Origin of the sequence: Streptomyces sp. BK239 (assembly GCF_004217285.1) — a bacterium.
Lineage (GTDB): Bacteria > Actinomycetota > Actinomycetes > Streptomycetales > Streptomycetaceae > Streptomyces.
This window is the reverse complement of sequence record NZ_SHKS01000004.1, coordinates 450,921-508,591: the sequence shown is the minus strand read 5'-3', so window position 1 is coordinate 508,591 and position 57,671 is coordinate 450,921. Positions and strand designations below refer to the sequence as shown.

The 57,671-nt window shown below is 73.2% G+C and carries 47 protein-coding genes and 1 pseudogene (1 of these 48 only partly in view); 31 read left to right on the top strand and 17 right to left on the bottom strand.

What is annotated here, in order from left to right:
- The 5 genes from EV567_RS15680 to EV567_RS15660 all read right to left on the bottom strand — a co-directional run.
- Positions 1–1,116 carry the 5' portion of an FUSC family protein gene (locus tag EV567_RS15680; protein WP_130440369.1) on the bottom strand. Its footprint begins 384 nt before the window's first position, so 1,116 of the gene's 1,500 nt are visible here — the first part of the coding sequence; its start codon is at positions 1,114–1,116; its stop codon lies off the left edge, out of view.
- Between the two features lie 279 nt (positions 1,117–1,395).
- The gene (gene secD / locus EV567_RS15675; protein WP_130440367.1) at positions 1,396–3,678 is read right to left on the bottom strand and encodes a protein translocase subunit SecD; all 2,283 of its coding nucleotides are present in this window, start codon (positions 3,676–3,678) and stop codon (positions 1,396–1,398) included.
- Between the two features lie 66 nt (positions 3,679–3,744).
- Complete coding sequence (locus EV567_RS15670; RefSeq protein WP_130440365.1) at positions 3,745–4,158, bottom strand: hypothetical protein; 414 nt, start codon at positions 4,156–4,158, stop codon at positions 3,745–3,747.
- A gap of 104 nt (positions 4,159–4,262) precedes the next feature.
- Positions 4,263–4,928 (bottom strand): response regulator transcription factor, encoded by a 666-nt coding sequence (locus tag EV567_RS15665; protein ID WP_130440363.1) that lies wholly within the window; start codon positions 4,926–4,928, stop codon positions 4,263–4,265.
- On the bottom strand, positions 4,925–5,878 hold the full coding sequence (locus EV567_RS15660; RefSeq protein ID WP_130440361.1) for a sensor histidine kinase: 954 nt from the start codon (positions 5,876–5,878) through the stop codon (positions 4,925–4,927). Before EV567_RS15660 ends, EV567_RS15665 begins: the two co-directional genes overlap by 4 nt.
- 313 nt (positions 5,879–6,191) lie before the next feature.
- On the opposite strand from EV567_RS15660, the gene EV567_RS15655 reads away from it, so the two are divergent.
- From EV567_RS15655 to EV567_RS15640, 4 genes are all read left to right on the top strand, one after another.
- Positions 6,192–6,518, top strand: a complete 327-nt coding sequence (locus EV567_RS15655) for a TraR/DksA C4-type zinc finger protein (protein ID WP_130440359.1) — start codon at positions 6,192–6,194, stop codon at positions 6,516–6,518.
- Positions 6,519–6,568: 50 nt separating this feature from the next.
- Positions 6,569–6,940 carry a TraR/DksA C4-type zinc finger protein gene (locus EV567_RS15650; protein ID WP_130440357.1) on the top strand — a complete coding sequence of 124 codons (372 nt, stop codon included), beginning with the start codon at positions 6,569–6,571 and terminating at the stop codon, positions 6,938–6,940.
- Positions 6,937–7,758, top strand: coding sequence for a rod shape-determining protein (locus EV567_RS15645; RefSeq protein ID WP_130440355.1), 822 nt, complete (start codon positions 6,937–6,939; stop codon positions 7,756–7,758). The genes EV567_RS15650 and EV567_RS15645 overlap by 4 nt, the downstream gene beginning before the upstream one ends.
- A 135-nt stretch (positions 7,759–7,893) precedes the next feature.
- Entirely contained in the window at positions 7,894–8,301 is a 408-nt protein-coding gene (locus EV567_RS15640; RefSeq protein ID WP_130440353.1) for a VOC family protein, read from the top strand.
- Between the two features lie 10 nt (positions 8,302–8,311).
- Here EV567_RS15640 and EV567_RS15635 read toward each other — a convergent pair whose 3' ends face one another.
- Together EV567_RS15635 and EV567_RS15630 are read right to left on the bottom strand one after the other, a co-directional pair.
- Complete coding sequence (locus EV567_RS15635) at positions 8,312–8,974, bottom strand: phosphoribosyltransferase (protein WP_130440351.1); 663 nt, start codon at positions 8,972–8,974, stop codon at positions 8,312–8,314.
- Positions 8,961–9,636 (bottom strand): annotated as a pseudogene (locus EV567_RS15630) (dienelactone hydrolase family protein). Before EV567_RS15630 ends, EV567_RS15635 begins: the two are co-directional and overlap by 14 nt.
- 85 nt (positions 9,637–9,721) lie before the next feature.
- Between EV567_RS15630 and EV567_RS15625 the strand changes: the two are divergent.
- The 3 genes from EV567_RS15625 (at position 9,722) to EV567_RS15615 (ending at position 11,978) form a co-directional block, all read left to right on the top strand.
- On the top strand, positions 9,722–10,177 hold the full coding sequence (locus tag EV567_RS15625; RefSeq protein WP_130440349.1) for an archease: 456 nt from the start codon (positions 9,722–9,724) through the stop codon (positions 10,175–10,177).
- Positions 10,178–10,252: 75 nt separating this feature from the next.
- Positions 10,253–11,398 (top strand): CapA family protein, encoded by a 1,146-nt coding sequence (locus EV567_RS15620; RefSeq protein ID WP_130440347.1) that lies wholly within the window; start codon positions 10,253–10,255, stop codon positions 11,396–11,398.
- A 100-nt stretch (positions 11,399–11,498) separates the two neighbouring features.
- The gene (locus tag EV567_RS15615; protein ID WP_130440345.1) at positions 11,499–11,978 is read left to right on the top strand and encodes an Lrp/AsnC family transcriptional regulator; all 480 of its coding nucleotides are present in this window, start codon (positions 11,499–11,501) and stop codon (positions 11,976–11,978) included.
- A 57-nt stretch (positions 11,979–12,035) separates the two neighbouring features.
- Here EV567_RS15615 and EV567_RS15610 read toward each other — a convergent pair whose 3' ends face one another.
- Complete coding sequence (locus EV567_RS15610) at positions 12,036–12,851, bottom strand: LysR family substrate-binding domain-containing protein (protein WP_130440343.1); 816 nt, start codon at positions 12,849–12,851, stop codon at positions 12,036–12,038.
- Positions 12,852–12,909: 58 nt separating this feature from the next.
- Here EV567_RS15610 and EV567_RS15605 point away from each other — a divergent pair, with 58 nt between their 5' ends.
- The 12 genes from EV567_RS15605 to EV567_RS15550 all read left to right on the top strand — a co-directional run bounded on the left by EV567_RS15605 (position 12,910) and on the right by EV567_RS15550 (position 33,082).
- Complete coding sequence (locus EV567_RS15605) at positions 12,910–13,308, top strand: DUF5997 family protein (RefSeq protein ID WP_130440341.1); 399 nt, start codon at positions 12,910–12,912, stop codon at positions 13,306–13,308.
- A gap of 197 nt (positions 13,309–13,505) precedes the next feature.
- Positions 13,506–13,895, top strand: coding sequence for a cold-shock protein (locus tag EV567_RS15600; protein ID WP_130440339.1), 390 nt, complete (start codon positions 13,506–13,508; stop codon positions 13,893–13,895).
- Between the two features lie 281 nt (positions 13,896–14,176).
- Positions 14,177–15,031, top strand: a complete 855-nt coding sequence (locus EV567_RS15595) for a DUF4132 domain-containing protein (RefSeq protein ID WP_130440337.1) — start codon at positions 14,177–14,179, stop codon at positions 15,029–15,031.
- Positions 15,028–20,145, top strand: coding sequence for a hypothetical protein (locus EV567_RS15590; protein ID WP_130440335.1), 5,118 nt, complete (start codon positions 15,028–15,030; stop codon positions 20,143–20,145). Before EV567_RS15595 ends, EV567_RS15590 begins: the two co-directional genes overlap by 4 nt.
- 52 nt (positions 20,146–20,197) lie before the next feature.
- A complete protein-coding gene (locus EV567_RS15585) occupies positions 20,198–21,397 on the top strand; it encodes an AAA family ATPase (protein WP_130440333.1) in 1,200 nt (399 codons plus the stop codon).
- A gap of 4 nt (positions 21,398–21,401) precedes the next feature.
- A complete protein-coding gene (locus EV567_RS15580; protein WP_130440331.1) occupies positions 21,402–25,235 on the top strand; it encodes a DUF5682 family protein in 3,834 nt (1,277 codons plus the stop codon).
- A complete protein-coding gene (locus EV567_RS15575) occupies positions 25,232–27,073 on the top strand; it encodes a hypothetical protein (protein WP_130440329.1) in 1,842 nt (613 codons plus the stop codon). Before EV567_RS15580 ends, EV567_RS15575 begins: the two co-directional genes overlap by 4 nt.
- 76 nt (positions 27,074–27,149) lie before the next feature.
- Positions 27,150–27,719 carry a DinB family protein gene (locus tag EV567_RS15570; RefSeq protein ID WP_130440327.1) on the top strand — a complete coding sequence of 190 codons (570 nt, stop codon included), beginning with the start codon at positions 27,150–27,152 and terminating at the stop codon, positions 27,717–27,719.
- A 142-nt stretch (positions 27,720–27,861) separates the two neighbouring features.
- The gene (locus EV567_RS15565) at positions 27,862–29,370 is read left to right on the top strand and encodes a hypothetical protein (protein WP_130440325.1); all 1,509 of its coding nucleotides are present in this window, start codon (positions 27,862–27,864) and stop codon (positions 29,368–29,370) included.
- A 119-nt stretch (positions 29,371–29,489) separates the two neighbouring features.
- The gene (locus EV567_RS15560) at positions 29,490–30,767 is read left to right on the top strand and encodes a MoxR family ATPase (RefSeq protein ID WP_130440323.1); all 1,278 of its coding nucleotides are present in this window, start codon (positions 29,490–29,492) and stop codon (positions 30,765–30,767) included.
- 35 nt (positions 30,768–30,802) lie between these two features.
- Positions 30,803–32,074: a DUF2201 family putative metallopeptidase gene (locus EV567_RS15555; protein ID WP_130440679.1), complete on the top strand. Its 1,272-nt coding sequence runs from the start codon at positions 30,803–30,805 to the stop codon at positions 32,072–32,074.
- Between the two features lie 105 nt (positions 32,075–32,179).
- Entirely contained in the window at positions 32,180–33,082 is a 903-nt protein-coding gene (locus tag EV567_RS15550) for an amidohydrolase family protein (RefSeq protein WP_130440321.1), read from the top strand.
- Positions 33,083–33,113: 31 nt separating this feature from the next.
- On the opposite strand, the gene EV567_RS15545 is transcribed toward EV567_RS15550, so the two are convergent.
- The gene (locus EV567_RS15545) at positions 33,114–34,544 is read right to left on the bottom strand and encodes a cytochrome P450 (RefSeq protein ID WP_130440319.1); all 1,431 of its coding nucleotides are present in this window, start codon (positions 34,542–34,544) and stop codon (positions 33,114–33,116) included.
- 419 nt (positions 34,545–34,963) lie between these two features.
- Between EV567_RS15545 and EV567_RS15540 the strand changes: the two genes are divergently transcribed.
- On the top strand, positions 34,964–36,148 hold the full coding sequence (locus EV567_RS15540; RefSeq protein WP_130440317.1) for a type III polyketide synthase: 1,185 nt from the start codon (positions 34,964–34,966) through the stop codon (positions 36,146–36,148).
- Positions 36,149–36,260: 112 nt separating this feature from the next.
- Here EV567_RS15540 and EV567_RS15535 read toward each other — a convergent pair whose 3' ends face one another.
- The 3 genes from EV567_RS15535 to EV567_RS15525 all read right to left on the bottom strand — a co-directional run bounded on the left by EV567_RS15535 (position 36,261) and on the right by EV567_RS15525 (position 40,514).
- Complete coding sequence (locus EV567_RS15535) at positions 36,261–38,423, bottom strand: SpoIIE family protein phosphatase (RefSeq protein ID WP_130440315.1); 2,163 nt, start codon at positions 38,421–38,423, stop codon at positions 36,261–36,263.
- Positions 38,424–38,591: 168 nt separating this feature from the next.
- Complete coding sequence (locus EV567_RS15530; protein ID WP_130440313.1) at positions 38,592–39,539, bottom strand: SMP-30/gluconolactonase/LRE family protein; 948 nt, start codon at positions 39,537–39,539, stop codon at positions 38,592–38,594.
- A gap of 195 nt (positions 39,540–39,734) precedes the next feature.
- Positions 39,735–40,514, bottom strand: coding sequence for an MBL fold metallo-hydrolase (locus EV567_RS15525; RefSeq protein WP_130440311.1), 780 nt, complete (start codon positions 40,512–40,514; stop codon positions 39,735–39,737).
- 135 nt (positions 40,515–40,649) lie between these two features.
- On the opposite strand from EV567_RS15525, the gene EV567_RS15520 reads away from it, so the two are divergent.
- Entirely contained in the window at positions 40,650–41,600 is a 951-nt protein-coding gene (locus EV567_RS15520; RefSeq protein WP_130440309.1) for a helix-turn-helix transcriptional regulator, read from the top strand.
- Positions 41,601–41,611: 11 nt separating this feature from the next.
- Here the strand turns inward: EV567_RS15520 and EV567_RS15515 are convergent, their stop codons facing one another.
- A complete protein-coding gene (locus EV567_RS15515; RefSeq protein ID WP_130440307.1) occupies positions 41,612–42,337 on the bottom strand; it encodes a bifunctional 2-polyprenyl-6-hydroxyphenol methylase/3-demethylubiquinol 3-O-methyltransferase UbiG in 726 nt (241 codons plus the stop codon).
- Between the two features lie 350 nt (positions 42,338–42,687).
- On the opposite strand from EV567_RS15515, the gene EV567_RS15510 reads away from it, so the two are divergent.
- The gene (locus tag EV567_RS15510; protein ID WP_130440305.1) at positions 42,688–43,626 is read left to right on the top strand and encodes an ADP-ribosylglycohydrolase family protein; all 939 of its coding nucleotides are present in this window, start codon (positions 42,688–42,690) and stop codon (positions 43,624–43,626) included.
- A 496-nt stretch (positions 43,627–44,122) separates the two neighbouring features.
- Here EV567_RS15510 and EV567_RS15505 read toward each other — a convergent pair whose 3' ends face one another.
- Positions 44,123–45,262, bottom strand: coding sequence for a CdaR family transcriptional regulator (locus EV567_RS15505; protein WP_130440303.1), 1,140 nt, complete (start codon positions 45,260–45,262; stop codon positions 44,123–44,125).
- 87 nt (positions 45,263–45,349) lie between these two features.
- On the opposite strand from EV567_RS15505, the gene EV567_RS15500 reads away from it, so the two are divergent.
- The 3 genes from EV567_RS15500 to EV567_RS28620 all read left to right on the top strand — a co-directional run bounded on the left by EV567_RS15500 (position 45,350) and on the right by EV567_RS28620 (position 47,781).
- A complete protein-coding gene (locus EV567_RS15500) occupies positions 45,350–46,405 on the top strand; it encodes a ferredoxin reductase (protein WP_130440301.1) in 1,056 nt (351 codons plus the stop codon).
- Between the two features lie 7 nt (positions 46,406–46,412).
- Positions 46,413–47,531: an acyl-CoA desaturase gene (locus tag EV567_RS15495; protein ID WP_130440299.1), complete on the top strand. Its 1,119-nt coding sequence runs from the start codon at positions 46,413–46,415 to the stop codon at positions 47,529–47,531.
- A gap of 91 nt (positions 47,532–47,622) precedes the next feature.
- Positions 47,623–47,781, top strand: a complete 159-nt coding sequence (locus EV567_RS28620; RefSeq protein ID WP_242620822.1) for a DUF6207 family protein — start codon at positions 47,623–47,625, stop codon at positions 47,779–47,781.
- 92 nt (positions 47,782–47,873) lie between these two features.
- Here EV567_RS28620 and EV567_RS15490 read toward each other — a convergent pair whose 3' ends face one another.
- Entirely contained in the window at positions 47,874–48,263 is a 390-nt protein-coding gene (locus EV567_RS15490) for a VOC family protein (RefSeq protein ID WP_130440297.1), read from the bottom strand.
- Positions 48,264–48,612: 349 nt separating this feature from the next.
- Here EV567_RS15490 and EV567_RS15485 point away from each other — a divergent pair, with 349 nt between their 5' ends.
- From EV567_RS15485 to EV567_RS15460, 6 genes are all read left to right on the top strand, one after another.
- On the top strand, positions 48,613–49,266 hold the full coding sequence (locus EV567_RS15485; protein WP_130440295.1) for a TetR/AcrR family transcriptional regulator: 654 nt from the start codon (positions 48,613–48,615) through the stop codon (positions 49,264–49,266).
- Positions 49,267–49,639: 373 nt separating this feature from the next.
- Complete coding sequence (locus tag EV567_RS15480; protein WP_130440293.1) at positions 49,640–50,164, top strand: cupin domain-containing protein; 525 nt, start codon at positions 49,640–49,642, stop codon at positions 50,162–50,164.
- A gap of 252 nt (positions 50,165–50,416) precedes the next feature.
- A complete protein-coding gene (locus EV567_RS15475; protein ID WP_130440291.1) occupies positions 50,417–50,956 on the top strand; it encodes a transcriptional regulator in 540 nt (179 codons plus the stop codon).
- Entirely contained in the window at positions 50,953–52,251 is a 1,299-nt protein-coding gene (locus EV567_RS15470; RefSeq protein WP_130440289.1) for an MFS transporter, read from the top strand. The genes EV567_RS15475 and EV567_RS15470 overlap by 4 nt, the downstream gene beginning before the upstream one ends.
- A gap of 204 nt (positions 52,252–52,455) precedes the next feature.
- Complete coding sequence (locus tag EV567_RS15465) at positions 52,456–52,956, top strand: DUF1772 domain-containing protein (protein ID WP_130440287.1); 501 nt, start codon at positions 52,456–52,458, stop codon at positions 52,954–52,956.
- Positions 52,957–53,036: 80 nt separating this feature from the next.
- Entirely contained in the window at positions 53,037–53,489 is a 453-nt protein-coding gene (locus EV567_RS15460) for a hypothetical protein (RefSeq protein ID WP_130440285.1), read from the top strand.
- Positions 53,490–53,587: 98 nt separating this feature from the next.
- Here the strand turns inward: EV567_RS15460 and EV567_RS28190 are convergent, their stop codons facing one another.
- The gene (locus EV567_RS28190) at positions 53,588–53,878 is read right to left on the bottom strand and encodes a hypothetical protein (protein WP_242620821.1); all 291 of its coding nucleotides are present in this window, start codon (positions 53,876–53,878) and stop codon (positions 53,588–53,590) included.
- 291 nt (positions 53,879–54,169) lie between these two features.
- A complete protein-coding gene (locus EV567_RS15450; protein WP_130440283.1) occupies positions 54,170–56,989 on the bottom strand; it encodes a SpoIIE family protein phosphatase/ATP-binding protein in 2,820 nt (939 codons plus the stop codon).
- Positions 56,990–57,671: the final 682 nt, after the last annotated feature.

Below are 57,671 nucleotides of genomic sequence, written 5' to 3'. Positions count from 1 at the left end.
CAGTTCCAGTTCGGCGGCGTGCGGGGCCGGGTCGCCGTGGGGGTCGCCGGCGAGGCGGGCGGTCGCCTGGGTGGTGGCCGCGTGGACGCAGTGCAGTGCCCGCCGGATCCAGGCGTCGTTCGTGGCGTGCGTGGTAACCGGCAGGACGAGGGTCACGGCCAGCGCGGCACACAGCGCGCCCACACCGGTCTCTGCGAGACGGAGGCCGAGCAGGCCGGGCTCCAGCATGCCCATCAGGCCGTAGAGGAGGCTGACCATGACCGTCACCGCCAGCATCATCCAGGAGTAGGAGACGGCGGCGGTGTAGAAGATGCCGAACACGCAGACGGCGATGAGGGCGGCCGTCGGGGCGGGGGCGCCGTGCAGCGGGCCGGCGACCAGCAGGCCGACGGCGACACCGATCACGGTTCCGAAGATCCGGCGGAAACCACGGACAAGGGTCTCGCCGCGAGAAGCCGTGTTGACGAAGATCCACCAGGCGGCGCCGACGGCCCAGTACCAGCGCTCTTGGGAGACCAGCTGCCCGACCAGGAGCGCGAGCGTCGAAGCGGCAGTGACCTGGAAGGCCTGCCGGGTGGTGGGCCGCGCCAGTCCGGTGCCGGGCAGGGCCGGTGGGGCCGGCGCGGGTGGGGTGTGACGCTCGATGGGCCAGAGCACGAAGCGCGTGGCGCCGGCCGTGACGAGGGCGAGGCCTATCGCGGTGTACGACTCGGGCAACTGCGCCGGACCCGCGTGCAGGAACTGCGTGATGAAGAAGTTCATGAACGCGAAGATCCCCAGCGCGTGGCCCCGCGGGCCCCAGCGGCGGGCGTACACCCCGGAGAAGACGATGGCCAGGAACGCGGCGTCACGGGCCGGGGTGAGGTCGTGCAGTGCGGTGGCGAGCGCCAGCACGGGGAATCCGGCGACAGGAAGCAGGGCGGTGGTGAGCCGTTGGTCGCGGACGGTCGCATCGGTGACCGTGAAGAGGGCGAGCAGCGCCGCGAGCCCGCCGGTGATCGACGCGGTGAGCGACAGCCCGCACAGTTCGGCGACGGCGACGGCGGTGGCGACACCGATGACGGCGCGGGTCGCGTTCCGCAGCCTGGAGCGCCCCGGGTCCGGAGCCACGAACATCCTCTTCACGGCGGTGCGCCGCCCCCCTCATGGTGGTTCGCGTCCTGCCGGCGGTCGTCCGGGGTGGCGCACGACAAAGCAGGCACGACGAAGGCGCCGCGGTCCGGATCCGGCCTCGTCGCCGTCCGGCGCTACGCGGCACCGCAAGTCACATGGATGGGACAAAGCAAAACACCTCCCGGCCCATTGGCTCAACCGCCACCCCACCGACTGAGCCAATGGCACAGCAGCTCGAGCTCGGAACCGGCCGATGAAGGCCCAATGGATCAGACTTCTCACTCACCTCGAGACGCCTCGCCCGGCGGAGGAAGCACGCCCCTCGTGGCTCGTCCGGGTGCGGCGCTTGTGCAGTTCGATGGCCAGGGGCGTGGCCGTGAACATCGAGGAGTACGTGCCCACCGCGAGGCCGATGAGGAGGGCGAGGGCGAAGTCGGTCAGGGTGTCGCCGCCGAGCAGGGCCAGTGCGGTGAGGATGAACGCGGCGCCCATACCGGTGTTGACGGTGCGGGGCAGGGTCTGCAGGATCGCCCGGTTGGCGACGCGGGCGAAGCGCGTGGTGGGGTCGTGCCGGCCGACTTCCCTGATCCGGTCGAAGACGACGACGGAGTCGTTGACGGAGTAGCCGATGACGGTCAGCAGCGCGGCCAGGAAGACGCCGTCGACAGGTCTGCCGAGCCAGGCGAAGACGCCGACGAGGATCACGACGTCGTGGGCGAGGGCGGCGACCGCGGAGACTCCCAGCAGCCGGCGGAAGCGTGCCGTCAGATAGATCAGCTGGGCGGCGAGGGCGACGGCGAGGGCTATGAGGGCGCCTTGGCGTAGTTCCTTCCCGAGGCTGGGCCCGACGGCTTCGTCGCGGATCTTGTCGGCTCCGTGGGTCAGGTCGGCGACGGCGTCGGTGATGGTCGCTGCCTGGGTGTCGCTCACATGGTGGGTGCGGACCGTCAGCTGGTTCTCGCCGGAGGTCTGGACGACGGCCCGGGGGAATCCCGCGTCGGCGAGGACGGTGCGGGCGTGTTCGGGGTCGACGGGGGCGGCAGTGGTGTACTCGATGAGGCGGCCACCGGTGAATTCGACGCCCAGCTCGAGGCCGCGCAGCGCGATGCCGGAGGCGGCCAGAACGAGTGCGGCGGCGGAGGCGGCCAGCCATCGGCGCGGGTGACGCATCAGGTTCGGTTCGGTGCGGGCGAGGCGGTCGCGGACGGTGCCGGTGTGGGCGATGCCGGTGAGGCGGGGGCGGCGGCGCAGAAGGGGGCGGGCGACGGCGTGGTCGGCGAGGGCCCGGGTGATGACGAGGGCGCTGAGCATGGAGGCGAGGACGCCGATGCCCAGCGTGACGCCGAACCCGCGCACCGGTCCGGAGGCGAGGAGGAACAGCAGACCGGCGGCGATGAGAGTGGTGATGTTGGAGTCGGCGATCGCGCTGAAGGCCCCGCGGAATCCGGCGGTTAGGGACGATCGCGGGGTGGGGCGGTGGCGGGTGGCGTACTCCTCGCGGGCGCGTTCGAAGACGAGCACGTTGGCGTCGACCGCCATGCCGATGGCCAGGACGAAGCCGGCGAGGCCGGGCAGGGTGAGAGTGGCGCCGAGGACGGCGAGGACCGCGTAGGAGATGAGGCCGTAGCAGGCCAGGGCCACGGTGGCCAGAGCGCCCAGGAGACGGTAGACGGCGATGATGAACAGCGACGTCACCGCGGTGCCGATGCCGGCGGCCCAGGCGCTTGCCGTGATGGCTTCGGCTCCCAGGGTGGGGCCGACGGTGCGCTGCTCGATGGTCTCGACCGGCACCGGCAGAGCGCCGCCGTTGATGAGCAGGGCCAGCTCCTTCGCTTCGCTGTCGTCGAAGGTTCCGGTGATCTGGGTGGAGCCTCCGCTGATGCCGGACCGGCATGCGACGGACGGGTCGACCTGCGGCGAAGAGATGATCTTGTCGTCCAGGACGATGGCGACCCGGCGGCCCGGATCCCCGGGCGGGTGACAGGCGGCCTCGCCGGTCAGGCGGGCCCAACCCGCTTTGCCCGGTCCCCTGAAGTCGACCGTGACGTGCCAGCCCGCACCGCCCTGCTGATCGAAGCGGGCGGCTGCCTTCTCCACGTCGTCCCCGGTCAGCGAGGCCGCCTGAAGGCGCAGAAGCCGGCCGGACTCGTCGGCCATCACCTGCTCGCGGGGCCGCTCGGGCAGCGGAGTCGGCTTGTCGTCCGCGGCGGCTGCCGTACCGAGCACCTGGTGGAAGGTGAGCTGGGCGGTACGGCCGAGTACGTCGGCGGCCTCCCTGGGGTCCTCCAGGCCGGGCAGTTCGACGATGATCCGGTCGCTGCCGGAGCGGGCGATGGTGGGTTCGGCGACGCCCAGCGCGTCGATACGGCCGCGCAGCACCTCCACGGTGCGGTCCGTGGCCTCGCCGCCGGCATCGGCGGCGGCGGTGGGGCGGGTTTCCAGCACGATCTGGGTGCCGCCTCTCAGATCGAGTCCCAGGTGGACGGGCACGGTGAACGCGATGTACAGGGACAGGGCGACGGCGGCGAGGGCGATCAAGCCTCTGGTGCGCTGGGATCGGTTCACAGGGGCCTCCGGCAGGCATGCCGCGGCCGACACGGCGGCTGCGGCGGAGAAAGGAGAGGAAGGGATTCAGAAGCCGGAGGGGAAAGGCGGCGCCCTCACCACCTGACGATGTGCCGGTTGCTCCGATGCGGGCGGGCCCACCGCCGGAACCGGGGACCGCGCGGGCTGGAGCGGGCCGGTCGTCGTGCCGGACGACGCGGCAGGGTCGGACACCGGCGGCGCATGGCGATCGCCTGGGGCCTCTCGTTGTCCGCGGACGGCAGTGGTGGAGACAGCCTGGTCGGCACGGTCCGCATGGGGCTCACTGTGCGCCGACGACTTCTCCTCGGCCGCGAGCAGCGCACCGACCGGTGCGGGGTGGTGCGCGCCGCCCAGGACGGACGGGCCGAGCAGGGCGATGAACAGGGCGAGCAGGACGGTCCGGACCAGTCCCGGGCCGGGACCCCGGGTGCGCGGGACGGTGTGTGTGAAGCGGGCCATCACCGCCCCCTCTCCCTGTCGATGGTCTTCTGTTCTGGGCGGACCGGGTCCTCAAGGCCCGGCTGAGGAGCCTGCCGGCCGGATCCTCGAGGCGGCCGGCAGGCTCAGGCCTGGATCAGGCCGGCGCGGATCGCGTAGCGGGTGAGTTCCAGCCGGTCGCGCAGGCCCAGCTTGTGCAGCAGGTTCTCGCGGTGCCGGTGGACGGTCTTGATGCTGATGAAGAGCATCTCGGCGATCTCCTTGGAGGAGTGGCCCTCGGCCACGAGTTTGAGCACCTCCTCCTCGCGTGGGGTCAGCACCTGGTCGGAGGGCTCCTCGCCGTTACGGACCCGGTCGAGGTAGTTGCGGATGAGCGCGGTGACCGCGCCCGGATACAGGAACGGCTCGTCGCGCATGGCGGCGCGGCATGCCGCCACCAGGTCGCGGTCGGCCACGGACTTGAGTACATAGCCGCTGGCGCCGGCCTTCAGCGCCTGGAAGAAGTACTGCTCGTTGTCGTGCATGGTCAGCATCAGCACCCGCACGCCGGGCCTGAGCGCGAGAACTTCCCGAGTGGCCTGCAGGCCGGTCATCCGTGGCATGGCGATGTCCATCACCACCAGGTCGACCTCCTGCGCGCGGGCCATCTCGACGGCCTCCGCGCCGTCCCCGGCCTCGGCGACGACCTCCAGGTCCGGCTCCCGGTCGAGGATGAGCCGCACCCCGCGGCGTACCAGCGCATGATCGTCGGCGAGGAGGATACGGATCACGGATGTGTCGGGCGTGGTCATCGCTGCTTCCTGGGGAGGGGCACGGTCAGCCGTACCGTGGTTCCGGCCTGCGGCTGGGAGGTGACATCCAGGGTGGCCCCGATCAGCAGGGCCCGCTCGCGCATTCCGCGGATCCCCGCCCCTTCCCGGGCGACGCCGGTTCCGCGGCCGTCGTCGGCGACCGCCAGCACCACCGCTCCGTCGGTGCGGTGCAGGCTCACCTCGACCTGCCCGGCCTCGGCGTGGCGTGCCGCGTTGGTCAGGGCTTCCTGTGCGACGCGGTACAGCACCAGTTCCGTCTGCTGGTCCAGCACGGGAAGGCCGGTGTCGAAGCGGCGCACCACACGCAGCCCTACGTGGGTGGCGAACTCACTGGTCAGCGAGGTGAGGGCGCTGACCAGTCCGAGGTCCTCGAGCACGCCGGGCCGCAGGCGTCGTACGAGACGCCGTACCTCGTCCAGGCTCCCCCGGGTGATCTCCTGCACCTGCCGTAGTTCACCGCTCAGGGGCTCGTCCGCGTCGTCGGCGGCTCGCTCCAGTGCCAGCAGGATCGCCGTCATGCTCTGACCCACCTCGTCGTGCAGTTCCTGCGCGATACGGCGTCGTTCCGCTTCCTGCGCGAACAGGGCGCGGGCGCTGCTGGAGGCCCGCTCGTGCTCGAGGCGCTCGAGCATGGCGTTGAAGGTGCGGATCAGTTCAGCGGTCTCTGCGCGGCCCCCTTCCGGCAGCCGCTGCCCCGGGCGCAGCAGATCGACGGTGGTCATCAGCCGGGTGAGCCGGTCGAGCGGTGCCAGGCCGATCCGCAGCAGGGCCGCGTTGGCGACCAGCATGACGACCATGCCGGCCACGAGAATGACCGCCTCGGTCAGTACCACCGGTACCGACACGGTCACCGGAGCCCACAGCAGAAGCGCGGTGGCGCTTCCCAGCACCACCGCGTTGAGCGCGAAGATCCGCCAAAACAGCGACACCGGGATGACGCCTTTCTGCTTGCGACACGGCTGTTGTCCCTACTGTCGGTCACCGCGCGACCCGGGCGCGAACCGCGGGCACCGGCCCTGACCGGCCTGCCGTCCAGGCTGCCCGCTGCCGGTTCCAGCGGCCATGGGCACCGATCCCCATTTCCCGCACGTGGCCTGCCCACCCCGCGACGGGCCGACGGGCACGCCACAGATGGGTATCGCGCCCGATGTCCTTCGCGCGGCGTCGCGGCCACATTGGAGGCACGGGCCTCCGCCCCCTGACCTCCCGTCCGACGCCCACTTCTGGAAAGAAGGATCCGCCATGTCACTCGATACGCCCCGGACCGAATCCCGTCGTGAGCGGCTGACGGCGCACGAGGCCCTCCAGCGCCTCGAAGACGAACGCGCCTCCCGGCTCACCCAGCTGCGGGCCATCGGCCAGGCCGGGCCGGACGCGGAGGAACAGGTGATGTCCGCACAGAAGGACACCGTCCGGCGGGTCCTCACCGAGATCGAGGCGGCCTTCCACCGCGTCCGGGACGGCAGTTACGGCACGTGCCGCACCTGCGCCAAGCCCATCCCCGTCGAGCGCCTGGAAATCCTGCCCTACACGCCGTTCTGCGTCCCCTGCCTGCGCGACACCGCCTGACAGCCGACCGTCCGCGCTCCCCTCTCCCGCCCTGCCCAAGGGGTGAACCGGTGAACCACCAGATCATCGACGACCGCGACACCACGCTCTCGATCGAGGACTTCGCCGCACTGCGCGCGAACCTGCACGAACAACGTCTGTTCCGCCAGGAGCAGTTGCAACAGCTCTCGGCCCACGCCACGACCCGCGCCGACGCGCGCCTCGAACGGCAGGCCGCCTCCCAGATCGAGGTCCGCGTCCAACTCGCCGCCTACGCCCGCATGGTCCTGGCTGACGTCGAGGCCGCCCTCACACGTATGGACCAGGGCCACTACGGCACCTGCGGTCTGTGCCGCGGGCCCATCGCCCGCGAGCGGCTGATGATCGTGCCGCAGGCCCGCTACTGCGCCCGATGCCAGCAGGTCAGGGAGGCCGGCCGATGACCACCGCACCCGGTCGCCGCCCTCAGGCGGCCCGGCACCGACCATGGCCCTGGTGCCGGGAGTGCACGGGCATCGCCCTCGACCTGGGGGGCGCCCGCACCCGCGCCTGGATGTCCGGACGGCGACAGATCCTCGACGTGCCCACCGTGGCCTTCTCGGGCGACGGCGCCACCTGCCCCGTCCAGCGCGGCGCCATCGTCGACACCCCCGCGGCCACCCGCATGCTCGACCGGCTGCTCGGCCACCGCCTGCCCCGCTTCGTCCAGCCTCTGCTCATCCTCACGACGCCCGTCCTGGGCGGCATCGCCTTCCGGGCTCAGGCCCGCGCCGCGGTCGAGGTCCTGCGCCCGCGCACCGTCCTGACCGTCCCCACCCCGCGCGCCGTGGCCATGGCCGCGGACGACGACCTGTCCCGCCCCCTGCTCGTCGTGGACATCGGCGCCCACCTCACCGAGGTCACGCTCCTCACGGACGGTGCGGTGACCGACGCCCGCCACACCGCCCTGGGCACCGGCGACCTGGACGGCCTCACCCCGCCTGCCCGCATCACCGACGCGGTCGTCGCCATGGTGAGGGCCGTGCTGGACGAGGATCACACCTCCCAGGCGCTCGACGCCCTCCAGCGGGGCGTACTCCTCGCCGGCGGGGGCGCGCTGCGACCGGACGTCACCGGCCCCCTCACCCACCGGCTCGGCACTCCCGTCCAGCCCGTCCCGGCCCCGCACACCGCGGCGGTCCGCGGCGCCGCGAGACTCCTGCAAGCCGCCCATGCCCACCCCTCCACCGCCGCGGCCCACGACATCCCGCACCCCCGTTGACCACCGCCCTACCCCCGGCGAGCGCCGTCCCGACCGCATGACCCGCCCCGGCGGGCGGCGCGACGAGGGGTGAGTGTCAGAGGCGCGCGCTAGTCTGCGCGCATCGACCGTTTCGCCCGTTTCAGGAGGTTTCTCATGGGTTCACGACTCAACCCGTACCTCAGCTTCGCCGGCGACGCCCGCCAGGCCATGGAGTTCTACCAGGAGGTCTTCGGCGGAACGCTGACCGTGAACACCTTCGGGGAGTACGGCAAGCCTGACGCCCCCGAGGCCGACAAGGTCATGCACGGCATGCTGGAGACGGGGAGCGGCTTCACCCTGATGGGGGCGGACACCCCGCCCGGGATGGAGCACGTGCCGGGCAACAACTTCTCGGTGAGCCTGAGCGGCGACGACGAGGCCGAGCTGCGCGGCTACTGGGAGAAGCTGTCCGCGGACGGCTCGGTGGGCGTCCCGCTGGAGAGGCAGATGTGGGGCGACGTCTTCGGCATGTGCACGGACCGCTTCGGCATCCCGTGGATGGTCAACATCACCGGAACCTGACCCGCGCGGCTCAGGCCCGGCCGGGCTGTCGTCCGCCGGCCGTGCGCAGGGCGTCCAGCACGTCGTCGTCCGAGAGCTGCTCGAAGTCCTCGTACCAGAGTCCGACGGCCATGAAGGTCGCCGGCTGGTGCGGGCAGACCACGTCGTCGGCCTCGGGCCGCAGGAGGGTCACGGCCTCCGGTGAGCCGACCGGCACGGCCAGCACGGTCCGCCGGGGCGCGAGCCTCCGTACGGCGCGCAGCGCGGCGCGGGCCGTGCCGCCGGTCGCCAGTCCGTCGTCGACGACGATCGCGGTCCGTCCCCGCAGGTCGGGGGCGGGGCGGCCCTGCCGGTAGAGCCGTTCGCGGCGCTGGAGCTCCCGGCGTTCACGCTCGACGACCGGGGCGAGCCGGCTCTCGGTGAGGCCGAGCCGTTCGAGGGCCGCCTCGTCGTAGAGCACGTCCCCGCCGGCGATCGCGCCGACGCCGTACTCCTCCTGGTGCGGCGCGCCGATCTTGCGGACGACGAGCACGTCGAGCGGGGCGTCGAGCGCCCGGGCGACCTCCACGGCCACGGCGACACCCCCGCGCGGCAGGGCGAGGACGACGGGATCGGGCAGGCCGCCCTGCTCCCGCATCGCCGAGAGCAGCTCGGCCAGGGCGCGTCCGGCCTCGGCCCGGTCACGGAACCGCATGACGGCCTCGTTCCCCGCGAAGCGCCCTCAGGCGGTCGTCGCACCACTCCTTCGTCGCCGCGGCGACCTCCTCCAGCGCGCCGGGCTCCTCGAACAGATGGGTGGCGTCCGGCACGACGCGCAGGGCGTGCGGGGCGCGCAGCCGCCGGGCCGCCCGCTCGTTGAGCCGGAGCACCTGCGGGTCCCGGCCGCCCACGACGAGGAGCACCGGCGCCCGTACGCGGCTCAGGGCGGCTTGCGCGAGGTCGGGCCGTCCGCCGCGGGACACCACGGTCAGGACGCGGTCGGGACGTTCGGCTGCGGCCACGAGAGCCGCCGCGGCCCCGGTGCTGGCGCCGAACAGGACGAGTGGAAGCCCGCTGAGGTCGGGCTCCGCCGCCAGCCAGTCGACGACGGCGGTCACGCGCCGGCCCAGCAGCTCGATGTCGAAGCGGTGTGCGCCCGTCGCCAGGTCCTCGCGGCCCTCGCTCTCGGTGAGCAGGTCGACCAGCACGGTGCCCAGTCGGGCGGTGCGCAGTTCGGCGGCGACCATGCGGTTGCGGGGGCTGTGGCGGGAGCTGCCGCTGCCGTGGGCGAAGAGCACCAGCGCGCGGGCCCGCGTCGGCGCCTCCAGTTCACCGGTGAGCGCCGCCCGCGACAGGCACCCGGACGATTTCGGAGATCGTCGCCCTCACCTCCTTCCTCGGATGATCCACCGGGTCCCGGGTACCCGCATCGGCGAAGCGCCCTCTCCCCGAGGTGGTGGTCATGGTCGGCGACGCCGATGACGACAGGCAGGCACGGCGGTTCGGTTCGAGCGGCCACCGGGCGGTGCAGCACGCGGAGGACGTCCGCATCGACGCGTGGGGCACGAGCCGCGAGCGCTGTCTGGTGGAGGCGGCGCTGGGGATGGTGGAGTGCTTCGCCGACATCACGGCGGTGCGGCCCACGGCCGTCGAGCGGTTCCAGCTGGCCGAGTGCAGCGACGACGACCTGCTGAGCGCGCTGCTCGACGAGGTGGCCCACCGGCTGGAGGCGTGCGGGCAGGTGCCGGTCGACGTGGAGGCGGAGACCACCGACGACGGGATGGACGTGCGGCTGGCGGTGGTCGCCCTGTCGGATGTGGAGGCCGTCGGGCCCGTGCCGAGCTGTCTCGGATGGCACGAGCTGCGCATCGGACCGGACCCGTACGGGTGGTCGTGCGCGGTGACCGTCGAAGTGTGACGGCCCACGTCGCAGGCTTGTGCGTCGTCGCGGGCGGCCGGGCGGGGCGGGTGGGCGCGGGGTTACCTTGGGTGCATGGACGGCGGCGTGGTGACGCTGTTTCTGTGCGGTGACGTGATGCTGGGACGCGGCGTCGACCAGATCCTGGCGCACCCCGGCAGTCCCGAGCTCCGCGAGGACCACGTGCGGGACGCCCGGTCCTACGTCCGGCTGGCGGAGGCCGTCAACGGGCCCGTCCCCGCCCCCGTCGACCCCGCCTGGCCGTGGGGTGAGGCGCTCGGGTGGCTGGCGGAGCGGGACCCGGACGTGCGCATCCTGAACCTGGAGACGTCCGTCACGCGCGGCAGCGCCTTCGCGCTCGACAAGGCGGTCCACTACCGGATGCACCCGGCCAACCTCCCCGCCCTCGCCGTGGCCCGCCCCGACGTGTGCGTACTGGCCAACAACCATGTCCTCGACTTCGGCCGCCCGGGCCTCGAGGAGACGCTCGTCTCCCTGCGTGGCGCCGGTCTGCGCACGGCGGGCGCGGGACGGAACACCGCGGAGGCGTACGCGCCGGCGGTGGTGGCCCTTCCGGGCGGCGGACGGGTACTGGTGTTCGCCCTCGGGGCGCCCTCCGCCGGCGTGCCGTCCGCGTGGGCCGCCACACCGGGCACGTCCGGAGTGGCCTACGTCCCCGAGCTCTCGGCCGGCACGGCCGCCGCGGTGGTGCGTCATGTGGGGCGGGCCAAGCGTCCGGGCGACCTCGCGGTCGTGTCCGTGCACTGGGGCTCGAACTGGGGATACCGCGTCGCCCGCGAGCAGGTCCGCTTCGCCCGCCTGCTGGTCGACGGGGGCGTCGACGTGGTTCACGGCCACTCCGCTCACCACCCGCGCCGCCCGGAGGTCTACCGCGGCCGGCTCGTCCTCCACGGCTGCGGGGACTTCATCGACGACTACGAGGGCATCGCCGGCTACGAGGAGTACCGCGCCGATCTGCGGATCGCCTACCTCGTCACCCTGGAGGCCGGTGCCGGCGCCGCCGCCCCGGGGCGGCTGACGGAGATGCGGATGCTGCCCCTGCGGGCCCGGCGGATGCGGCTGGAGCACGCGCCACCGGAGGACCGCGTCTGGCTGAGGGACGTCCTCGGCCGGATCAGCGACGGGGCGCGCGTCACCGCCGACGCCGACGGCACGCTCGTCCTGGCGCCCTCCGCCGTGACACCCGGCGTGAGGTCATGAGCAGACGGCTCGCGAAGTCCCTGCCCAGCGTGCCATTGGTACAGTCGGCGGGGGTTCCGCGAGCGCGGCGGAACACCGAGGCACGAGGAGGTCCGGCGCCATGGCCGTGGACGAGCTGGACACCCGCATCCTGCGGCTGCTGCTGGAACAGCCGCGGACCAGCGTGCGGGAGTACGCGCGCGTGCTCGGCGTCGCGCGCGGCACGCTGCAGGCCCGCCTGGACCGGCTGGAGCGGGACGGCGTGATCACCGGAACGGGGCCCTCCCTCTCCCCCGCCGCACTGGGCCACCCGGTGCTGGCGTTCGTGCACATCGAGGTCACCCAGGGCCACCTTGACGACGTGGGCGACGCGCTGGCCGCCGTACCGGAGATCGTCGAGGCGTTCTCGATCACCGGGGGCGGCGATCTCCTCACCCGGGTCGTGGCGCGTGACAACGCCCACCTGGAGGACGTCATCCAGAAGCTGATCAGTCTCCCCGGAGTGGTCCGCACCCGCACCGAGGTGGCGCTGCGCGAGCGCGTGCCGTACCGGCTGCTGCCGCTGGTGGAGTCGATCGGACGGTCCGCGCCCGGACGTTGACCCGGCACGACGCCCCGCGAGCGCGCCGTGACGTTCGGGACGCGCCCGGGACGCCCTCTAGGACCGGCGGCGCGGCTTGCCCGTGCCCCGCTTGGCGCCGACGGACCTGGAGCCGCCGCCCTTGGCTCCCGTGCCCTTGGCGCCGCCGCTCCTCGCACCGCCGGTGCGGCCCTTCGCGGTGTTGCCGCCGCCGGTCGACCTGCCCGCCGCCTGCTTGCGCGGCTCGCGCTTGTCGGCGGCCTTCGGCTGGGTCTGCTGCGGGGCACGCCCGCGCGTGCTGTTGACGGTGCGGCCGCGGACGATGCCGATGAAGTCCTCCACCAGGTCGGTCGTCGCGTCCTCAGGCCAGGACAGAGCGACGTCCGACCGGGGCGCGTCCACGAGCGTCCGGTAGGTCAGGTCACGGCGGTGGTGGAGCCGGGCCAGCGACTGGGGCACGGCCAGGACGCCGATGTTCGCCGCGACCAGCTCGACGGCGTCGGCCGTGGTCGCGGGGCGCTCGAAGGCGGCCTCGCCGGGCGGCCGGTCCCAGCCGAGGACGTCGTCGAGGGGGTGGAGGACCACCTCGTCGGCGAGGTCGTCGAGGGTCACCTCGTCGGCCGCCGTGAGCAGGTGGTCCTTGGGGACCACCACGACGGTGGTCTCGGTGTAGAGGGGGATCGCGCTGAACACCGTCCGGTCGACCGGGAGCCGTACGAGGCCCGCGTCGGCGCTGCCGTCGCGCAGGGTGTCGAAGGCCTCGGCGGGCGTCACCTGGACGAGCATGAGGGGGACGCCCGGGAAGCGTTCCTCCCAGGTCCGCACCCACTTGGCGGGTGTCACTCCGGGGACGTACGCGAGCCGGAACGAGGGGGAATCCGCCGAGTCGGTCATCCCGCCAGGTTACCGGCCCCGGTCAGGGGCTCCCCCGGCGGCCGATAGGCTGGGCGGCATGAAGTCGCAGCAGAGCACCCAGACGATGAAGCCCGCGACCGCGGCGAAGAAGCTGGGTGTGTACCTCCCCGCCACCCCCGCCGAGTTCCAGGAGGGTGTCGTCTCGCGCGCCGAGCTGAACGAGCTCCAGGCGAACCCGCCCGCATGGCTGCGCGCGCTCCGGGAGAGCGGCCCGCACCCCCGTCCCGTCGTCGCGGCGAAGCTGGGCGTGTCCATCGCGGGACTGGCTCGCGGTGGCGTCACCGAGGCGCTGACCACCGAGCAGATCGACGCCCTGAAGGACGAGCGGCCCGAGTGGCTGGAGAAGGAGCGCGCGACCCAGGCCGAGGTCCGCAAGGAGTCGGCGCGCCTGAAGAAGCGCGCCGCGGAGAAGGCCGAGCAGGCGCAGCAGTCGTAGCGGGCGCGGGGGTCGCGTACAGGGCGTGCGGCGGGTCTCCGCGACCCGTCCCCGCCGCCCGCCGGGTGTGCGGCGCCGGGCCGTCCGCCGCGCTGTACCGTGCACAGTGAGCCCGCGGGAGTCGCTCGTGGGCCGTCGGGCGGACTCCGCCTAGGGCGGGTCCCCGGCGTGGTGTTTCGAGGTTGCTGGGGGTTGGGATGGTTGCTGGTCGTGTGGTGCGCTTCGACAGCCAGCGCGGTTACGGGTTCATCGCTCCCGACGACGGTGGCGAGGACGTCTTCCTGCATGTGAACGACATGCTGATGCCCGAGTCGCAGGTGCGGCGGGGCGTGGTGGTGGAGTTCGAGATCGAGGACGGCGAGCGCGGGCCGAAGGCGTCCGGGGTGCGGCTCGCGCGAGGCGAGGACGGCAAGCCGCTGGCAGCCGACGACGACGTCCTGTGCGATGTGCTCAGCACGGAGGAGTTCACCCGGGACGTCACCGAGACGCTGCTGACGGCGGCGCCCTCGCTGACCGCGGAGCAGATCCTCCAGGTCCGCGGCGCGCTGGCGCAGTTCGCGAAGAACCACGGCTGGGTCGAGGGCTGACCGGGCGCGGACGCGGGGCCCGTGCGCCCCGCGTCCGGCCGGACCCACGGCTGTCCCGGGCCCACCGCTGTCGTCATGTCGCGGCTCCGCGTGACTTTCCGGCGATGACCGGAACCCGTCCTGCCGCAGACGTCCCCCTGTGCCGGCAGACACTCTCGACAGGTCGCTGACCTGTGCTTTCCACCTCCCCCACGGCCGGGCGGCCGCTTGACCGGACCCCGTTGTCAGTGGCCTGATCTACAGTTCCCGACACTTGATCACTGCGGGTGCGGGAGGCACGCATGGGGTGGGTGTCGGCAGGCGACTACGAGGTCGCCCTCGACGACGGCGAGGTGGTGTGCCGCAACGCGGCCGGGCGGCGGTTGAAGTCCGTGCCGTCCAAGATCGCCGACGATCCGGCCGTGGTGGGGCTGCGTCAGCTCGTCGAGTGGCTGGAGCGGCACGAACAGCGGTGCCTGAGCGACGTCGAGCGGTGGATGGTGCGTTCGCTGCCGGTGCCGTTCGCCGTCCTCGCCCGGGTGTGGCCCGACCCGGCCTGGCAGTCCGCCCTGCGCGACCTCGTCGTCACCGGGGACGACGGCGAGGTGGCCGGTTTCCTGCGGGACGCCGACCTCGAGCGGGGCCTCGGTCTGGTCGACCTCGACGGCGACACCGTCCGCATCACTCCCGACCTGGTCCGGCTGCCGCACCCCGTGCTCCTCGAAGACCTCGACGAGTTGCGGGAGTTCGCCGTCGAACTCGGTGTCGAGCAGCGTGCCCGGCAGCTCTTCCGTGAGGTCTGGCGCCGGCCCGCCGGGCTCGACGCCGAGGCCTCCTCCGTCGAGGAGTACGCGGGCGGCGTCTTCAAACAGCTGCGTTTCCTGCACGGCCGGGCCGCCCAGCTCGGCTACCGCGTCCGGGGCGGTCACGCCGTCTGCTCCGTCCTGGAGGACGGCCGCGGCGTCGAGGCCCGGGTGTGGGTCGGCGACTACGACGGCTACGAGGAGACGGAGACCGGCCCGCTGGTCTTCACCGACCCGGCCGGCAAGGCGCTGAAGCTGGGTCAGGTCGGGCCGGTGGCCTGGTCGGAGGGCATGCGCATGGCGGCCGCGCTGTACGCCGGGCGCGACATCGAGGACGAGGAGCGGGCGGCATGACGACCTACGACGAGACCACGGCGGCCGCGCTGCTCGACGCGGGCGCGGTACTGCCGCCCGGCTCCACCGACCGGGCCGACGCCGACGTCCTCACCGTCCGCACGTACACCCATGCGGCGCTGGCCGGCCGCAGCGTCGTGCGGCTCGTGCCGGGCACGCTCGGGGAGGCCGAGGACCTCGCGCTGGACTTCCTCGGGCTGGCCCGGGAACCGGAGACGCCCGAGGTCGGCCAGGTCCGCAAGGAGACGCTCGGCTTCCCGGCGTGGGCGCTGGTCAACGACCCGGCCAACGGCCACCACGCGCTGGCACTGGTCAAGGACGTCGAGCGGCTCGCCCGGCAGGCCAAGTCCCGCCCCGGCGCCGCCAAGGAGGGCTTCGAGGCGCTCGGAGAGCGACTCGGGCGGGCCGTGCCGCACTTCCTGCCGACCTTCTACGAGCAGGCCGCCCGGGTCTTCCTCCAGCACGAGAACACCGCCTACGCCGCGGCCTTCTTCGGCAAGGCCCGCGAGGCCGAGCGGGTGCACGCGCTGGCCGTGGACGAGGATCGGCAGCGGGCGGTGTTCCTGGAGTTCGCCTTCGCCGGCGCGCTGACCGTCAAGGCGCTCAAGGAGCATGTGAAAGCGCTGGGGGCGCGGCTCAGCCCGGCCGAGGCGTGGGCGCAGTTCCGGCAGTTGGCGGTGGAGCGCTGCGCGGCCGGCATGCCGCCTTACGCGTCGCTGCCGCAGGACGCGCGCGGGCTGATCAAGGCCGCCGGGCTGGACCGGGCGGCCGAGGAGCGCGCCCTGGTCGCCGACCTGATCGCCTCGCCCGCGGCGGTCCGGGCGCCCGCCTCCTTCTGGAACGCCTATCGGACGACCCTGAAAGCCCTGGCCGAGGAGCGGCCGGCGGTGAGGCGCCGACTGCTGGAGATCATGCCCGCGGGGCTGGGCCGTTCCGTCGCGGACGACGAGTCGTGGCTGGCGCTGCTCGCGGAGACCGGCGCGGACCTGCTGCTGACCGGTGCGGCGGACCCGGCCGCGGCGAGCGCGACGGCGGACGACCCGGACACCGCCGGCGCGCTGGCCGACGACGTGGACGCGGCGGACTGGCTCAGCCGGTGGTCGTTGCACCGCAAGCACGGCGCCGCGTTCAGCAGCCGCTCGCCGGCCACACTCGCACTGGTGGAGCGGATGGCGCCGCGACTGCGTGCGCAGGGCCGCCCGGTGGACCTGTTCACCAGCCGCTGGCACGCGGGCGCCGATCTCGACCTGTACGACCTGTGCGCGGCGCGGGACGTGCCGTTGACGCTGCCCGACGCCGGCCGGGACGTGTTCCTGCCGCTGGGGCCGTGGCTGAAGGAGACCCGGCCCGGACGGCGTGATCTGACCGCCCTCGCGGCGCACCCGGGCCACCGGCGTCTGCTGTACCGATCGGTGGGCATGCTGAGCAGTCAACGCCCCGACGAGCAGCTGGTGGAGGGGCTGGCCGGGCACCCGGTGCTCGCCGACGTGCTGCGGGAGTGGCTGGACGACTCGGCCGAGGCCCTGACGGCCGCGCGCGGCCTGCCCGCCGCGCGGGAGGCGCTGGACCGGCTGCGTCCGTTCCGCGCGGTCGCCGCCCGGGTCGCTCCGGCCGCCGTCGCCGAGGCCACCGCCCACGAGACCGGGCCGCTGCTCGGCCGTACGCTGCGCGCCGGCATCCCGGACGAGCTGGGCTGGCCCGCGCTCGACGAGGCTCTGGAGCGGCTCGACGCCCGGACCCGGAGCGACCGCGAGGACGTCCTGCGCGTCGAGGAGGCCTGGCCCGCGCTGATCCTCTCGCGCCGGCACCTGGCGATCGTCGTCGGTCCGCAGGGGATCTGGCTGGAGCACGAGCTGCGGCTGCCCGTCGAGCTGGACCGCTGGCAGCGCCCGACGTTCCGTTACACGGACGGCGAGCTGCTGGTGATGTGGTGGCAGGACAACAAGCAGCGCGGCTACTGGTCGGCTCGGCCGCACGAGGTGTTCACCGTCGGCGGCGAGCAGGCCGCGCGGTGGCTCGCGAGCGGGGACGCGGGCGAGCCCTCCCTGCCGCTGCCCGGCGGGGGTCGGGCCACCGGCGGGCGGACGCTGCACGCCGGCGACACGGTGGTGCCTGCCTGGCGCCCGATCCTCGGCGACGGCACCTCGTACTGGCGCCAGGGCCGGCAAGGGCGGCACCACGTCTGGCTGGAGTACGACCCGGCCACCGGCACGCACGGGCGTGCCTCGCTGCCCGCGTTCCTGCGGACCGGGATCCTGGAGGGCGCGAGCCTGCGGCAGCAGCACTGTGCGGTTCTGCCCCTCCAACCGGGCCTGGAGCAGAGCCCGTTCGGCACGGACGGCAGGGTGCTCGGCCGCTGGGTGCGCACGGAGGGCGAGGGTGCCGAGGCCCGCACGGTCGCCGGGACGCCGGACGGGCGCACGGTCGCCCTGCCGGCGACGCAGGAGCGCGGACAGGGCGTTCCGGTGGGCGCGCTGCGGCTGCCCGGTGGCGCCGAGCCCGTCGTCGTCGCGCTGCACCGGCAGATCGCCCTGTACGCCGGGGACGACACGTCCGCCGCCGGGGAGCTGGGGCGGCTGACGCCGCTGGAGCGCGGTGGGGAGTTCGCCGCCGGCACCCGGCTCGTCCCGCCGGTCGACTTCTGGCACGCGCTGCGGCCACGGGACGAGCGGGCGTCGGCCCTGCTGCGCTCGCTGAGCGACGCCCGCGCCGCCGAACTGCTGAGCGCGGGGGCCGAGGCACTCGCGGAGCGCACGGCGCTGCTGAAGCGTGCGGCCCTGGCGGCGGCGAACGGCGCGACCACGGAAGGGACTTCCGCCGGTACGGCTCCGTCCTCCGGTGCCGTCGTCACCGCGGGCGGCGCCACCGTCGCGCCTTCCGTCGAGGAGGTCCTGCATGACGTCGTCTCCCGCTGTCTGCCCGACCTCGCCGAACCGCGCGTGCTGGCCGGCGTCGCCTCGCTCGTGCGGGCGGTGCTGCGCCTGGCGGAGTCGACCGCTTCCTTCGTCGCGCCCCCGGAGCGGCGTCCGCAGACGGACCGGCGGCGCACCGAGGGGATGTTCGCCGACCTCAGTCCCGAGCACGGCGACGACCAGACGCTGCGCGAGGCCGTCGCCGGACTCGCCGACCAGCACGGCTGGTGGAACGGCAGGGCCAGTTGGACCGCGTTGCGGCAGATCCGCGCGGTGAACCATGTGCTGTCCGGGAAGCCCGCCGACGGCAAGCCGCTGCCCCGGCGCTCCGCGCTCGACGCCGGCTGCGACGGGTGGCGCAGCGACGAGTTCACCGTCCCCGGCATCGGCCTGGTCTGGCCGTCCGTGCTGGGCGCGCTGCGTCCGCTCGCCTACCGCGCCGCGTCCCCGGCCCTCACCGAGGCGCACCGGGAGGCGCTGCTCCTGCTGTTCGAGGCGGTAGTGGACGGTCCGCTGGCGGCTTCGGGGGGCGGCGCGCTGCGGGAGGTCGTGCTGAGCGAGCCGCACGACAAGCAGGAGCGTGTCGGCCAGGTGCTGCGCCGCGCGGGCCGGACCGTCGTGATCCTGGGCTGCCAGAGCGTGGACCGCGGGAGCGGGACGGTGAACTGGCTGGCCCTTGACCACGATCCGGCCGGTGCGTTCGGTGCGGTCGCGCACTTCGTCCTCGTCAAGGAGACCGCGCGCCCGCCGGTGTTCGACGCCGAGGCGCTCTCCGCGGTGACCGGGCTGATCCGGGACAAGGGCGCCGCGCCCTGGCAGCCGGAGGCTCCGGCGGCCCTGGCGGAGGCGACGCGGGGCGGGCTGGGTCCCGTGCAGGCCGCGTTGCTGCTCGTGGGGAAGCCTCCCGAGATCTCCACCGAGACGCTCACCGCGATAGGTCTGAAACCACGTCAGAAGACATTCGGTGACGGTCTGTTGGGTTCACTCGGGTCCGGTGACCGGGCTGCGCTGATCGGGGCGCTGCTGCCCGCGAGCCCCGGCGACCTGTGGGCCGCCGGTCCGGACACGGCGGCCGCGGGCCGGGTGTGGGAGGAGCGGCTCGGCGGGTTCGTGCGGCTGCCCGAGGACCTCGCGGCCGACCTCGGCCTCACGGGCGTGCCGGCGGGCTCCGCCGAGGCCGTGCTCAATCCGGCGCGGACCCCCTGGATCAGCCGTACCACGGTGCAGCGCCCCGACAAGGGCGGCGAGCTCGTCCCCGACGACGCCGCGGCGCTGCCCGGGCGGTATCAGCTGACGCAGGCGGTGAGCGCGCTGGCGGGGCTCGCCTACGCGCTGCCGTACGGGCACCCGCTGCGCGCCGCGCTGCCCGGGGGCCTGGCCGCGCTGCGCCGCCGCGTCGCCGATCCGGGACTGCTGCTCGACCTCGACGTCTCCTGGGCGGAGAAGGGCGGTTCGACGGCGGTCGGGCTGCGCAAGGCGTACGGGCTGAGCGACGGCGGCGGTTCGGACGCCGACGGTCTGACCCCGCTGGGCGAGGCGCTGGTCCTGCGTCCGTGGTACGGGGAGCAGGAAGCGGTCCTGGTCCGCCCGGCCGCGCTGTCCGGGCCGACGGACCCGGTGTTCGGGCTGGTGGAGGGGCTGGTCGGGTCCGGGCGTGGCATGGGCCTGCGGGCTCTGCGCACGATCCTCGACGACGAGCTGGCCCGCGCGTGCGCGGCCGGAACCGGTGGCGGGGAGTTCGCCGGGCACGCCCAGGACCCGACCGTGAGCGTGCCCGGGCTGGTGACGGAGGTCGCCGAGGCGCACCGGCTCGGCGAGGACGCGGCGGCGCTCTACCTCCAGCTGCTGGCGCTGCCGGATCCGACGGACCGCAACTGCGCCCGCTGGACCGGCTGGAAGCCCGCGCGGCTGAAGAAGGCCCGGGCCGAGCTCGCCGCCACCGGCCTGGTCGTGGAGGCCAGGCGGCCGCGTGCCGGGCGCACTCTCTTCCTGCCCTGCGGCTGGCGCGATCTGAAGGCTCCCGCGCTGCCGGTGGAGATCTGGAAGGAAGGCCTCTACCCGGTCTTCGGTTCGGCGCGCGCCGTCCCGCTGCTGCCGGTGCCGGAGCTGTTCGAGCGGGCGTGGGCCCGTGTGCGGTCCGGCGACGCCCCGGCGTACGAGGAGCTCACGACCCGCGCCACCCGCAAGGGCCGACGCCGATGACGTCCGTCCCCCGCACCCGTCCCGCCCGCCCTACCCGGAAGAACCCGCGCCGATGACCACTGTCCCCGTCTCCCTGTCCGACCCGGGCTCCGCCTCCGAGTCGGTGCCCGCCCGCCAGATCGTGCCGCCCGAGGACCGGCACGCCGTCGAGCTGGCCTTCCTCGCCGCGTACGACGACGGACCGCGTCCGCCGGCCTGGCGGCTGACCCCGCGCGCGGTGGTCACGTTCGTCATGGGCAGCGAGGGCCGGGCCCTGAAGCTGCCCGACGGCGCGCACGCTCCCGAGGGGGTGCCGCGCCGGCTCGTGGTCGAGCGCAAGTTCGTCGGTGACCGGGCACTGGTCGAGCGGTGTGTGGTGACTCTGGCGGGCGAGCGGGGCCTGCTGCTCGTCGGCGAGCCCGGCACCGCGAAGTCGATGCTGTCGGAGCTGCTGTCGGCCGCGGTCTGCGGCACCAGCGGCCTGGTCGTGCAGGGCACCGCCGGCACCACGGAGGACCAGCTCAAGTACGGCTGGAACTATGCCCTGTTGCTCGCGCAGGGCCCCAGCCGTCAGGCGCTGGTGCCGTCGCCGGTGCTGACGGCGATGCGGCGGGGCGGCATCGCCCGGGTGGAGGAGGTGACGCGCTGTCTGCCCGAGGTGCAGGACTCCCTGGTGTCGCTGCTCTCCGAGCGGCGCATCGCCGTTCCCGAACTGTCCGGCACCGAGGACGCGTTGGCGCACGCGGCTCCGGGCTTCAACCTCATCGCCACCGCCAACCTGCGGGACAAGGGCGTCTCCGAGATGTCCGCGGCCCTCAAGCGGCGGTTCAACTTCGAGACGGTGGGTCCGATTTCGGACCTCGACTCGGAGACGGCGCTGGTGCGCGGTCAGGCGCGGGCCTCCGTGGAGCGGGCCGGCGCGCCCTTCCAGGTCGACGACGCCGTCCTGGAGGCCCTCGTCACCGCCTTCCGGGACCTGCGCGAGGGCCGGTCCGCGGAGGGGTGGGAGGTGGAGCGGCCGTCGACGGTGATGAGCACCGCCGAGGCCGTGTCCGTCGCGGGCGCGCTGGCGCTGGCCGCGGCGTACTTCCCCGGCGACCGTGATGTGCTCGGCCTGCTGCCGGGGCATCTGCTCGGCGTGGTCCGCAAGGACGACCCCGCCGACGCGGCGCGGCTGCGCGGCTACTGGGACGGCCCGGTCCGCCGGCGTGCCGAGCAGGGCTCCGCCACCTGGCGCACCCTGTGGGACCTGCGCACGGTCCTGGAGGGCTGACGCCGTGTCCCTCACCCCCGCCCCTGCCCTCTCCGGCCCCGGCGACGACACCGAGAGCGGGACCGGTACGCCCGCCGAGGCACTCGCAACCCTGACCGGCACGCCCGCCGAGGCGCTCGCCGCCCTCACCGGGCCGGACGCCCCCTATCTGATCGGCGTGCGGCACCACGCGCCCTCGCTGGCCGCCGCCGTGCCCGCGCTGCTCGACGCGGCGGAGCCGGACGTGCTGCTCGTCGAACTGCCCGCGGAGATGCAGGAGTGGCTGCCGTGGCTCGGACACGAGGAGACGGTGGCCCCGGTCGCGCTCGCCGCGGCTCCCGGGGGCGGGCGGGGCGGTGAGGGGCCGGCGTTCTATCCGTTCGCCGACTTCTCGCCCGAGCTGGCCGCCGTGCGGTGGGCCGCCCGGCGCGGGACGCCGGTGGTCGCCTGCGATCTGCCGCTCGCCGACCGGGCGTGGCAGGAGAGCGGGCGGCATTCCGCGTCCGAGGCCTGGAGGCCGGGGCTCGCCGGGGCGTTGCGGGCCCGGTTGACGGGACGGCCGGGCGACGATCTGTGGGACCGGCTGGTCGAGGCGACCGCCCCCGGCTCGCCGCCCGAGGCGCTGCGCCGGGCGGCCCTGCTCACCGGGTGGGCGCTGCGCGCGGACGCGGTCGCGCAGGGCGGGGTGCCCGGGGTGGACCTGCGGCGCGAGCGGTGGATGCGGGCCCGGCTGGCCGAGGCGACGGCGGGCGGGCAGCGGGCCGCCGCCGTGGTCGGGGCCTTCCACGCCCCCGCGCTGGCGAGCCCTGTCCCGGGGGACGCGGCACCGCAGGTGCTGGACGCGACGAGCGGTTCCACGTGGACCACGTCGCTCATCCCGTACGCCTACGCCCTGCTCGACGAGCGGTCCGGTTATCCGGCGGGCATCCGGGACCCGGAGTGGCAGGACATGGTGCTGCGCGCGGCCGGCGATCCGGCGGCGCTGGAGGAGGCGTTGACACGGGCGGCCGTGCGGGTGTGCGCGGAGCTGCGCGCCCTCGGGCACCCGTCGGGCCCCGCCGACGCCCGCGAGATCGTCCGCCTCGCCTCCGACCTCGCCCGGCTGAGGCGGCTGCCCGCCGCCGGCCGGGGAGAGTTGGTCGAAGCGGTGCAGACGGTCCTCGCACAGGGTGAGCCGTACGGGCGGGGCCGGGCGGTGGCGCGGGCGATGGAGCAGGTGCTCGTCGGCAGCCGTACCGGGCGGCCCGCGCCGGACGCGCCCCGCAGCGGACTCGCCCCGGCGGTCGAGGACGAGGTGGCGGCGCTCGGGCTGCCCGGGCCGGCACAGGGCGGTGAGAGTCGGGCTCGTGATCTGCGCCTGGACCCGCTGCGCTCCGACCTGGACCGCCGCCGCGAGCTGCTGCTGCGCCGGCTGACGGTGTGCGGGGTGCCGTACGGGGAGGCCAGGGAGGTCGTCGGCGCGGGCGGAGCCGAGGCGCTCACCTCGCGCTGGGAGGTGCGCTGGACGCCCGCCACGGCCGCGATGCTGACCGCCGCCGGCATGCGCGGCGTGACCCCGGCGCAGGCCGCCGAGGGCGTGCTGCGTGAGCGGCGGCGCGCCGAGCGGGACGAGGGCGGACCGACGGCCGCGCAGGTGTTGGCGGGACTGGCGGGCGCGGCGGAGTGCGGCCTGGGCGCGCTCACGGACGAACGCCTCGACGACGTCACCGAAGTCCTGCCGCCGGCCGGCACTCTGCCCGAACTCCTCGCCGGGCTGGCCCTGTTGGACCGACTGCGAGCCGGCCACTTCGCGGGGCTCGATCCTGCGGAGCGCACGGACCGGGTGACCGACGCGGCCGAGTTGCTCACCGCGGCCGCGGTCCGGCAGGTGGACGGACTGACGGGGTCCGAGGACCGCGCCGACGCCCATGCCCTGCTCGATCTGGCCCAGCGGGCCGACCGGTCGGGCGGCATCCGTCTCACCGATGCGCTCGGCCGGCTGGCCGCCGACGGCTCGCCGCTGATGCGCGGGGCGGCCGGCGCCGTACGGGTCCTGCTCGGCCACGAGGACGCCCGGGACTTCGGTGAGCGCGTCGCCTCGTGGGTCGACGGGGCCGTCGACCCTGACACGCGGTCCGCGCTGACCGCGCGCCTCACGGGGCTGCTGACCGTCGCGGGCCCGCTGCTGGAGGCGGCCGTGCCCGCGCTGGAGCCGCTGCTCGACCGGGTGTCGGAGCTGGCGGACCGGGAGTTCCTCGAGCGGCTTCCCGCTCTGCGGGGCGGGTTCGACGCGCTGAGCCCTGCCGCCCGCGACCGCCTCCTCACCGCCGTCGAGGAACGTCTCGGCGGCACACGCGTGACCGACACTGAGGGCGTCGACCCGATCGCGCTGGCCGCCTGGACCCGGTCGGACCTCACGGCCCGCGAGGCGCTGCGCGCGCTGGGACTGCTGCCCGCCGGGGGCGTTGGGGCCGGGGGCAGGACGGGAGCGTCGGACACACCCCGTGCGAGGACCACCCAGGCCGACGGGAACCAGGCGAACGCGGCGGCCTCGGCCGCGGCTGACACCGGGGCGGCCGTCGGAGCCGGGGGTGACGCAGGAGGCGGGGTCGACGCCGGAGCCGGGGGTGACGCAGGAGGCGGGGTCGACGCCGGAGCCGGGCTTGACGTCGGAGCCGGGGTCGACGTCGGGGCGGGCACCGGTGCGGCATCCGGCCGCCGGGGCGGCACCGAGGACGTCTCCCCCCTCGCCGTTCCTCCGGAGGAGGAGCGGCTCCTCGCCCCCGCCGATCGCTGGCGGCTCGTCCTCGGTCGGCGTGGGGACGCGTTGCCGCCCGCTGCCGTCTCGTTGGCGACCGCCCTCGACGAGTTGTACGGCAGCGGGCGTGGCGAGGGCAGCCGGGGCGAGCCGTCCGGCCCTGGCGGGCGCGGAGGCCGGGAGGCGCCGTATCCCGGCGTGCGGGAGTGGTCGCAGGAGCTGGCCGCGTTGTTCGGCCCCGGCATCCGGGAGGAGGTGCTGGCGGCGGCCGCCGCGTCGGGCCGCAGGGACGTGCTCGCCGAACTGGACGCCGACAGCGTGCGCCCCTCGGTGGACCTGCTGCGGACGGTGCTGCGGCACGCGGGCGGACTGCCCGAGGCCCGGCTGGCGGCGCTGCGTCCGCTCGTGCGGCGACTGGTCGACGCGCTGACGCGTGAGCTGGCCACCCGTCTGCGGCCCGCCCTGCACGGCACGGCCCTGCCGCGCCCCAGCCGGCGCCCGGGCGGCGGCCTGGACCTGCCCCGCACCCTGCGGGCGAATCTGGTGAACGCGCGCCGGGGCCCCGACGGAAGGGTGCACGTCGTTCCCGAGCGTCCGGTCTTCCGCACCCGCGCCAAGCGGGCCGCGGACTGGCGGCTGATCCTGGTGACGGACGTGTCGGGGTCCATGGAGGCGTCCACGGTGTGGGCGGCGCTGACCGCCTCCGTGCTGGCCGGGGTGCCCACACTGTCGACGCACTTCCTGGCCTTCTCCACCGAGGTCATCGACCTCACCGGGCACATCGACGATCCGCTGTCGCTGCTCCTCGAGGTCAGCGTGGGCGGCGGCACGCACATCGCGGCGGGGCTGCGGCACGCGCGTGAACTGGTCGCCGTCCCCTCGCGCACCCTCGTCGTGGTCGTCAGCGACTTCGAGGAGGGCTATCCGTTGGGCGGACTGCTGGCCGAGGTCCGTGCTCTGGTCGGCGCGGGCTGCCACGTCCTGGGCTGCGCAAGCCTCGACGACACGGGCCGGCCCCGCTACTCGACGGGCGTCGCGGGCCGGCTCGTCGCCGCGGGCATGCCGGTCGCCGCTCTCAGTCCGCTCGAACTCGCCCGCTGGGTAGGGGAGAAGATCACATGAACCCGGGCCTGCCTCCCGTCGACCCGTCCGTCACCGCAGAGCTCGTCGGGGCGCTGTCGCCGCGGCTGCGCAAGCGGCTGGACGCCGGCGTCGCCAAGCTCGCGGCGCGTCCGGTGGTCCGCGAGGGTGACATCGTACGGATCGCCGTCGACGACGACACCGAACTCGTCCTGCACACGGCGGGCGGGGCGGTGAACCGCGCGGACGCCATCCGCTGCGGGTGCCTGCTCGCCCCGGACTGCCTGCACCGCGCGGCGGCGGCCTCCGCCGCACCGGTGGCGGTCGACGACGAGGCTGCGGCACCCCTGAACGGCCCCACCGCAGCCGCGGCCCCGGCCGACGAGCACACGAACGCGCCGCGAGGCGATGCCGAACCGCCGCGCAGCGAGGCGGGGCCGCAGCGGACACGGGGCGCGGCACCGGCCCCCGACACCACCACGCCCGCTCAACTCAACGCCGCCCGCGCGGTGTTCGAGGCGACGGCCGCCGTCCTGGAAGCAGGGACGGACGGCGCCGGGGCCGTTCTCCAGGCGGAGTTGCTGCGCGCCGCGCACTCCGCACGGCTCGCCGGACTCCCCCGGGCCTCGGCCTCGGCGGTCGCCGTGGTCACCGGGGTGCGCGCGGCCCGCTCCGCCGACCCCGCGTACCGGCTCGCGGACCTGGCGGACACCGTGTGTGACGCCCTGGCCGTCGCCCACCGGCTGCCGGCGGCCACCGGGTCAGACCTGACAGGGCTGCGCGGCGCCGCACGTCAGCCGTACCGTCCGGACGGCTCGCTCCGTCTGTACGGGCTGTTCTCGGAGGCCGTCCTCACGGCGACAGGGTATGCGGGTGCGGTCACCTGGACCGCCGACGGAGACGGCCGCCTCTACACGGTGTCCGATGTGGCGCCGGGCGGTCCCGGCCGGGCGATCGGCGCCGCCGACCGCGCTGTACGGATCGGCGACACCGCCCTGACCCCCCGTGAGCTGTCCCGCGCCGGACTCGCGGTGTCCGGTGCGACCGTCTCGCCCACGGGCCGGCTCGGCGCCGGGGCGGGGGTGCGGGCGGTCCGCGCGTCCGGTGCGTCCTGGCACGAGGGGCCGACGGCCCGGCTGTGGGCGGTTCCCGTCGCCCAGCAGGTCGGCCGGGCCCTCGCGGGCGGGCCCGACGCGCACGGCCTGCTGTTCCTCGACGTGACCCTGGCGGGCACGGTCCGGGAAGCGGCAGGCGAGTGTCTGCTGGTCGACTGCGAGGGGCTGACGCTCCGGTTGGCGGCGGCCCACGACGATCCGGCCCTCCCCCACCGCGACAACCTGCGTCTGCTCGCCGCCGCGCGGGGCGCCCGGTTGCGGATCGTCGCCCGGCTGACGCCCGGCCCGCTGCCGCGCGCCCTGCTGCTCGCCGTCGAGCACCCCGCCGACCGCGCCGCCCGGGTGGACGTGGGCCTGGACCGCCTCCAGCACGCCGACCTGCCTGTGCCGGAAGGCGCCGTCCCCGCGCCCCTGCCCGTCCCCGCAGCGGACGAGGCGCCGCTGCACCTCCTGCGCCGCCGGGTGCACCGGACGGTCTCCGGCGGACGTCGTGTCCTGGCCCTCCCCGGCGGCGGCGCGGGCGGCGACGGCGGCCGGCTGCGCCGCCTGGGTCTCGCCACGGCGGGCGACTGCCTCGACGAGCTGCACGCGGCCGCCGCCGACCGTTCCCGCGACGCGTTCGGCCGCCTGCTCCCCTCGGACACGGACCGCTTCGCCCGCGCCTGGCTGGCCTCCGCCGTCTACCTGCGGGAGGTGGAACGGGCGCTGTGCGCGGGCGCCTGGAACGCGTCCGGCGAGACGCGTTCCTCCACCCTGGCCGTCTAGGTCACGATCTGACCTACACGACTCCTACTGTGGTGCTTGTCCACGGAACAGCACCGCCGACGAGCCGGAGATCACGATGAACGCGAACCAGCCCCTCGCCCCCGACACCGCAGGTCAGGGCACCGCGGCCCCGACCGTCGCCGGCGAGCGCGCCGACCTGCTGGCGGCCCTGGCCCACCACCGGAACTTCCTCCGTCTCACCACCCGCGACCTCGGCGACGAGGAGGCCGGGCGGCGCACCACCGTCAGCGAGCTGTGTCTGGGCGGGCTCATCAAGCACGTCGCCTCGGTCGAGCGGAAGTGGGTGGACTTCATCCTGGAAGGCCCGTCGGCGATGGGCGACTTCGACCAGATGACCGAGGCCGACTGGGCCAGGCGTGCCGACGAGTTCCGGATGCTGCCCGGCGAAACGCTGGACGGGGTGCTCAAGGAGTACGCCGAGGTGGCCCGCCGCACGGACGAGCTCGTCGCCACGCTGCCCGACCTGAGCGTGTCCCATCCGCTGCCGGTCGCCCCGTGGTTCGAGCCCGGCGCCCGGTGGTCGGCCCTTCGGGTGCTGCTGCACATCATCGGCGAGACCTCCCAGCACGCCGGCCACGCCGACATCATCCGTGAGGCCCTGGACGGCTCGAAGAGCATGGGCTGAGCAACCGGACAGCCGACAACCGGGCTTGGGCGCCCGGACGTTAATCGAGTGACAGGTCACGCGGCCGGGCACTACGCTCGCCCGCGATGACCACTCACTCCGACACCAGATCGGGGGTCCCGTCCGCGCAAGGTGAGCGCTGATGCTCACTTCGACCGCGGACGGGGATCCCCGCCTTTCGTTCTGGCTGCGCGTGCGCGAGTTCGCCGTGCCGCCCTCCATGATCGAGACCGCCACCGCCCGGCGCCACGCCGGGGACTGGGCGGGCGCGTGCGCCGCAGCCGGCGTCGACGTCGATCTCCGGCTCCGCGCCGTGGCGCGCACCCACGGCCGGGAACTCGCCGCCCGGCTACGGGCCGACCTGCGGCACCTGGCGCCGGACCTGCTGCGCTGGCACATGCCGAGGATCGCTCCCGACGGCCTGCTGCGCCCCGGCCTGACCCTCACACTGGCGCGCTACGACGTCGACGACGACGGCACGGGCCACGGCAGGTCCCGCCCGCTGCACCTCGTGGCGCGTACGCCGCCGGCCTGGGCGGACGCCGGTCAGCGGATCAGCCTCGCCCTGTGGGACGGGACCGGCCGCACGGCCGGCGTCGGCCGCCACCCGCACCCCCGTCCGCACCGGCGCCACCGCCTCGACCTGCACCGTCACCTGTGGGACGCGCGCAGGACGGACGAGCTGAGGGCACGGTCGGGGGCGGACCGGCCGGAGATCGGCCCCGGTGAACCACGGCTCGAGTTCCTCGATGCGCTCCCTGGCCCGCCCGGTACCCCTGAGCTCGCGCCTCACCCCGATCCGTGGCACGCCCCACCTCTCGCCGGTCTCCCGCAGGATCGTCGCCGGACTGTCCGCCGGTGGGCGGACGAGGCGCAGATCCTGTTGCGCGCGGAGGGCCGGACCGCCGGCGTCGGCGCGGTCGTCGTACGGTCCGGGGCTCGGCAGCGGCTGGTCCTGGAGCTGCTCGCGGGCGACGGCGGGCCTCCCGTCCCCCGGATCACCGCCGCATCCAAGGACGCCGTCGGCTCCGGGTTGCCGGTGCTGCCCGAGGCGGCGATCTGGGAGCTCCCCGATCTGGCGCTGCTGCGCGCCGGTGCGATCGAGGCGGACCGGCTGCACCCGCTGGTCGCCTCGGCGCTGGTGCCGGGCCACGCGCCGGCCGAGCCGCGCCCCTCGCCGGACCGTGCGGGCGCGCCACGGCTTGTGGAGTGCCGGGGAGCCACGCACCGGATCGGTCTCGTCGACGGGGCGCTGGCCCCGCTCGACCACGATCCGGACGAGCTCAGGCGGGAGGAGCTGCTGGTCGCGCTGACCGGCACTCCGCTCCCCTGTCTCCAGGCCGTCGACGAGGCGCACCGCCGCCCGGACTGCCTCACCGGCGTCCGCGAACGGCTCGACCACGGTGACATCGCCGGCGCGCTGGCCGTCGTGGAAGGTCTGCTCGGCCCGGACGCGGTGGTGCGCGGCGGCCCCTTGCGGGACGCACTGGAGGACGCCGCCCTGCGCCGGATCACCTACGGGCTGTACCGGGCTGGCCTCTCCGACCCCCAGCCGGCCCGCTACTGCCCCGAGGACCGCGGCAAGCACCGCCGGCGCGACACCCGTTCACGCCGCAGCCGTTCACAGCCGGACGGCCGCGCCTTCTACTGACTCGCGCCGGCTCGCCGGGTCAGACGACCGATCGCTCCAGCAACTCTTCCTTCTGATCCTTGTTCTGACGCTACGTCACTCATTGCCACCCCTCGCCGAGACACCGAAGGTGATCACCCATGCCCACACGCACCCCGTTCGCCATGGACTCCGTCCTCCTCTCCACGCCCGCCGAGGCGTCTCAACTCGACCTCGCCGACACGCTGTTGCGGCTGCTGCGCGACACCGGGACCGAACCGCGCCCCGACGACCAGCTGGAAGCCCTGACGCTCGCCGTGGCGGCCGATCTGCCCGTGCTCCTGTGGGGTGAACCGGGCATCGGCAAGACCGCCGCGCTCACCCAGCTCGCCTCGTCCCTGGATCTGCCGTTGACCACGGTGATCGCGAGTGTGCACGAGCCGTCCGACTTCTCGGGACTGCCCGTCATCGGGGACGATCCCGCGGAGCAGGGCGTCCCGATGGCCCCGCCGGACTGGGCCGTACGGCTCGTGCGGGCCGGGAAGGGGCTGCTGTTCCTGGACGAGCTGTCCACCGCGCCGCCCGCCGTCCAGGCCGCCCTGCTGCGGCTGGTGCTGGAACGCCGGATCGGCGCGCTGCGGCTGCCGCCCGGGGTGAGGATCGTGGCCGCCGCCAATCCCCGGTCGTCGGCTGCCGACGGATGGGAGCTGAGCGCGCCGCTGGCCAACCGGTTCGTGCATGTGCAGTGGGCCCACGACCCTGAGGTGGTGGTGCGCGGCCTCGGCGGGATCTGGCCCCGGGCGACCCTGCCACGGCTGGACCCCGGGAAGCTGGCGGACGCCGTGGACTTCGCGCGGCGCGCGGTGTGCGGGCTGCTGGCCACCCGTCCGACCCTGGTGCACCGGCTGCCCGGCAGCGAGACCCGGCGGGGCGGGGCCTGGCCGTCGCCCCGTAGCTGGGAGATGGCGATGACCCTGGTCGCCTTCGCGACCGCGGCGGGATCCTCCCGGGAGGTCCTGTCCCTGCTGGTGCGGGGCGCCGTGGGCGACGGTCCTGGGCTGGAGCTGCTGGCGAGCCTGGACCGGATGGACCTCCCCGACCCGGAGACGCTGCTCGCCGATCCGGCGGGCGCCGAGCTGCCCGAGCGGGGCGATCTGCGGCAGGCCGCCCTCGACGGCGTGGTGGACGCCGTGCGGCGGCGTCCGGACGAGCAGCGCTGGGACGCGGCGTGGGCGCTGCTCGTACGGGCGGTGGAGACGGGCGCCCCCGACCTCGTCGTCGTCCCGGCGACCACCCTGGCGTCCCTGCGCCAGGGGGACTGGAACGTGCCGGAGTCGATCGAGCGGCTCGCCGGTGTGGTGACCATGTCCCGGCGCGCGGACCAGGCGGCCACCCGCACGGCGACCCGCGCCGCCGCGGCCGCGAAGGCGGGACGGTGAACGCGGACACGCGCGGCGAACGCGAAGCCGGCACGGTGGACACGGCCGCACGGGAAGACGGCTGGACGCCGGGCCCACCCGGAACCCTGGACCTCGACAAGCTCTTCGCCGCCCGTCTGCACGCCGCCCGGGTGCGTCCCTACCTGGCGACGGCCCTGTTCGCGCTGCACACGGTGGAGTCCCGGCAGGTGCCCACGATGGCGGTCGACCGGCACTGGCGGTGCTACGTCTCGCCGGCGTTCGTGGACCGCACGCCCGTGGAGGAGCTGGCCGGGGTGTGGGTGCACGAGGTGTCGCACCTGCTGCGCGACCACCACGGGCGTGGTGACCGGGTCGCACGGCAGCGCGGGCTGACCGGACCGGGCGAGCGCCTGCGGATGAACATCGCCGCGGACTTCGAGATCAACGACGACGTGTTCGGCGACGGGCTGCTCCGGCCGGAGGGCGCCGCCCTGCCCGAGTTGCTGGGGCTGCCCGGCGGGCAGCTGATGGAGGACTACCTGCGCATGTTCCGGCTCGGGCCGCGCCTCAAGGACCTGGCGTGGCTGGACTGCGGCAGCGGCGCCGACGGGCGCGAACGGGCGTGGGAGCTGGGCCCGTACGGGGCGCACGGCCTGAGCGAGCAGCAGCGGGACGCGGTGCGCTTCCGAGTGGCGCAGGGCATCACCGGGCGTCCCGGTTCCGCGCCGCGGGGGTGGCGGCGGTGGGCCGAGGAGGCGTTCCATCCGCCGCAGCCGTGGCGGGAGTTGCTGGGCGCGGCCGTCCGCTCGGCGGCGTCCGCTCCGGGCGCGGGCGAGGACTACTCCTACGGGCGGCCCGCGCGCCGCTCCTGCGCCCTGCCCGGTGTGGTGTTGCCGAGCCTGCGGCGGCGTCCGCCCCGGGTGTCCGTGATCATCGACACCTCGGGGTCGGTCAGCGACTCCGAGCTGGGCAGCGCGCTTGTGGAGGTCGCGGCGATCTCCCGTGCCGTGGGCGGCCGTCGTGACCTGGTCTCCGTCCTGTCGTGCGACGCCTCGGCCCAGGTCGTGCACCCGTTGTGCAAGGGCGAGGGGATCCCGCTGATGGGCGGCGGGGGGACGGACCTGCGCTCGGGGTTCGCGAGGGCGCTGCGGGCGCAGGCGCGCCCGGACGTCATCGTGGTCCTGACCGACGGCCAGACGCCCTGGCCGAGCGCACAGCCGCCGTGCCGGACGGTGGTGGGCCTGTTCCCCCGGCCGCTGTCGGCCGGCTCCTGGGACGAGGACGACCCGGACTACGTCCCGGACGGGCCGCCCGCGTGGGCACGGGTGGTGGAGATCGGCGGTTGACGGGAGCCGGCCCAGGGCCCTGGTGGACGGGGAGGGGGGCGGCTGGGACATCCTGGGGGCTGACGACGTCCACGGTGCGCTGCGCGCCGTTGCGGAAGGAGCGTCTTGACCAGCGTCGACGTACACCAGCATCTGTGGGGCGCCGCCTTCCTGGCAGCGCTGCGGGCCCGTGACGAGCCGCCGTTCCTCGACGGCTGGACCCTGCACCTCGCCGGGGAGGCCCCCTACCGGGTCTCCCCCGCCGACCACGACGTGACCCGGCGCGCCGAGCTGGCCGCCGGCGACGGGCTGGGCCGTGCGCTGGTGTCGCTGTCCTGCCCGCTCGGCGTCGAGTGGCTGCCCGCGGACCGGGCGCGGCCGCTCCTGGACGCCTACCACGAGGACGCGGCCGCGTTGCCGGAACCGTTCGGGGCGTGGGCCGCCGCGTGTGTCAGGGACGTCGACGCGGGGGCGACGGCCACCGTCCTCGACCAGGGTTTCGCCGGTCTCCAGCTTCCGGCGAACGCCCTTGCCGACGCGGCGGGTTACGCGCGCTGCGCCCCGCTCCTCGACCTGCTCGAGGAGCGGGGCCTCCCGCTGTTCGTGCACCCGGGGCCGGCGGCGGGCGGGCCGGAGGGGCCGCCTTGGTGGCCCGCGATGGTCCCCTACGTCCAGCAGATGCACGCGGCCTGGTTCGCCTTCCGCGCCTTCGGCCGGCCCCGGCATCCGCGGCTGCGGGTCTGCTTCGCCCTGCTGGCAGGGCTGGCCCCGCTGCACGGCGAGCGCTTCGCGGCCCGGGGTGACGGCAGCCTCGTCGACGCGGACCCGGACGTGTACGTCGAGACGTCGTCGTACGGTCCGGCGGGCGTCGACGCGGTCGTCCGCGCGCTCGGCGTGGACGCCGTCGTCCAGGGCTCGGACCGGCCGTACGCGAGCCCGCCCCGCCATCCCGGCTTCGGCCTGGGCGGCGCGGCGGCGTACGCGTTCCGCGTCGCCAATCCGCGCCGCCTGCTCACGGGCGAGATGTGACAGATCGCCAGAACACCGAAGTGCCGCCCCGTCAGCGGCCCGTGCGGATCAGGCCTGTCAGGTAGCGCCACAGGGAGGAGCGCTGCCTGGCCGACGGGTCCGCGCTCATCGTCCCGGTGGGCTCCGCCGCCGACTCGGCGTCGGAGTCCGCGCCGGACGCCGCATCCCGCGCCGGCGGCGCCACAGGCTGCGGGGCGAGCTCGTACCGCACGGGGAGCGAGCGCAGGCCCCGCATGAACGGCGAGGAGCGCCAGGGCAGTTGATCTGCGGGGAGCGCCAAGTCCAGGTGGGAGAACCGCTCGAAGAGACGGCCCACTCCGACCGCCGCGACCGTCGAGGCGAGTTCGCGTGCCGGGCACTGGCGCTGGCCCGCTCCCCAGGACAGGTGCGCCCGGGTGCTGACCATGGTGCTCGCGGCCATGCCGTCGGCGAAGAGCGGGTCGGCGTGCGCGGCGGCGGAGGACACCCACACCGGATCGCCCGCGCGGATCGTGTAGTTGCCGAGCGGGGTGTCCTTCGCAGCGAAGCGCGGCACGAAGTTGACCAGGGGCGGCTTGCGCATGACCACCCGGTTCATGGACTCCCTGACCATCCCGGCGGAGAGGCTGGCCCGCACTCCGCCCTCGCCCGAGACGACCTCGACGACCGTGTTGGAGATGAGGATGCCGACGTGGTCGGAGGTCATGCCCAGCAGCATGAACAGCTCGCGGGCGAGTGCGTCCAGGGACAGCTCGGGGTGGGCGGCGAGCAGATAGGAGGGGAAGTCGTCCCCGGGCTTCTCCAGCTTGGCGGCGGCCAGTTCGGTCAGCGTGGCCAGCAGCCGCTCCAGGGCGGGTTCGGCGTCCGGGCCGGCGTCCAGCACCCGCCACATGTCCATCAGGGCGTCGTCGCCCTGCGAACCGGGGAAGCCGAGCAGGTGACTGGCCACCATCAGCGGCAGGGGGCGGGAGAACTGGGCGGACAGGTCCGCGAGGCCTGTGCCGCCGGCCTGCCCGACGAGGGTGATCAGATCGTCGGCGTAGGCGGTGACAGCCGCCTTCAGCCGCTTCGCCTGGGCGTGGCGCGGGTCCTGGAAGGGCTTGAGGGCCGCGTCCCAGGCCGTGCGCAGCGGCCGGTAGCCGGGGCCGCCCTGGATCAGGATGTGGTTGACCTCGAGGGACGGTCCCAGCGGCCAGTCGGCCGGCACCTCGCCCTGTGTGCGGGCCCGCCAGTTCTCCAGCCCCTTGGGCCAGGCGTCGTCGTCCTGGAGAACCTGGAGTGCCTCGCGGTAGCCGATGACCAGCCAGGCGGGCACCCCGAGCAGATCGACCGGCGCGACCGGACCGTGCCGCCGCCTCAGCCGCTCGTACACGAGCGAGGGGCGGGTCTCGTAGTCCCGGGTCAGCAAGGGCGCAGGGCTCAACTCCTCCAACCGCGCCTGACCGAGGTCCACGGACCCGCCGTCGCCCACCCCTGATGCCATCGTGTCGTCGCCCTCCCGCACGCCCCGTACCGACACACGTTCGGTCGGTAGCTGAAATCGGTGGGGACACTACCCCAGGTGGGCCGGGAAGTTCAGCGCAGGGCTCCCCCGGCGTCACCAGCGATGAGACCGCGGCCGGAGAAGGCGAGACACCGGCTCCCGCCGTCCGCCCCGGCTGACGGCAGGTCAAGCGCTGCTCATAGCAGGCGTTTCCCCGGTGTGTGCCGCGTCACACACCGAGAGGCCGTCTGAGTTGTGTGCATCACAGCGGAAATGTCCTTTTACGGTCCATGCTCAAGGACAGAGGGCGACTCCCCAAGTGGAGTTCGCCGGCGACCCCTTGGGCGCGCGACCCCGAAGTGACCCATCGCACAGCACTCGTGACCTCCCCACCGGTTCCCCTGGAAAGGTGCCCCACCATGGCCGCTTATCTCTGTCCTCCCGCCGTGATACACGGCGAGCACGCCGTGCGGACCAGCCAGATCGTCGCGGAGGTGCGCGACCGCCATCCGCACGCGGCCTGGGAGCCGCGCATCGACGGCATCGCCGCGAGCACCGGCATCGAGACGCGCGGCTGGATGCTGCCGCTGGAGACCGCCGTCGCACCGGGCGAGGGCGGCGCCCTGCGGACCGCGGACATCGGGCCGGCCCAAGAGGCCCTGGCGAACGACGGGTTCAGCCGGCAGGACGTGGACCGCGTGATCGCCGCGCTGGAGGCGGTGCCCGCGCCGCAGACCGTCCAGGAGCGCACCGCGCCGGCCTGGGAGGCCGTGCGGTCCTACGGCGAGCGTGCGGCGCGCGGGGCCCTGCAGATCGCCGGGCTGGACCCAGCGGACGTCGACTGCCTGATCACCAGTCACTCCACCACTCCCGCTCTGCCCGGACTGGACATCGCCCTGGCCAACAGGCTCGGCCTCCGCGACGACGTGATGCTGCTGCCGGCCACGCAGTGGGCCTGCATCGCGGGCACCCGCTCCCTGGCGCTCGCCGCCGAGCTCGTGGCCGCGGACCCCGACCGGGTGGTCCTGGTAGTCATCTCCGAGGCGCTGAGCACGACCTACCAGCCCGCGGACGACACCCTGGAGTCCCTCATCGTCCGGCTGCTGTTCGCGGACACCGCGGTCGCCACGGTGGTCACGGGCCGCACCAGACGCGAGTCGGTGCTGCGGCTGGACGCCGCCTGGCACCACACCCTGCCCGGCACCCAGGACCTGCACCGCCTGGAGACGCGGGCGGACGGCACCCACTTCGTGATGGACCGGCGGGGACCGCGCGCCGTGCAGGAGACGGTCACCGCGATGTGGGAGTGGCTGCGCCTCCGGTACCAGGACGACCCCGGCTCATGGCACCCCGACGTGCTGCTCGCCCACCCCGGCGGGACCCGGGTGCTGGAATACATGGAGCAGACCATGCCGGACGCCTGGCCGTCGGGACTGCTGGACCACAGCCGGGACAGCTACACGAGCGGCAACCGCGGAGGCGCCGCCGTGTTCGACATCATGCGGCGGGCGCACGACGCCGGGCAGAAGCCGGGCAGCCGCGCCGTCCTCTACGCGGCGGCGCCTGGCCTCACCGCCACCGCCCTGGAAGGCGAGTGGCTGTAGATCCGCCCGCAGTCGCCCGCGGCGGAACCACCGCTGAGGCCGGGCGTCCGGCCGTCGCCGCCCCGTCCGGTGGCACCCGCCACGCCGGCCGCGGTCTCGCCCCGCGGTCGCGTCACCGCGCGACTTCCGCCCAGACCACCTTGCCGGTGTCCGTCCACCGCACCCCCCACCGGGTGGTGAGCCGGTGCACGACGTGCAGACCGCGGCCGCCGTCGTCCAGGAGGCCGCCCCGGCCCAGGTTCGGCCTGCCGTTGCCCGTGTCGCCCACCTCGCACAGCAGGCCGTGACCGGCCCTGATCAGCCGTACCGTGACGGGACCGGCGGCGAACCGGACCGCGTTGGTGACCAGTTCGCTGACCAGGAGCAGCACGTCGTCCCGGGTACCGGCTCTGGTGCGCCAGGTCCGCAGCAGCGCGGAGACATGCGCGCGGGCACGTGCGGGGGCGTCGTCGCGGGCGGGCAGCCGCCAGGTCGCGGTGTCCCCCTTGCGGTAGCCGATCATCCGCGCGAGCAGCAGGGTCACGTCGTCGCGCTGCCTCACGGGCGCCAGCGAGGAGACGACGTGCCGTGCGGCCTGCTGGAGGGAGTCCCATGGGTGCACCCCGGACACGGTGTCCGTGAGCCTCGCGATGCCCTCGTCGATCGACAGGGCACGGTCCTCCACGAGACCGTCGGTGAAGAGGGCGAGCAGGGAGCCCGGAGGTGCGCCGAAAGTGTGCACGTCGAACGGCTCGCGGAGCGCGAACTCGGCGCCCAGGCCGGGGTGGGGGCGGACCGGGAGCGGGCCCGCCTGCCCGTCCGGGGTGATCAGGACCGGGGGGAGGTGGCCGGCGCTGGACACCACGACCTGGTGGCTGACCGGGTCGTAGAGGGCGATGCAGCAGGTCGAGCCGAGGGCGCTGTAGCCGGCCGTCAGCCCGGACTCGGTGTCGTCCAGCAGCGTCACGGTCTCGTCCAGGTGCTCCAGCACCTCGTCGGGCGCGAGCCCCGCGGACAGCAGGGCGCGGGCCTCCATGCTCAGCTGGCCCATGGTCGCCGCGGCTCCCAGGCCGTGCCCGACGACGTCGCCGACGACCAGCGCGGTACGTCCGTCCGGCAGCGGGAAGCTGTTCACCCAGTCGCCGCCGACTCCCGCGCTGTCGGGGGTGGCGGGCTGGTAGACGCTGGCGATCTCGATGGTGTCGCCGCCGCTCCGGGGCAGGAGCCGGCGCTGCAGGGCGAGCACCTGCGTGTGCTCACGCTGGTGCTGACGGGCGAGGTCGACGTGATGGGCGGTCCTGGCGACCAGTTCCTGAAGGTCGAACAGCTCGCTGTCGTGGAAGGGCGCGTCCGCCCGCCGCCAGATCTCCGCCACGCCCAGGACGACGGGCGGCTCGCTGTCCAGGACCAGCGGCACGCACGCCAGGGCCGCCGACCGCTCGCCGGGCACCAGGGCACGCACGACGCGTGGACTGCCGAGGACCCGCTCGACCGCATCCCGGTCGGGGATGACGATGGTCTGCGGGGCGTCGTCCCGCCGTATCGCCTGCGCCAGCAGCCGGCTCGCGTCGCCGGGCAGGTCGTCGCCCGGCGTCACATAGCCCTCGGGCCACGCACGGTCCGGCACCAGCGCCGCCCGCCGCAGCCGGATGCGCCCCTGCCGCTGCCCGGTGACGCCCTCGCCCGTCCACACGGTGAAGTCGAGGTCGACGGCGGCCACGTCGCCCCAGGCCAGCAGGGACTGCGCCAGCGACTGCGCGGTCTCGCCGATGTCCAGCGAGGTGCCGATCGCGGTCTCGGCGGCGTACAGGTGCAGCCGCCGGGCCATGGCGATCAGTGAGACGGTCAGGCCCTCGTGCGGCGGCGCGGCGGGCAGGATGCTCATCGAGACCACCAGCTCCGACCCGTCGCCGCGCCGCAGACGCTGGATCCGGGCGACGTGCGCCTCCCCCGTCTCCAGGACCTGCCGCAGCCGCCGGGTGACCGTCGGCACGTCCCCGGGCGGCAGGAGATCGACGAAGGGACTCCCGGCCACGACCTCCAGCCCCGCGAAGACGGGGGCCTCCAGGTTGCAGCGGGTGATCCTCAGATCCCTGTCCATGTTGACCGCGCCGAGGATCTGGTCCTGCCGGCCGCCCGACGGACCGTCGGACACACGGCGGCAGTTCGTCCGGTCGCCCTGCGCGCCGGCGGGGCCGACCGCCGCTGCCGCCCCGCCGCGCGGGATGTAGCGCCCCAGGGCGCTGCTGACCAGGTCGAACACCGAAGAGGACGAGGGAGAGGGTGTGGAGTCCATACGGCTCTCTCAGGCATTCCCCGGCGGGGGCAGCGCCGGGGCCGTACTCAGGTCCGTGCGACGGGCCCCGAGATCCCTGACCGCACACCTCATTGAATAACACCTGAGGTCGCTACGCCCACACCAGCACGGTCGGCGCGGAGCCTCCCGCGCCGGGAGGCCGCACTGTCAGCGGTCGAGGCGGGCGGTGAGGAGGTTGGGGTCCGCACCGGTGAGGTAGGCGGCGCTGGGGACGTAGACCCTGTCTGCGTGGACCGCGACGGAGGTGGGGGTCCGCAGGCCGTCGGCCGCGGTGAGGACGGCGGTGTGGGTGCCGTCGGGGCGGACGAGGTCGACCTCGTCGTCGTCGCGGGCGGCGAGCAGGGTGTCGCCGCGGCCGGTGAAGGAGAAGCCGTCGATCGACGGCATGCCGGTCGCCCGGACCTGGATCGCGCCGGCCGTGCCGTGCGCGGTGACCGGGATGCGCAGGACGGTGCCCTTGTCGAGGTTGGTGACCCAGAGCGCCCCGCCATGGAGCTTCAGCCCGTTCGCGCCGGCGAAGGTGCTGGGTTTGAGGGCGTCGCCCTCGGCCCAGACGGCTGCCCTGCCGCCGCTCGCCGGGAGCCGGTGGACGACGCCGTGCACGGAGTCGGTGACGTAGACGCGGTGGGTGCGCTCGTCGAGGGCGAGGCCGTTGGGCAGACCGTCGGCGGGGAGGGCGGCGATGCGGTGCGGGCGGCCTCCGGGACGTACGGCCCAGACGCCGGTGAGGTCGGCGGTGCCGGTGGCGTAGGTGACGTAGAGGGTGCCGTCGTGGGCGCGGGCGATCCCGCCGACGAACGCCTTGCCCAGGTTGGGGGTCTGGGCGTGCGCGGGCGCCGGCAGGGTGGCCAGGACGTGCGTCCGGCCGTCCGGGCCGACCCGGACCATCTGCCGGGCGAAAGAGAACGTCAGGTAGGCGGATCCGTCACGGCCAACGGTGATGTTCTCGGGCTGCTGCCCGCCGGCCAGGTCGAAGTGGGCGGTGACGCGGGGGCGGGACAGGGGCTCGGTGGCCGCGGTGGCGGTCGCGGTCGCGGCTGTGCCCAGCAGGGCTAGCGCGGTGGCCAGGACGGTGAGGGAGGAGCGGGCGTGCATGGGCGTCTCCTGGATCGGGGGTGGGGGATGCCCCGCCGTCGGGGGTGTCGGTCGGCGACAGGGGTCGACGTGCTGGATACAGGGGCCGGGCTCGGGGGGCCGAGGGTCGAGGGGGGAGGCCGAGGCTCGGTGGGAGCCCGAGGCTCCGGGGGGAGGTCGAGGCTCAGAGGGGTCGAGGCTCAGAGGGGTCGAGGCTCAGAGGGCTGCGGGGAAGAGGGAGCGGTTGGCGATGTCGATGATGAACGGGCCGACGAGCGACGGGTAGCGCTCCACGATCGCCTTCTTGTAGGCCTCGCCGTCGTCGCCGAGCAGTTCGCGGGCGTCGGCCAGGTAGCGGCGGACGTCCGCGTAGATCTCAGGGCCGGTGGGCAGACCGTGGCCGGCGAGGATCGTGTCGTAGCCGGACCGGGCGGCCAGCACGTCGAGGGCCCGCTCCCAGCCGATGATGTCGTTGTTCCCGAGGTAGAGGTGGACGTCGTTGTAGACGAGGTCCTGGGCGACCAGGACGCCCTGGTCGGGCAGGCTGACGAGGAGCTCGTCGGCGGCCTCGCCACCGGAGACGGCCTCGAAGACGAAGGGGACACCGTCGATGATCTCGGTGACCGGGGTGAGGGCCACGGTCGGCGTGAAGTCGGCGAGGGGGATGACCTGACCGGTGGGCAGCCGGCTGTCGCCGCGCGCGATGATCTGCTCGCGCACCTGGGGCAGGGCGTGCACGGGGAGGCCGAAGCGGGCGGCGCCGTTGTAGTGGTCGGGGTGGGCATGGGTGACGATCAGCCGGTCCAGCGGCTTGCCCAGAGTCTTCGCGTAGGCGACGACCTCGTCGGCGTAGGCGGGCAGGAGCTGGGCGTCGACCGCCACGATCCGCGCCGGGGTCTCGATGAGCTGGGTGGTGGTGTGGAAGGTGTCGGCCGGCGACATGTAGCTGTGGATGCGGACCGCGCCCTTGTCGAGGACCGTGACCGTGCCGTTCATGGGGTGCTCCCTGTGGTGGAGGGCGGCCCTTCGCCGCTCGACGCCCTCCACTCTCGCCGGTGAACCCGCAGGCAGGCGAGATACGCTGAAGACAGGCCATGGTGAATCGAGGACATACGAACAGCGGAGAGCGTGATGCTTCCCCCGAACTCCGAGGACGGGACCGCTTCACCGGAGGAGGGCCCGATCCTGCGGCTCGACTTCAATCCGCCCGAGGAGCACGTCCCCGGCTTCGAGATCATCGACCTGGCGACCCTGCACGAGCGGCGCCGCCGCCGGCGCAGACGGCCCGACCTGGTGCACCGGGTCGACTTCCACACCCTCACTCTCATCACCGAGGGCGAGGGAGAGCACGCGGTCGACTTCGTGACCTATCCCTGCCGCCCGGGGACGCTGACCTGGGTCCGCCCGGGCCAGGTGCAGAGTTTCACCCGGCCGGGCACCGCGAACGGCACGCACCTGCTGTTCACCCCGGCCTTCCCACCCCACGGCAGCAGCGCCGACCGGCTGGTCAACGAGTGGTACGGCCCCTTCCACTGGCAGTTGGGCGCGCGCCCCGAGTACGCCGTACTGACCACGCTGCTGGACCAGTTGCGGGCGGAGTACGCCCGGCCGCGGCAGACCGTGTCGGCGGAGATCCTCCAACTCCTGCTGGCCACCGTACTGTTGCAGGTCGACCGGCTGCCCCACCCCGACGGCGGTGGCGACCCGCACGCCGGCGGCGAGGTGTACGCCCGTTTCCGCGCCGAGTTGGAACACTCCTACGCCACCACCCGCCGCGCCGCCGACTACGCCCACCGCCTCGGATACACCGTGAAGACACTCACCCGTGCCTGCGCGGCGGCCACCGGACAGCCCGTCAAACACGTCATCGACGGCCGCGTCGCCCTGGAGGCCCAACGGCTGCTCGCGCACACGGACGAACCCGTGGCGGCCGTCGCCCGCCGCCTCGGCTTCCCCGAACCCACCAATTTCGGCAAGTTCTTCGCCCGCCACACCGGCGTCACCCCGGGCGCCTTCCGCCTGACCCACCAGGGCGGCGGCGCTCGCCCCCAGGCCGCGCCGAGGCGGTCTTCAGGGTGGTGAGTGAGCGTGGATCAGGGGCGTCGTGCGAGGAACACGAACTCCTTGCCGGGCCGGTCGGGCGCATCGCGGACCTCCTGCACCGAGAAGCCGTGAGCGATGAGATCCGTCTCGACTTCCTCGCGCTCGCGAAAGCGCAGGGTCGAGTCCGACGTCAGCACCTGCCCGTCCGCTGCGAAGACGTAGGTCCAGCGGAAGGTCACCAACGGCCCGCTCACCTCGATCAGCCGGACCCAGCTCTCGACCGGACCGACGCCCGGAATCTCCGTCACCGTGCAGGAGTTCTCGCGGGTCCACTCCTCCCAGGCCCGTCCGGCCGGATCCCGGGTCTCGAAGACCAGGTGCCCGCCCGGCCGCAGCGCTTCGCGGGCTCCCCGCAGCGTCCCCCGCCAGACGTGCGGATCGACGATGGCCTGGGCGACGTTGGCCGTCATCGTCGCAAGGTCGACCCGCAGGGGCGGGAGGTCGGTCGCGTCACCGCAGATCCAGCGCACCCGCTCACCGCCCGGCTTGGCCCGGGCGACGTCGACGGATGCCCGGGCGGGGTCGACGCCGACGACCTCGATCCCGCGGTCGGCCAGGAGGAGGGCGAACACCCCTGTGCCGCAGCCGATGTCGAGGACCCGGCGCGCCCCTAAGTCCTCCGCCATCCGGAGGTAGGCGTCGAGGTCCCCGCGGTCGGGGTCCAGCGAATCGTAGATCGCGGCGAGCCGCGGATGCCCGAAGCAGTCGTCAGCCATGCGGTCTCTCAACTCCCAAGGTGTGGATGGGGCTTCATCCCTGCTTGCAGTCTCAAGACATGGCGTTCATGGGCACCTCGCACTGTCGTTTCCTCTGACCCGAGAGGCGCTGAGGGCGAGGCCGGACGGCGTCTCCCTCCTCGGCGTGCCTAGCGCATGAACCATCTTCCCACCGCTGTCCCTCACTTGCTGAGACAGTGACGGTCCGAGCGCACGCGCGGGCACGATCTCCATCCGTCATCCCTGCCGGCTGACGGGCGCCCGCGCCACCAGCGGCGCCGTGCCGGCCACCGCCTACCGGCCTCGGTGACCGGAGGCAGGTCCTCGCGCGGCAGGGATAGCCTGCGCGGATGCAGCGGACGGAGCGGTTTCAGCGGGCCGCCGGCGCGGTCGTCGGCTCAGCGGTGGGGGACGCCCTGGGCGCTCCCTTCGAGTTCGGTCCCCGAGGAGCGTTCACCGCGCGGTTCCCCACACCCGGCGTCGGTGGCGAGATGTGCGGAGGCGGCGGCTGGGACCCCGGCGAGGCGACCGACGACACGCAGATGGCCGTCCTGGTCGCGGAGTCGCTGCTGGAGCGGGACGGACTGGATCTGCCGGACATCTTCGCCCGCTTCCAGCGGTGGGCGGCGTCGGAACCCAAGGACATCGGCCTGCAGACCGAGGACGTCCTGACCAACGGCATGCCCTGGGACCTCGCCGCCGCGATCCATTTCCAGGTCAACCGACGAGCAGCGGGAAACGGCGCGTTGATGCGGGCGTCGACCTCCGCGGTCCACTTCGCGCCTGCCGGCCGGGAAGCCACCATGGACGCGGCCCGCCGCATCGCCGCTCTCACCCACGGCGACCGCGCGGCCTGGGAGGCCACCGCGATCTTCCACGAACTCGTCCGCGTCACCTTCGAGGACACCGACCCCCTCGCCGCGCTCCCCGACATCCTGGCGCTTGTCCGCCCCGACCACCGCGACCGCTACGCCACCGTCCTCGCACCCGACTGGCACCCCGACCAGGCGACCGAGTTCAACGGAGCCGTCTGGCCCTGCCTGGGCTCCGCCATCTGGGCCCTGCGCACCACGACCAGCTTCGAAGACGCGATACGCGCGGCGATCGACCTCGGCGGCGACACGGACACCGTCGCCGCGGTGACAGGCGGCCTCGCGGGCGCGTACTACGGCCTGAACGCAATCCCCACCCGCTGGACCCAGCCACTCCATGTCCCCCTACCAGGATCCGATGGCCGGGTGCTGCACCTGGCAGACCTACTCCACCTCACACACAGCCTCGGATGCTGAACCTGCGTGGCCGCGCTGCGCGTGGCGCTGGCGCTGATAGCGGCCCGCCGGGCGGTCGGCCCGCGCTGCGGTAAGCGGTCGTGGCCCTGCCCACCGCGACGGCGGCGGTGCTGCCCTTCGCCCTCGCCGGCCCCGCCAACTTCTACCGCAGCGTCATCGCCTTCCTTTATCGCCATGAGCGGCAGGGTAGTTGTTCGCACTCCCGCAAGAGCGGGATATTCCGGCTGGGGTTGTTCAGACAGCTCAGTGCGGGTTCGCCGAGGTTGTCCAGGAGCAGTTGGTCTTGAGCCAGTCCAGTGCGTCCTGGTCTGGCTGCCCGGAGCGCAGTCGGCGAGTGGGCCGGCGATGACCGCGCCGGGCTGGAGGACGGCCTGGTAGTCGGCCAGGACGGTGGGGTCCGAGATGTGCGTGTAGGTCGCGTATGACGCACGGTGCCGACCCTCGGACGCTGAGTGGTCGCCCCGTCCGTAGGCGTCGGCGGACGAGGCGGTACTCGTCAGTCGCCCCGAAGACCGACCGCCAGCGTCAGTTCGAGGACCCGGTGTGGCGATGCGAGATCCGGAAACAGTTCCCGCAGCTGCGACAGCCTGTACCGGACGGTCTGGGGGTGGACGAACAGCGCCGCCGCCACCTCGTCCCGTCTGCCCTGGTGCAGCAGCCACGCCCGCAGCGTCTCCTCCAGTCGCCGTGCGGTCGCGTCAGGCAAAGTCCGCAACGGTGCGAGGGCTCTCGCGCGCAGGTCCGCGAACGCGTCCACGTCGGCGCTCAGCACCAGCTCGGGCAAGTGTTCCTCGGTGTCGCGGATGTCGGAGGAGAGGGAGCGCGCGCGTACGGCTCGTGCGTACGAGGCGGAGGCACGGGTCCATGGGCGGGCCGGGCCGACCACGGCGTTGCGGTCGGCCAGTCGTCGCAGGAGATGTGGCCGGTCGGCGTCGGGGACGAGCAGCACACCGGTGGCGTCCGGCAGGTCGTCGAGGACGAGGGTGCTCGGGTCGATCGCGCGGTACGCAGGCCGGGCCTGGGCGGCGGGCAACAGGACCGCGGTCAGTGAGACCGGAGGCTGCCACCCGGCTCGTTGCGCGGAGGTCAGCAGCACGTCCGGGCTCGCGCCGGCGAGGAGGTCGCGGGCCAGGTGTTCCAGGTGGCGCTCGTGGTCCCTGCCCTGGGCGGCCAGTTCGTCGGCGTGGCCCGCGGCGCTCGCGGCGGAGAGCTCGTCGATGTAGGCGAACGTCAGCTCGGCGAACTTGGCGACCTCGGCGGCGGGCAGGCCCGCGGGTACGGCGCCCGCTGCCAGGCATCGCCATGCCACGCGGGCGCCGACGCGGTAGGCGCTGAGCAGGGCGTCCATCGAACGGCCGTCGCGCACCTCGCCGCGGCCCAGCTCGTAGGCCGCGTCACCGGCGTCGCCGCCGGTGGCGTTCCCGCTCGCGAGGTCCAGGTAGTGCCCGAGGGCGGTGCGGACGGCTCTGCGGATGGTGCCGCCCATGTGGCCCGAAAGGGCGTTGGCATAGGGAGGGACCTCGTCGATGATCGCTTGGACGACCTCGTCGGCGGTGGTCTTCAGCTCGGCCCGCAGTGCGGTGACCGTCGTCTCATCGAGAGCCAGTTCGCTGGCTCTCTGGATTGCATGGCTCACGTTTTTGTTCCCTGCGAACAATTCAGTCGGCCAGATTTACGTCCTGCGGTCAGGACTTTACGCCCTGAGGCGCAGCAAGCTGGAGTCATGACGAGTGCAGCCCTCCGCAGCAGGGCGTGGAAACTGCTGGAGATGGTCACGACGCCGCTGCTGCCGTCGGACTACCTCGACCTGGTCAGCCCGCTGCGTGCGGGCGCCGACCTGCGTGGGCGCATCGAGGCCGTGCACCCCGAGACGGATGACGCCGCGACTGTGGTGATCAGGCCGGGACGGGGCTGGCGCGGCCACACGGCCGGTCAGTACGTGCGGATCGGGGTCGACGTCGACGGGGTGCGCCTGTGGCGTGCCTACTCCATCACCTCGCCGACGAACCGCCGGGACGGCCGCGTCACGATCACCGTGAAGGCGATCCCGGACGGCAAGGTCAGCAACCACCTGGTGCGCAGGGTGAAACCGGGCACGCTGATCCAGCTCGACCAGGCGACCGGCGACTTCGTGCTGCCGCGGGCCAAGCCCGCCAAGGTGCTCTACCTGACGGCCGGCAGCGGCATCACGCCTGTGATGGGCATGCTGCGCGACACCGAGTTCGACGACGTCGTCATGGTCCACTGCGCGCCGCAGCCGCACGACGTGATCTTCCGCAACGAGCTGCACGAGCTGGTCGCGGACAAGAAGCTGCGGCTCACCGAGGTGCACACCGACACGGACGGCGTGCTCGACATCGCCCGTCTCGACGAACTCGTGCCCGACTGGGCCGAGCGCGAGACGTGGGCTTGCGGGCCCGCGGGCCTGCTCGACGCCGCCGAAAAGCACTGGGCCGGGCACGGGGTCCAGGAACGCCTGCACACCGAACGCTTCCGCCCCGGCATCGTCGTGGCCGGCGAAGGCGGCGAGGTCACGTTCAGCACCACCGGCAAGACCGTCGACGCGGACGGCGCCACGCCGTTGCTGGACGTCGGCGAGGAGGCCGGTGTGCTCATGCCCTCCGGGTGCCGCATGGGCATCTGCTTCGGCTGCATCACCCCGCTCAAGGCGGGCGCCGTCCGCGACCTGCGCACCGGCGAGATCACCGAGGCCGAGCCGGGCGTCCTCATCCAGACCTGCGTGTCCGCCGCGGCGGGCCCGTGCGACATCGAACGGTAGGAGCACTTTGACCGCCATCGACCCCACCGCCCACCTGACCGCGGAGCAGATCGAGGAGCTCGGCCGCGAACTCGACGCGATCCGCGACGAGGTGATCGCCGGCCGCGGCGAGAAGGACGCCGCCTACATCCGCAAGGTCATCTCGGCGCAGCGCAAGCTGGAGCTGGTCAGCAGGGGCGTGCTGCTGTTCTCGCTCTTCCCGCCCGCGTGGGTGATCGGCACCGCCGGTCTGTCCGTGGCGAAGATCATGGACAACATGGAGATCGGCCACAACATCCTGCACGGGCAGTGGGACTGGATGCGGGACCCGAAGATCCACTCCACCACCTGGGAATGGGATCACGTCTCGCCGGCCGACCAGTGGAAGCACTCGCACAACGAGCTGCACCACGCGTACACCAACGTGATCGGCAAGGACAACGACCTCGGCTACGGCATCATGCGCGTCGACGAGGACCAGAAGTGGCACCCGTTCCACCTCGGCCAGCCGCTGTGGAACTTCATCAACGCCTGCTTCTTCGAGTACGGCATCGCGGCCTACGACCTGGAGCTCGGCAAGAACCTGAACAAGCGCCGCCGCAAGAACCCGGAGTTCCGGGCGCGGGCCAGGGCCGTGGGCCGCAAGATCCGCAAGCAGGTGCTCAAGGACTACGTGATCCACCCGCTCCTGTCGGGCCCGTCGTTCCTCCCCACGCTCGCCGCCACGTTCACCGCGAACCTGGTGCGCAACCTCTGGTCCCACTCGGTGATCATGTGCGGGCACTTCCCCGAGGGCGTCCAGGTCTTCGAGCGCCGGTCGATCAAGGGCGAGACGCGCGGCCAGTGGTACCTGCGCCAGATGATGGGCTCGGCGAACATCAGCGGCAGCAAGGCCATGCACTTCATGACCGGCAACCTGTCCCACCAGATCGAGCACCACCTGTTCCCGGACCTGCCGAGCAACCGGTACGCCGAGGTCGCGGTGAAGGTGCGCGCGCTGTTCGAGAAGTACGAGCTGGAGTACGTCACCGGGCCTCTGCCCAAGCAGGTGTTCTCGGCGTGGCGCAAGGTCTTCCGCCTCTCGCTGCCGAACAGGAAGCCTGGCGTCAGGACACCGGACCGCGAGCCGGAGCTCGTCGCGGCCTGATTCCCGGTACCGGTTCAGATCCTTCCGCCGTGCCGGCGGCACCGCCGGGTCCGGTGAGATCCGTAGCGGACGGTGAGATCTGTAGGGGACGGTGAGCTCCGTCGCGGACGGTGAGATCCGTGGCGGACGCTGGGCGACCGCGACGGACCGTACGACACGTGATCCGCGGCAGTCCGGTACCCGGCTGCGCTGCCCGGACGTGCGCCACAAGCGCAGCACACAGCCCCGACGAGGTGTTACAGCGCGCTGACCTGCCGCGGTCGGGCCGGCAGTCGGGGCTCGCCGAGCGCTGCTTCCCCCTCCTGCTGAGCAGGATGGGGGAGGACGGTGGTGGCGCGGGCTTCACTGGGCGGCCGGGGCCGCCCACTCGACGAACTGGACGATCACGCCGTTGGGGTCGGTGATCTGGAAGAGGCGTTCGCCCCAGGGCTCCTCGCGCAGAGGCATGGTGATGTCCACGCCCGCGGCCCGCAGGCGCGCCTCCTCGTCCTTGATGCCGGTGGTGGTGAAAGCGACGATCAGGCCGGAGGCGTGCTGGTCGCGCTGGTCCACGGGCAGTACCTGAGTGCCGCGGGCGAGCAGGACTATGTCGACCGCGGCGTCTGAGCGCGTCAGGGAGGCGAAGCCGTCGGCGGCGGCCTGTTCGGTGTAGCCCAGGTGGGTGGTGAAGAACTGCCGGGAGGCCTCGATGTCGTCGACGGTGAGCGACAGGGTGGAGGCGGTGATCTGCAAGGCGTTTCTCCTCAGGGTTCGGGACGGGGCGGTTGCGAAGGCCGGTGGGGTGCAGGTCAGTTGCCGTAGCGCCGCGGCAGATTGCGGGCCGGCGGCGGGACCCGTCGAACGGGTGTGGCGGACGCCTGGAAGAACGGACGCCGGTTGCCACGTCGCTGTGCGAGGGACCGGCTGTCGCCGACCAGGGTCGGACCGCCGGCCAGGGCCGGAAAGGGGAGGGAGACAGGGCGGGGCTCAGGCATGAGCGCTCTCCGTTCTTTGCTCCGTAGAAACTTTACGACGGACGTAAACTTAGTCCGAGGGTGCCGCCGGTGTCAACATAAAAATGCTACGGGCGTAAGATTGCGTCATGGCTACTGACATCAGCTCATCCGCGCCCCCTGTCGGCCTGCGGGAAGCGAAGAAGCAGGAGACGCGGCAACTCATCTCCGACCACGCCACCCGCCTGTTCATCGCCCAGGGCTTCGAGCAGACCACCATCGCCGAGATCGCCGCCGCGGCACGGGTCGCCAAGAAGACCGTGACCAACTACTTCTCCCGCAAGGAGGACCTGGCCCTGGACCACCAGGACGTCTTCATCGCCTCCCTGGCACACACCGTGACCACCCGTCGAGCCGGCGAGAGCGCCCTGGCCGCCCTGCGCCGCGCCTTCATCGACGCCGGCACCGCCGCCGAACCGGTCGCCGGGTTCTCCGGCCCCGCTTTCGCCCGCATGATCGCCGACAGCCCCACCCTCTCCGCCCGACTGCGCGATCTGCACGACCTCCGTGAGGCAGCCCTGGCCGACGCCCTTGTCGAGGCCACCGGCGCACCCCGTGACGACATCACCCCCCGCGCCGCCGCCGCCCTGCTCGGCGCCGTGCACCGCACCCTGTTCCAGCGCATCCAGGAACTCACTCTCGCCGGCCAGGACAACGCCCGCATCTCAGCCACCATCACCGCGGAGGCGAGCAAAGCCTTCGACCTGCTGGAGCCCTCACTCGCCCACTACGCCGCCGCCTGATCCGACCGCCCGGCGGAGAAGAAGGGGCCGTCGATTCAAGGCCTGTGGCTGGAGGCGGTCGGGCACCCCGTCCAGTGCGACGCCGGCTCCCGGTCCAGGACGTTGCCGACGATGCAGCCGCCCGGAGATTCGGGGTCTGCCTGATCTGCGTCGCCCCGCCGACCGCTTCTTGGCGGCGGGGCGAAGTGCTGTGAAGTGGCTTGTGCGGGTGGGTGCTCGCGGCGTGCGGGTGAGGTGGGCGGTCGATGCGAGCGAGGTTGATCTGGCTCCGGTGAGCTGTTTTGTTGCGGCTCCGCGGTCGGCGTTGGACACTCATTGCGAGTGCAGTGGTGTGACTCGAAACGCGAAGCGTTCGCGTCCAGGAGTGATCGCCATGGCCAAGACGCAACCTCCCCCGCTTACTGTCGTACAGCCCGGGGAGGGGACCGAGGTCGACATCGGACCCATCGGGGTGGTCTTCAAACTCTGGGGCGCCGACACCGACGGCGCGCTGTCCGTCGTGGAACACCCCTTTCCTGTGGGGGCGCTCGTGCCGCCGCACCTGCACACACGGGAAGACGAGTACTCGATCGTCACTGAGGGCGAGATCGGCTTCCGCTCCGGCGACCGCGAGGCCGTCCTCGGCCCTGGTGGGTACATCACGAAGCCGCGCGGCGAGCTGCACACGATGTGGAACGCCGGACCGGTCCCGGCCCGCATGATCGAGGTGATCACTCCCGCCGGGTTCGAGCACTTCTTCCGCGAACTGGCCGAACTGGTGTCCGCCGGGCCGCCGGAGCCCGACGCGGTCGCCGAGCTCGCCAAGAACTACGGCCTGGCCTTCGGCCGGCCTGCCTGGCTGCCTGGCATCGTCGAGCGGTTCGGGCTCAATCCGCCGCCGGGAACAGAGCAACGCTGAGCCGCTGTCCCTGACTGGTGGCCCCGGATCACCGACGTACAGGCCCCTCCCCTGCCCGTGCGACACGTCTCGGACGGCCCCGGCCCCCGGATCACCGGAGCAACCTACGGGCCTGCACCTGAGCGGCGTTGTCCTGCGGCCGGCGTCCCGACTCGGATCTCCCCGTCCTCGTAGGACGAGCTGATCGTCAGCCCCGCCACCCCTCCCGTAATCCCCTTGCGTAATGGTCAAGAATCGTTGACCATTGCTCGCATGCCTGCCGAGGATCTCCCCGAGACGCTTCACGTCACCACGGACGACCAGCTGCGCGCCGTCTCCAATCTCACGCGCCACCGGATCATGGCCGTGCTCCGCTTCGAGCCTGCGACGATCACGCAGATCGCCGAGCGGGTGGGCCTTGCGAAGGGGAGTTCCAGCTATCACGTGCGACTGCTGGAGCGGGCCGGCTTGGTGAAGGTGGTACGGACGCGGAAGGTGCGGGGCGTCACCGAGCGGTACTACGCGATGGCCGCACGGTCGATCGTGCTGCCGGATCCGGGCGAGGGAGGGCCGGACGTGCTGATGCGGCACGCGGTGGCGGACCTGGAGGCGTCGCCGGCGGATGGCGAGCGGCACGTACGGATGGCGCATCTGCGGCTCACCGAGGAGCAGTTCGCGCAGCTGGGGGCGCGGCTGGAGGCGCTGGCGGACGAGTACCGGGAGCTGTCCGATCCGTCGCTGCCGGACGCGTCGCTCGTCTTCGCGCTGTTCCACCCGGCACCCCGCGTGCAGGCCGACGGGGCCGCCAAGTGACTACCTCGGACGTTCGGAAGTTACCGGCCGGGTTCGGACGGCTGTGGACTGCGCAGACCGTGTCCTCGCTCGGCGACGGGGTGTCGCATGCCGCGCTGCCGCTGATCGCGCTGACGTTGACGCGGGAGCCGATGGCGCTCGCCGTCGTCACGGCCGCCGGGACGCTGCCGTGGCTGCTCTTCGGGGTGGTCGGCGGGGCGCTGGTGGACCGCTGGGACCGTCGGCGCACGATGTGGGTCGCGGACGCGGTGCGTGCGGTGCTGCTCGCGATACCGGCGGCAGCGGCCGCGCTCGATGCGCTGAGTATCCCGCTGCTCGCGGCCGTCGCCTTCCTGCTCGGCCTGGGCGGACTCTTCTTCGATACGGCCGCCACGGCCTATCTGCCGGATCTGCTCGGCCGGGACCCCGCACTCCTGGAGCGCGCCAACTCTCGCTTGCGCGGCGCCCAGACCGCCATGTCCGGCTTCGCGGGTCCGCCTGCGGGCAGTGCGCTGCTCGCACTCGGGCGGGCGGTTCCACTGATCGCCGACGCCGTGTCGTTCATGCTCTCCGCACTGCTCGTACGGTCGCTTCCCGCCATGCCCCGACCCGTGCCCGAGGTCCGAGAGTCACTGCTTCGTCAGGCGCGGGCGGGAGCCTCGTACGTCTTCCGGGACCGGGTCCTGCTCGGGCTGGCGCTCCGCCCGGCGGTCGGGAACGTCGCCTTCATCGCCGTGGAGACCGTCCTCGCCCTCTTCGCGCACGACCGCCTCGGCATCGACACCTACGGCTTCGGCCTGCTTCTCGCGGCTGAGGCCACCGGCGGTCTGCTCGGTGCGGGCATCGCCACCTGCCTCGGCCGACGACTCGGCACCGGCACCGCACTGACCTGCACGGCCGCCGTCGAGGGGCTTGCCGTCCTGGGACTGGCCGCTGCCCCGAACCCGTACGTGGCCGGGCTGGCGCTCGCCGTCTGCGGGGCCGCCATGGGGTCAACGATGGTGCTCGGGCCCTCCCTACGGCAGGCGATCGTCCCGGCCCACCTCATGGGCCGGGTCGCCTCCACCTCCCGCATGCTGGCCATGTGCGCCGCCCCCATCGGGGCCTTCCTCGGCGGCTGGCTGGCCACCGCCTACGACATCCGCACCCCGCTCTACGCAGCCGCCGCCCTCCTCCTGGCGATGACGGCCGTCACGGCGTCCATGACCAGCAACCGCCGGGTCGAAGCAGCGCTGCGTGCCGCCGCACCGGCCGACGGCCCGACCCACCCGGCAGCCAACGACCCCGCCCCGGTACCTGCGCCGCACTCGTTGTGATGCGGGCGCAGGCCCTGGCCGTGACCGCCTGCTCTGAACATCTGGCTCGCCGGCGGCGGCAAGCCCGCCTCCGCGCTCCGCGACCGGTCGGAAAGTCACATGCTCCGCCGGACAGGACCTGGTTCGACCTCACCGGCTTCCTGCCGGCCGCACGCCGCGACTCCGACTGCGGCGTCAACACCGCCACCTGCACGAGGAAATGACATGAGAGCACTCGCCACCCCGTCACTGCTGGCGGCCACTGTGGCCACAGGCCTGATGGCCGGTCTTTTCGCCGCCTTCTCCTACGCCGTCATGCCCGGCCTGCGTCGCAGTGACGACCGCACGTTCGTCACCGCGATGCAGCAGATCAACAAGGCGATCCTCAACGGATGGTTCATGACGTGCTTTTCAGGGGCGATCGCGGCGATCGGCCTTGCCGCCGCCGCCCTTTGGACGCGCGGCGACCGGAGGGCCTTCGCGTTCGTCGTCGCTGCCCTGGTGCTGTACCTGGCGATGTTCGTCATCACCGCGGCCGTCAACGTACCGCTCAACGACAAACTGGCCGCCGCCGGTCGGCCGGACCGCATCCGCGACATCGCCTCCGTGCGGCAGCAGTTCGAACCCGGCTGGGTCGCCTGGAACATCGTCCGCGCCGTGGTCTCCACCGGCGCCTTCGGCTGCCTGGCCTGGGCCCTGGTCCTGCACGGTCGCTCCTCCCACTGAATCCGCTCGGCAGTGACTGAGCCCGGGACGTGAGCATTCGTACTCAGGCCCCGGGCCACCGTTCACGGAAGTCTGGAGGCATGAACTCGCCCTACGCAGAACCCCAGCCCGTCGTGCCGCGCGTATCCGGAGCGGCCGTCACCGGCGCGGTGCTGGCCTGTGGCGCCTGCCGGTTCTTCGCTCGGGTCAAGCACCACAGTGAACAGGCATGCGCGACGACAGACGGCTTCTGCTTCACCTGGTGGGATTTGACCGTCATCCCCCTCACGTTCACGACGGCACTGATCACTCTGCTCGCCGTCTACAAGCGACTGGGCATCAGGCCACGGCTCGCGGTCATCCCGCCGACGCTCGTACTGGCTCCGATCCCCCTGGCCGCCACGCAGACCAACGCCGGCTGGTGGGCTGCCGCCCTCACGGGCGGAGCGTGGGCGTCCCTCCTCGCGCTGGCCGCCTGGAGCCGCTACAGGCTCCTGGGGCTCTCCGCCGCGGCCGCACTCCTTCTCGCATCCCTTGTCGTTCTGTACCGCTGACCGACTGCGCATACCGAAGGCCTCGCTGGTGGTGGGAGACACCGGTTGAACACGCCTTCAGCTCGGGCGGACGTCGGCGGGATCGTCGCGCCGCGGTGTCACCCGCCCTGCTCGGGGTCGAGCACGGCCTGGATGGCCGGGGCCAGCCCGCTTTCGATGTCGTCCGGTGTCAGGGTGGTCACCGCCGGGAGGCGCAGCAGGTAGCGAGTGAGCCCGAGGCCGGGGAGTAGCGCGGAGACGAGGCCCGCGCGCTGTGCGGCGACTTCCGTGCCCAGGGCGTCCGGTTTCCTTCCTCCGGCCCTGGCCCGTTCGAGCCCGCTCAGGCGGCGGGCAATCGCCCAGCGGCCGGAGGCGACGGATTCGTCGAGTATCCGAAGGCCCGGTTCCAAGCGCTCGTCTTTCACGGTCGACGGCGGCAGGACCCTGGCGACTTCACGGGTCAAAACCGGGAGCTGGGTCCGCGGGGAACCTGCCGTTGTGCTCGAGGGCTTCCACACGTCGTGATCGGGGCGTATGAGCGTCACAGCCATGGGTGTCCCGTACCCGCCGATGTACTTGGACAGGCAGACGACCCGCAGCTCCGGGGCCGGGGCACCGAGGCCGACCTGGCCGACGAGGTGAAGCCATCGGTGCGGGCGAGCGCGCCTTCGGCGCAGAACGGGCGTGCAGCACGTCTGAACTCAGAGGGTGGGATCGTCGAACTGCTCGAACAGAACCTCCGCCGGTGTGCTGACCTTGGCGACGGTGGACGGGCCGCCCCCGAGAGGTTGTTCGGCCCAGATGACCTTGCCACGGGATGTGTACCGCGTTCCCCATCGCTGAGCGTGCTGGGCCACAAGGAACAGCCCCCGCCCACCCTCGTCCGTGGTGGCCGCCCGGCGAAGACGCGGCGAGACACTGCTGCCGTCGGACACCTCGCAGGTCAAAGAGCGCCCGTGCAGGAGTCGTACCCTGATCGGTGGTGATCCGTACCGGATCGCGTTCGTGACCAACTCGCTGATGATCAGTTCCGTGTTGAACTCGATCTCCTCCTCCCTCCACTCACGCAACTTCTCCCTGCAGTGCGCCCGAACCGAGGCGACCGCCGCAGGATCCGGCTGCACGTCCCACTCCGCCAGACCCGGCGGCGGGAACACCCTGGTGCGCGCGATCAGCAGTGCGATGTCATCGGAGGGGTGTCTCGGCACCATCGCGTCGACCACCGCCTGACAGGTCTCCTCGGGCGTGCATTCCGCCCCGGCCAGCTCCAACGTCCGACGCAGCCCGGCCAGCCCGACGTCGATGTCGCGGGTGCGGTCCTGCACCAGCCCGTCGGTGTACAGCACCAGTCGTGAGTCCTCGGGCAGGTGCAGTTCACGGGTTTCGAAGGGGTGGCCGCCCAGTCCGAGTGGGGGAGATGCCGGCACGTCCGCACAGGTGACGGTCCCGTCAGGGTGCACCACCACCAGGTCGGGGTGTCCGGCACGGGCCGCCGTGCACGCTCCTGCTATCGGGTCGTAGATCGCGTACAGACACGTCGCTCCCGTCACCCCCTCCCCCTCGTGCGCTTCCGTGGCCTCGCCGGCGCTCTCCTCGTGGTCCATACGCACGACCAGGTCGTCCAAGTACCCGAGCGCCTCGTCCACGGGGAGGTCCAGCGCGGAGAGGTTCTGTACGGCGGTGCGCAGCCGCCCCATCGTCGCCGCGGCGTGCAATCCGTGACCGACGACGTCACCGATCACCAGCGCCACTCGCCCGCCCGGCAGCGCGATGAGATCGAACCAGTCCCCGCCCACCCCTGCCTCCGCCGGCAGATACCGCCAGGCCACCGCCAGTGCGTCCTGCTCCGGCTGCCCCCGCGGCAGCAGACTCCGCTGCAACGTCACCGCCATCGTGTGCTCGCGGGTGAACCGTCGCGCGTTGTCGACAGCCACCGCCGCCCGCGCTGCCAACTCCTCCAAGAAGGACAGGTCCTCCTGCTCGAACGCCGGCGAATCCCCCATCCGGTAGAAGTTCGCCACGCCCAGCGGAACACCTCGCGCCTGCAGGGGCACGGTCACCAGCGAATGCACCCCCAGCTCCAGCGCCCCGCGCGTGCGATCCGGGTTCTGCTCCTGCCACGCCCGCGCGTGTCGCAGGTCCGCCTCCAGCACCGCCAAGCCCCGCTCCAACGCCCGCATCTGCGGCGTCGCCGGGAAGAGCGGGACCTTTTCGCCCACCGGGTACAGCGGGAAAGCCTGCTGCTCGCCGCTGATTGCCGCACGCCGCAGTTGTCGCCATTTCTCCGCCGTCGGTTCATGCCCTTCCAGCACCGCATCCAGCAGATCGACCGTGACGACGTCGGCGAACCGCGGTACCGCCACCTGAGCAAGGTCCTGAGCCGTACTCACCACATCCAGCTTCGTCCCGATCCGCACCCCCGACTCATAGAGCAGATCCAGGCGCCCCCGGGCTGCCTTTGCCCGCCCCGACACCACCGCGAGTTCCGTGGTGTCCCGCAACGACACCACGCTGCCTCCCCGGACCCGATGCGGGAACGTGGGCCGCTTGTTCACCGCCAGCAACCGGCCCTCCACCACGTACACCTCGTCCGTGACCGACTCCCCCGACGCCAGCATGCGCGTGATCTCCACCGGCAGACCCAGCTCACGCACATGCCGTCCCTCCACGTCCACCGGCAGACCCAGCAGCCGCTTCCCCTCATCGTTGGCCAGCAGCAACCGTCCGTCGGCGTCGGTGATCAGCACCCCTTCTCGCACCGCGTGCAGGACCGCGACGTGGTGCTCGTACATGCGCGTGATCTCGGCCGGGCCCAGGCCATGGGTTTCCCGCCGCAGCCGCCGGGACACCAGAACCGTCCCGCCGGCAGCCAGGGCCAGAGCGGCCGCGCCGGCACCCAAGGTGATCGGCAGCTGCGGCATCCACAGTCTCGCCACGTTCCTGACCGTGATCCCGGCGGACACCAGGCCGACGACCTCGCCGCCGGCACCGGTCACGGGGACCACTGCCTGGACGGCCGTTCCCCGACCCGCCGGCAGGGGCGGCCCGCCCGCCTCCTCGATGGTGGTGCGGCCTTCCAACGACGGTTGAATGGTGCCGACGAACTTCTTCCCGATCTCTTCCGGGTACGGGTACGTATAGCGAATCCCGTTGGTGTCCATGACGACGATGAAGTCCACACCCGCCCTCTTACGAGCCGCTTCCGCACGCGGCTGCAGCACCACCGTCGGGTTCGGGCTGCGCAACGCCTCTACGACGCCTGGGGCCTCCGCGAACGCCTGGGCTGCGACGACCGATTCCCGACGCCCGTGCTGCAGCGCGTCACGGGCAGCCTGAAGCACAACAGAGATCACCCCGGCCGCGACCAGCAGCACGACGATCAGGATCTCGATGAGGAACACCCGCCCGGCGACGCTGCGCGGGTTCAGCAGGGACTCGCGACGATCACGTGGCTGCCCGGCAGACGGATGGCGCGACGGCTTCCGATGCAGCCAGGAAGGTGCCTTCGCGATTGCGTTCATGGCGTCCGCTCCGGTTCGGCGAGACATCACCAGCGTATGCGCGCGTAGGCACGCCCGTCGCTACGGTGCCGGGAGAACAGGCGGTGAAAGTCGGCGCACGGCATTGAGCTCATGGGCCAGGGCGGAAACCCCGTCCCCAGCCGCACCCGCTCCCGCCTCTCCTCCTCGGCGGGCGTCAGCTCGCCCCATTGCGCGTACCGCGCACAGTCGTACCCTGGAAAAGACCATGGTTTTCTGTTCTGGCGGCCCCTGTTGACAGCTGTTCACAGCGGCGGTTGTTGATGGGAAAGGCACTTCCGTCGGCCGGCCCCTGACGCTGCGGTCGAGGGAAGTGTTGCCGCGAAGGAATGTTGTCGATCCAGTCGGCCGGATCAGCCGACAGCCCAAACGCCACGGTCAAGGTGGGCGATCATTTAGCTGTGTTCCGACCTCAGCTCCCACGGCAGTCCATGAAAGTGCGTGGACCTCGTTCATGTGGTTCAGCGCGCTGCGTCGACTGCTCTGATTTGGCAAGGGACCCAACTGATGGGGAACTCTTACGACGTCCTGACCACTGATCCGGGGGACTCCCTGGCCGGTCTCGCCGAATGCGAGCAACGCTTCGCGGGGGTGCTGGCCGACATCGTGGGCACCGACCACGTGTCCGTCGACAGTCACTTCTTCGACGACCTCGGCGCCGACT

Coding starts and splice junctions, on each gene's coding strand:
- EV567_RS15670 (WP_130440365.1), bottom strand. CDS start 4,158: ATGGCCCGCTTCACACACACCGTCCCGCGCACCCGGGGTCCCGGCCCG.
- EV567_RS15665 (WP_130440363.1), bottom strand. CDS start 4,928: ATGACCACGCCCGACACATCCGTGATCCGTATCCTCCTCGCCGACGAT.
- EV567_RS15655 (WP_130440359.1), top strand. CDS start 6,192: ATGTCACTCGATACGCCCCGGACCGAATCCCGTCGTGAGCGGCTGACG.
- EV567_RS15645 (WP_130440355.1), top strand. CDS start 6,937: ATGACCACCGCACCCGGTCGCCGCCCTCAGGCGGCCCGGCACCGACCA.
- EV567_RS15640 (WP_130440353.1), top strand. CDS start 7,894: ATGGGTTCACGACTCAACCCGTACCTCAGCTTCGCCGGCGACGCCCGC.
- EV567_RS15635 (WP_130440351.1), bottom strand. CDS start 8,974: ATGCGGTTCCGTGACCGGGCCGAGGCCGGACGCGCCCTGGCCGAGCTG.
- EV567_RS15625 (WP_130440349.1), top strand. CDS start 9,722: ATGGTCGGCGACGCCGATGACGACAGGCAGGCACGGCGGTTCGGTTCG.
- EV567_RS15620 (WP_130440347.1), top strand. CDS start 10,253: ATGGACGGCGGCGTGGTGACGCTGTTTCTGTGCGGTGACGTGATGCTG.
- EV567_RS15615 (WP_130440345.1), top strand. CDS start 11,499: ATGGCCGTGGACGAGCTGGACACCCGCATCCTGCGGCTGCTGCTGGAA.
- EV567_RS15610 (WP_130440343.1), bottom strand. CDS start 12,851: ATGACCGACTCGGCGGATTCCCCCTCGTTCCGGCTCGCGTACGTCCCC.
- EV567_RS15605 (WP_130440341.1), top strand. CDS start 12,910: ATGAAGTCGCAGCAGAGCACCCAGACGATGAAGCCCGCGACCGCGGCG.
- EV567_RS15600 (WP_130440339.1), top strand. CDS start 13,506: ATGGTTGCTGGTCGTGTGGTGCGCTTCGACAGCCAGCGCGGTTACGGG.
- EV567_RS15595 (WP_130440337.1), top strand. CDS start 14,177: ATGGGGTGGGTGTCGGCAGGCGACTACGAGGTCGCCCTCGACGACGGC.
- EV567_RS15590 (WP_130440335.1), top strand. CDS start 15,028: ATGACGACCTACGACGAGACCACGGCGGCCGCGCTGCTCGACGCGGGC.
- EV567_RS15585 (WP_130440333.1), top strand. CDS start 20,198: ATGACCACTGTCCCCGTCTCCCTGTCCGACCCGGGCTCCGCCTCCGAG.
- EV567_RS15575 (WP_130440329.1), top strand. CDS start 25,232: ATGAACCCGGGCCTGCCTCCCGTCGACCCGTCCGTCACCGCAGAGCTC.
- EV567_RS15570 (WP_130440327.1), top strand. CDS start 27,150: ATGAACGCGAACCAGCCCCTCGCCCCCGACACCGCAGGTCAGGGCACC.
- EV567_RS15565 (WP_130440325.1), top strand. CDS start 27,862: ATGCTCACTTCGACCGCGGACGGGGATCCCCGCCTTTCGTTCTGGCTG.
- EV567_RS15560 (WP_130440323.1), top strand. CDS start 29,490: ATGCCCACACGCACCCCGTTCGCCATGGACTCCGTCCTCCTCTCCACG.
- EV567_RS15545 (WP_130440319.1), bottom strand. CDS start 34,544: ATGGCATCAGGGGTGGGCGACGGCGGGTCCGTGGACCTCGGTCAGGCG.
- EV567_RS15540 (WP_130440317.1), top strand. CDS start 34,964: ATGGCCGCTTATCTCTGTCCTCCCGCCGTGATACACGGCGAGCACGCC.
- EV567_RS15535 (WP_130440315.1), bottom strand. CDS start 38,423: ATGGACTCCACACCCTCTCCCTCGTCCTCTTCGGTGTTCGACCTGGTC.
- EV567_RS15530 (WP_130440313.1), bottom strand. CDS start 39,539: ATGCACGCCCGCTCCTCCCTCACCGTCCTGGCCACCGCGCTAGCCCTG.
- EV567_RS15525 (WP_130440311.1), bottom strand. CDS start 40,514: ATGAACGGCACGGTCACGGTCCTCGACAAGGGCGCGGTCCGCATCCAC.
- EV567_RS15520 (WP_130440309.1), top strand. CDS start 40,650: ATGCTTCCCCCGAACTCCGAGGACGGGACCGCTTCACCGGAGGAGGGC.
- EV567_RS15515 (WP_130440307.1), bottom strand. CDS start 42,337: ATGGCTGACGACTGCTTCGGGCATCCGCGGCTCGCCGCGATCTACGAT.
- EV567_RS15510 (WP_130440305.1), top strand. CDS start 42,688: ATGCAGCGGACGGAGCGGTTTCAGCGGGCCGCCGGCGCGGTCGTCGGC.
- EV567_RS15500 (WP_130440301.1), top strand. CDS start 45,350: ATGACGAGTGCAGCCCTCCGCAGCAGGGCGTGGAAACTGCTGGAGATG.
- EV567_RS15485 (WP_130440295.1), top strand. CDS start 48,613: ATGGCTACTGACATCAGCTCATCCGCGCCCCCTGTCGGCCTGCGGGAA.
- EV567_RS15480 (WP_130440293.1), top strand. CDS start 49,640: ATGGCCAAGACGCAACCTCCCCCGCTTACTGTCGTACAGCCCGGGGAG.
- EV567_RS15475 (WP_130440291.1), top strand. CDS start 50,417: ATGCCTGCCGAGGATCTCCCCGAGACGCTTCACGTCACCACGGACGAC.
- EV567_RS15465 (WP_130440287.1), top strand. CDS start 52,456: ATGAGAGCACTCGCCACCCCGTCACTGCTGGCGGCCACTGTGGCCACA.
- EV567_RS15460 (WP_130440285.1), top strand. CDS start 53,037: ATGAACTCGCCCTACGCAGAACCCCAGCCCGTCGTGCCGCGCGTATCC.
- EV567_RS15450 (WP_130440283.1), bottom strand. CDS start 56,989: ATGAACGCAATCGCGAAGGCACCTTCCTGGCTGCATCGGAAGCCGTCG.